Raw genomic sequence first — 56,104 nt, 5'->3', positions numbered from 1 at the left:
CGTTGGGGCAACAGTGAGCGGCGCGTTCTCCAAGGCATCCGATTTGGCTCAAGAGGCAGCCGATACGGTCAAGCAGTCGGCCGCGGATGGTGCGTCAACAGTTGCCAGCCAAGTAAAGGAAATGCTGGATCGTCAGGTCGGCAGCGGTGCCGAGGTGATGGGTCAGCTCGCAAGCTCGACAAAACGCGCTGCCGAGGACCTCGACAAAAGCGCACCGCTAGTCGCCGGTGTGGTCCGTACGTTCGCGAACCGAATCGATGGGTACGCAGACGATCTGCGGGACCAGTCGGTCGATCAGCTGGTCCGCGCCGCCTCCGATTTGACAAGGCGTCAGCCGGCATTGGTGTTCGGACTTGCCGCCCTTGCGGGTTTTTTGACATTTCGAACGCTGAAGAGCGCACCTCCGGCGTCGCCGCTTTCGAACGAGCCTATGCACGAACGTAACCGGCAAGGAGCGAACGAATTCCATGGCACATGAGCAGCTCAAGAATTCCACGCTTCCTCGCGCACTGTCCGACGTCGTCGCCGACCTTGCCGATCTTGTTCAAAAGGAGCTGCGACTGGCGCGCGCGGAGTTGTCTGAAAATCTCTTTGCCAAATTTCGGGCGGGTATTTGGATGTCCACTGCTGGCGTGCTGGGGCTGATCGCGGCATTTTTGGCAGTGCAGGCGGTTGTCTTCGGGATAGCCAGCCTTGGGATCGCAGTGCACTGGTCCTGCCTGATTGTTGCCGCCATCACGGCCGGGGCTGGAGCGCTCGCCTATTACAAGGGCCGCATGGACGCACACAAAGAGATAACGCCGACCCGTTCCATCCATCAGATCAAGCAGGACATCTCGACAACCAAGGAGCATCTCTCATGAGCCGCGAATCACGTACGGCCAATCTCGGAACGGCGGAATGGCTCATCGGCGCCGCCAAAAACAACCCGGAAGGTCTTCTCCTCGTTGCGGCCGGCTGCGCATTGTTGATGCGCCGCGGCGGGTCATCGGCCATCAGTAGCTTCTGGCATGCTGAGGAATCCCGCGGAAACAATGGCCACCGAAAGGCTCAGTCAAGGTCTTCGAGCACGCGCCCCGATGGACACGAGGCGGAAACCAGAGAAGGCGGCGCCCCAGCGGCGGTAGAGGCAGCACCTGAATATGTTTCCGAGATCGGCGAGAAGGTGGCGGCAACCGCAAGTTCCTACGCATCCTCGGCATCAACATATGCGGACGAGGCGCGGCGCAACGTCTCCCAGACATCGGAACAATTCGCCCGGCAGGCCCAATCCACTCTCCAGGATACGATGAACCGTGTGGCGCAAGAGCAGCCACTGACGCTGGCGCTGCTCGGTTTTGCCGCCGGGGCGGCTGTTGCAGCTGCCTTCCGGACCACCGACATTGAGAACCGGACCCTTGGCCCGGCCGCAGAGCAGCTGACGGACACCGCAGAAAGGGCTGGCGAACGGCTAAAGGAATCGACAGAGGAGGCGGGCAAACGTCTCAGGAGGGCAGCCAAGGAGCGCGGCCTTGATGCCGATGGCCTCAAGGAGGTTGCGAGCGACGTGGCTGGTGCGTTCGGCAGCGCCTTGTCGGGCGAGCAGCCAACCGAGTCCGCGCAGGCGCCATCCGCGAGTTCGGGTGGATCGCGCGCTCAATCGGCTCAGCGCGGCATGCCCCAGTCGGGCGGCATGGGCCGCTCGCAAGATAACTCGGCCAAATCGGACCAATCGCCACAATCGGATGCCTCTCGACCGAGCAAATCCGGACGGTCTAGCGGCAAGCGAGGCTCATAATGGGCGAGGCAAGTCTCCGCCAGCTCGAACATGATGTGGAGGCAGCCCGGGCTAGGCTCGCCGAACATCTGTCGACGCTGCGATCGCCAAATACATTGTCCGAGTTTACCGACGAGCTGAAGCAAGAGGCGCTCGAGGCAAAGGACGCGCTGGTCGAAAAAGCAAGATCGACCGCGCAGTCGACGGCGCAGGGGATCGTCGATGATCTCAAGGCAAAGGCGGCAGCCAACCCGAGCGCCGCATTGGTGATTGGGGCTGGTCTCGCTTGGCGTCTCCTGCACCGTCCGCCGATTGCAGCTGCTTTGATCGGAGCGGGACTATTCAGCCTGTTGCGGACACCTTCAATACCAGACATGGGCGAGCAAGTTGATCGTTTCTCCTACGCCACAGAGCGCTTGAAGGAGCAAGCCGGCGAGCTGGCGGAGAAGGTCGGCGAACTGGGCGCCGAGACGGCGGAAGCAGTGAAGGAGCAAACAACTGAGCTGGCCGGCGCCGTCAAAGAGAGAGTGCGGGATTGGAGCGCCGGGACGCCGAACATGATCGACGATATGCGGCAGACCTCCGGCGAGGCCGCCCAGCGAGTAGCCGCCACAACCGGCTGGGCATCATCGGCTGTTCAGGGCGTCATGAGCGATCAGGAGACTCGAGACAAACTCCTGCTGGGCGCCGCAGGAGTAGCCATAGCGGCCGCTATGGCTCTTGCGTATCAGCGGCGGGAAGAGGAGAGGACGGCGGACGATTAATACTCGAACAGCAGCCACTGAAGGCTCGCGCACGAGCGACAGTCGTGGGAGATGCCGGTCTGGTAAAGATATCGCGCAGGAGCCTGTTGCTGGCCGCCGCCGCGGGACAAGCATTTTCCACGGTGCAAACTGTTTCCGCCGGGGACGTGGGGACGATGAACAAGGTTGTGCTACTAGGCGATTCGGTGTTCGACAACAGCGCCTATGTCGCCGATGGAGCAGATCTATTGGCCCACGTTTTGCGTCAGCTCCCGATCGGCTGGTCGGCCAAGCTGCTTGCCGTTGACGGCAGCGTCATGGCGGATGTGGGCCGGCAACTGAATCACCTGCCAGCTGACGCCACTCATCTGGTGGTAAGCATGGGAGGGAACGACGCGCTCGGCGTCTCCTCCGTTTTGAACGCTCCGTCGCGGTCCGTTGCCGACACTCTGCTGAGGCTCGCCGAAATTAGAGAGCAGTTTTCCTTGGAGTATATGTCGACGCTGGATGCCGTTCTGGCTGTAGGGCTGCCGACCGCGATTTGCTCGATCTATGATGTCCGGTATGCCGACCCCGACCAGAGACGCATTGCGGTAACGGCCCTGTCGATCCTCAACGATTGCATCACACGAGCAGCCGCCGTGCGCGGCGTTCCGCTGATCGACCTTCGCATTGTCTGCGGCGAGGACGCCGACTTTGTCAACGCCATCGAGCCTTCAGAACAGGGCGGCAAAAAGATTGCCGCGGCGATCGTGTCGTTCCTTGCCAAGCACGAATTTCGAAGCGGGCGTGCCGAACTGATTGTTCGGTAGCAGCGCTGGCAGTTGCCATTCATGGTCGATCGGGCCTTCCTCGGCGTTGCGGAGGACGAGGCAGCCGCTGAGCGGGCGTTTGTGGCCCTCCCAAGCGCGGACTTGTTCTCCCCCATCATCGCATCAGATTTGGTCAATGAGAAGCGGTCCTAGCCAAGTGACCGGCGCGAACAAAACAGTTTTTGACCCGGTTCTCTTGCCCTGGTGACGCGCCTTCGTGTTCGGAGAACGAATTCGCATGGTGCCTCACCAGGATACGAAGCCAGGCGCCGAGCACTCACCACCTTCAATCCACGACCGTACGAAAGACGCTCAGCGGCCGGATCGCCCGCCCTTCCTCAGCGGCCGGATCGCCCCGCCCTTCCTCAGCGGGAAGGCTATGTCGCCGCCAAGCGTCTAAGACCCCGAAATCGCCTGGATAAATGAGGAGAGCCAATGATTAGACGGCTCCAGTCGGGAACAAAGTCGAATACCCATGATTTTGTATGCTGCCCAGAGTGGCAGGCCCGATAGCTATCCAACTGGTGTTCCATGGATTCTCCAACGTTGCCTCCGCCACCTCCGACTGAACTCAGCCAAGCACTGAAACGTAATATCCATGCGATTGAAGAGCGCTGGGCGAAGGAAGCAAGCGAGGCAACTTTGGAAGAGAAAATCGCTCAGGCGATTACTTCTTTTACGGGCAGTATGCGTTTCGTGTACCTTCACTTGGCCGTGTATGGCTGCTGGATCGTCTCGAACTTGGGCTGGATACCGATCACTCCGCCATTTGATCCGACATTCGTGATATTGGCTATGGTTGCTTCCGTCGAGGCCATATTCCTCTCGACCTTTGTACTGATCAGCCAAAACCGGATGTCAGCTGCCGCAGACAAACGGGCGGATCTGGACCTTCAGGTGAGCCTGCTGACGGAGCATGAACTCACAAAACTTGCTGAACTTGTCGATTCGATAGCGGATCGGTTGAATGTAAAACCAGCCTTAAGCGATATAGAAGTCGGCGAGATTAAGAGGGACATTGCGCCAGAAGCAGTGCTGGACGAGATCGAATCGAAGCAGCTGGAGGCTGCGGAGAAGCTGGACCAGCGCTGAATCGACACAACGCCCTAGTGCCGTGATTTCGAAGTTCTGGACTTCGGGCGAACTTCGAAGTCGAAACGACAGTCGGAATCAATGCTTCCTACTGTCGGCAATGCCGCCCTACAGGAGCTTCATATCTTCGTGGGTGGTGACCAAGGTCACTGATGTGGCCAATTTTCCTTCTACCTCGTGAACCGAGGTCTCTTTCCAGCGCGCCCTGGTCTTCAGCCAGAAAATTGCTGCAGTGACGGCCTCCCGACCTTCACCGGTCGCCTTGCGGTAGAGGCTTTCGGCGACCCGTGCGTTGGCCTTGATGGCGCCGCTCTCGAGCTCATGGGCGTAGATCGCCATAAGGTCCTGCTCGTCTGTGGCGAGCACGCAGGCGATGTCCGCCGTGCTAAGCCCGAAGCCGGCCAGCGCCTCCACCCTGGAGCTCAGTCGCCGGTTTTCCAGAGGAGCTTCGATATCGGGGCTCATTCAGCCGCGTCTGCGTCCCAGAGGGTGACCGGACGTTTGCTGGCGGCGTGCCGGCAGGAGTCTCGCCCAAGGCTGCAGGATCCGGAGCGCGAAGGATGATGCGGCGAATCTCATGCATCTGCTCGATCGGCTTGCCGTCCAGGCCTGAGTGTTCGTTGACCGAGGTCTCCTTCCAGCGTCCGCGTGCCTTGAGCCAGAAGATGGCGGCGATGACCACTTCACGACCTTCGCCCGTTGCCTTGCGGGTTCTCCGCCACCTTGGCACTGGCCTCGGTGTGGCCAAAGGCCAATTCGTGTTTATAGTGCTTGCGCAGCGTCTTCGCATCGATACCGAGCATCCCGGCAATGTCCGCCTCCGGAACACCATAGCCTGCCAGCGCCTCTACCTGACGGCGATGAAAAGCATCGGGCTGATGGCTAACAGTGCTCGCAGCCTTGCCAAAGTACGGTCTTCGTCTGCGCTCGTCAGCCGGCTGTACCTGGCGATAGGCGTCCTCGGACAGGCATATGGCCCCAGCGCCGCGACGACCTCCAGACGCGAGGAGCCGACCGCAAGTTTCCATAATATGCGGCATGGCCCTGCACCGGGTCGAGGCGCCGCCGGGCGGCAGCAATCTATTTGCCAACTCCAAAAGCTGCCAGACCGCTAATGGCCCCACCGAGACCACCAATGCCACGCTGCTGATCGCTGTCCCTTGGGGCGCGAAACTGGCTTCCAGGGTCGGGTAGCAACGCCGCCTTCGGGTTCGATGTTCACGCTCTGTGCTTCGAAACTCGCATAAGATTGCAGTGCGGAACTCAGCGGCGGACCTATGCCGGGGCGCCTCACCATAACGTCTGGCCCTTTCCCAACCCGGACGGCTTTTCGCAGAATGCTGCAACGGGTCCGGGAGCAGGCATCGTGTCTTTCGGGAAGGTTAGCGGATCGGGCCGCAGGTTAGTTCCCAACGTGCGCTGCCAGATAGGACGGAAACCGATGCCCGCAACGAAGACCAGTGGAAGGCTTTCCGAGAAGAACTTAGCCAGCAGCTTGAGGATGAGCGCCGGTTTATCGCCAATGCCGAAGCAGGGAAAACCGGCATTTGGAGCGTTCAGCCGGGCAAGGGAAAAGTCGACACCACGGCCGCTCATGTTGAGATATCGAGGCGTGCAGTCCAGGCCCTTGAGGGGTGATTGCCAAGATCGATCAGGACCATCTGGCAGAATAACCATGACCTTCGCCGGCTACCGACTAAAAGTGACTATCTGGGACAGCTCGGCGATGTCGCCATAGATTATCGAACCTTTGACGAGAAAACACTTGTCACCGAGGACTTCGAAGAGGGAGCTTGACGCGGTGCAAACCGGCAGGTTCTTCGGATTGGCGTACGTATCGAGCGTCGCGGTTTCGACCTTACGGTCCGCAGCTTCGGCATAGCTGATGCTGATCGCGATCACAGCGATAGCAAGGTGGCTCCGGGATAAGTAACGGCGGGACATGCATTAAAATAGCACCGGCCTTTGATGGGCTTCGTCCATCGATTGGATGAAGCGGTCACCTATATTAGCAATCTCTTGACTGAGGCGCCGGCCGCTCCAGACTCATGGAATGGCGCGGGGAATTGGGATTGGAGACCTGGTGGCGATCACGGCCATCGTCCGCAGGCGGGTCACTGAGGACCGCGTCAGCGTCTCAATCCCCTCTTACAATTTCCCGCATTCGATCATCGATCATACCAAGGTGAAGAAGGGGCAGCAGATCGAGCTACCGGAGAGGTCACGCGCATAGACAGGAAACCGGCAGGGCAACCGTAGACCTGGGACCACTGGTGACGGTTGACATCGACAAGATCAGGCTAGTGGAGAAATACCGGCCGCCAAAGCGCAAGAAGCCGTTGCCTGACATGGTGGACTAGCAAGCTGCGAATGGCTGGAAACCAACGCCTATCTGCCAGTCCGAACTCTCGATGAGGAAAGCGAAACCGGCGGCAACGCCTAGGGACTTCCGCGATAACGCAATTACTTAATTTGCCAGGATCGGTACTATCCAACGGCGGCGGACCCCAATCCGCCTGGCCGGCGCCGTCAAGCGTCCTTACCCCAACGCCCCCTACAAGCGGCGCCGGCCTTCCCCTTGCCAATCAGCAATCTTCGGTGGTCTTCTTCATTTGGCCGGGGGCGGCAGTCTTGGCGTCCGTGTCCTGCTGACCGGGGGCGGCTTCTTGCGCGCTGCCGGTCTGCTGGCCAGGTGCGCAATCCTTGGCCGAGTTCGGGTTCGTGCCGCTGGTGGTGGTGGTGTCAGTTCCCTGATCGGTGCTGGGCGTGGTCGTGGTCGGCGCACGATACGCGCTTCTCTCAGGATATAAGCAGTGGTGTCTCAGTTTGAATTCGGCTGTGGGTGGATTGCAGTAGCTTGCGTTGCCAAGCCGCCGATTGGATAAAGTGCATTCCACCGGAACTTGGCAATGTCAGCCTTCATGCTATTTTGCCCCCTCTTTCGTGGAGATGAGTGCCGTGTCGCAATTGGGAACTTTGCTGCTGGGATCATGGCGGATGATTTCCTGGACCTATGAGGTCCTTGTATCCGGCGAAGTCAGAGACGCTTTCGGAAAGAATCCCAGAGGCGTTATCACCTATGCTGCGGACGGCCGAGTGATGGTCCTCGTGCTTAGTGAAGATCGCATAACACCCAACGATCTTGTCCCTACTCCCGACGAAAAGATCGGACTCTACGATTCAATGTTTGCCTATGCGGGGACATACTCGGTCGAAGACGATCGAATTATTCACCATATTGACATGAGTTGGAACGCGACGTGGGAGGGCACCCAGCAAGTTCGTTTAATCAATACGGACGGTCGAATGCTGACTTATAAATCAGCCCCAGCGAAAAACCCCCTTGACGGTCGCGACTGCATTCACACCGTCAGGTTCGAGAAGATCGTTTCGCCTCATCACTAAAATGTACAACGCGCATCAAAGACCCTGCCATACGGTGGTGTCTCAGTTTGAGCTTCGGCTCACCACGCGTACCGGTCGTTGGGGTTTGGGCATACGAGCTCGTCGCCATTTTCGCTGTTTGATGGCCTAATCTGATTTTGGCGTGGCCCCAAGTCGTGGAGGTAAGTTTCATGAGCGATGCAACTTCACAGACCGTCTATTTTTATAATCGTCATCCCATCTCATGCGAAATCATCCTTGCGAAACTACGCGCCAGCCGTGGCCATCTCGACGGCTTGCGCCCTGAAGAGCTTTTTCCCCACGACCAAGATCATTATGGCGGCCTCGCCGCTACAGATGAGTTGGCGCGAGAAGCGCAGGTTAGCAACGGATCGCGCGTAGCCGATTTCTGTGCGGGGCTTGGCGGCACGGTCCGTTATCTGGCTCACAAATATGGAGCCGACGTCACTGGGATCGAATTGACGCCAGCGCGCGTCTCGGGCGCACAGGAGTTAACCAGACGAGTTGGCCTTCACGGTACTGCGCGGATTGTCGAGGGCAACGTGATGGACGTTCCGCTTCCTGACGCGAGCATGGACGCTGTCGTCAGCCAAGAAGCATTTTGCCACATTCCTGATGTGAAGAGAGCGGTTGCCGAAGCTTTTCGTATCCTGAGGACCGATAGCCGATTGGCATTCACAGATTGGATAGCTAATCAGCCGCTTACCGCTGCTGATGCGCAATTGATGAGGGAAGGAATGGCTATTCAGCCTCTTCGGACGATCCCCGAATATCGCAGTCTGGTCGAAAGCGTTGGCCTTAGAGTAATTTCGACAACAGATTTGACGGAAGAATGGGGACCAATTCTGAAGGAACGACTGGCAATGTATCAACTGCTGCGTGAAGAAGCCCGACAGGCTGGCACCCCAATGGGGCACGATGCATTCCACAAGTCCTACATCCGATTTGTTGACCTCATTCACGAGCGCAAGATGGGCGGCGTCAGGATGGTGGCTACGAAGTTGCCGCGTGATTGAGGAACGCCACGCATTACCGACTCTGCTCGCCCGCGCCGACGGGTGGAGCGGGCGGACATGCCCCGCTAAAATTGATCTAGGCTGATTTATGAGTACACGGCTTAGCTCTCGTCACTGAAACCGAGCAGCGTTGCATGGCGTATGTGGCCGTGCTCGCCACGGAGATGCTTGACGCGCAGCTTCATCCCAGGCCCGACCCATTGCGTCGCCAGTCGCTTATTCATGGCTTTCGGAGGCGGTCCGGCGTGTTTCTGGACGCGCTCCCACAATCGTTGCCGCATGCCGTGGCCCAAGGTGATGAAGGCGGAACCGACATATTTCCCGGTGCCTGGTTCGGCCAGCAGGGCGAATGCAGCCTTGCCCCGCTCGCGCTCGACGCCGAGCAGCTTCGAATTCGTCGACCGTGAAGCTTTTTGTCTTCAGCCACTTCGTCGTCGGGCCGCTGCGATACTTGCTGCCGCGGCGCTTTGAAACAGGTCCTTCGATACCGGCCTTGTCAGACGTTAGCGTGAGAACTTGAGTGCACTGCCGGCATGAGTCTGTTTTTTTGGGCCAGGAGCAGCCATTCTGAACGGTCCGCTTCGCGCCTCATCTTGGTCACACGAAGCAATTTCGCTGTTACTCGAAAGTGGACATCGGCAGCGCGAGGCATCTAGCGTTTGCACATTATGCTCGTCAGGCCACCCGCTCCACGGCCGATATGCCTCTTCCAAAGAGATTTCCGCCTACTCCATCAATTTGGGATTTTGGGATATAGTCCGGGGAACAGGGCAGCCCCCGCAGCCGAAGAGGAGAAGGGGCGTGGATACCGCGGCATGGCTACTGAGCCTCGGCCTGCAGCAATACGAGCCGGCTTTTCGCGAAAACGACATTGAAGCTGATACGCTTCCCCAGCTCACGGCCGACGATCTCGTGGCGCTCGGGGTCATATCGATCGGTCACCGCCGAAAGCTGCTCGCCGCCATCGACGCCCTGCGCGCTAGTTCGGATACAGCGGCCACCTCGACCACGAGATCCGTGGCGGCGGTCCCAGGGACAGCCCCGCCGCTTCCAGAGGCTGAGCGGCGGCAGCTAACGGTCATGTTCGTTGACGTCGTCGGCTCGACGGCACTCGCAGGCCGCCTGGATCCGGAGGACATGCGCGAGGTGATTGGAGCCTACCATCGCAGTGTCGCTGACACAGTTGGCCGCCACGGCGGCTTCGTGGCGAAGTATATGGGCGACGGGGTCCTGGTCTACTTCGGTTGGCCACAAGCTGATGAAGCCGATCCCGAGCGCGCTGTGCGCGCCGCCTTGGCTACGCTGGAGGAGGTCGGCAAGGCCGCGTCAGCCGGCGAACGGCTGGTCGCTCGCATTGGCATAGCCAGTGGTCTCGCGGTGGTCGGGACTTGCTGGGTGCCGGGGCCGCACAGGAGCAGGCGGTAATAGGCGAGACCCCAAACCTCGCCGCGCGCCTACAATCCCTCGCTGATCCTGGCTGCGCAGTTATCGACGCACAAACACGGCGGCGCATCGGCGGCTTGTTCGAGTGCCGCGAGCTTGGCGAATTTCATCTCAAAGGCCTCTCTGGCGCTTTGTGCGCGTGGCAAGTGCTTGGCGAGGCCTTGGTTGAGAGCCGCTTCGCGGCAATGCACGCGGCCTCCCTCTCGCCGCTGGTCGGGCGCGATGACGAGCTCGAGCTGCTGCTGCGCCGCTGGCAGCAAGCAAAGGACGGCGAAGGGCAGGTGGTGCTCATCTCCGGCGAACCCGGCATCGGCAAATCGCGCCTGATCGCTGCGCTCGAGGAGCGCGTGGCCGGGGAGGCGCATCTCAGACTCAAGTATTTCTGCTCGCCGCATCACCGCGACAGCGCACTACAGCCCGTCATCGCACGCTGGCAGAACGATGCGGGTTTCGTGCGCAGCGAGTCTGCGGACGCACGGCTTGACAAGCTGGAAGCCGTGCTTCTCCCACTCGGGGCAACTCGCGAAGAGGTGACGCTCATTGCCGGGTTGCTCGGCGTGCCGGGTGGAGAGCGGTATCCGCCGCTGGAACTCACTTCGGAGCGCAAGAAGGAGCAGACCTTCGGAGCATTGAACCGGTTTCTGGACGAAAGGGCACGTCGGTCCCCCGTGCTGATCCTGTTCGAGGACGCGCATTGGGCCGACCCAAGTTCGCTTGAGCTGTTGGACAGGTTAATCATGCGACTGGCCTTTTTGCCGGTGATGGTGATCATATCCTTCCGGCCAGAATTTCACGCGCCTTGGGTCGGCCAGGCTAGCGTAAGCTTGATGGCGCTGAGCCGGCTTGGTCCTCGCCAGGCGACGACGCTCGCAAGTCAGGTTGTCGTCGGTCAGGCGCTTCCGGCGGGGATGCTGGAGCGGATTGTGGCGCAGACCGATGGCGTACCTCTTTTCATCGAGGAATTGACCAAGGCTGTGCTGGAACGCGCCCGTCAGCCCGACAGCGCTGGTTCAGCGCTTTCGGTGCCGAGCACCTTGCAGGCTTCACTGATGGCACGGTTGGATCGGTTGCCGGTCGCAAAACAGGTGGCACAGATCGGCGCGGTCCTCGGCCGAGAGTTCAGCAATGAGCTGCTGGCCGCGGTGGCCGGAATTCCCGAGGCGGCATTGACGCAAGGATTGAACGAACTCGTAAGCGCCGGTCTCGCGTTCCGCCGCGGCACCCCGCCCGAACGTATCTACTCCTTCAAGCACGCTCTCGTTCAGGATGCCGCCTACGGGAGCCTGTTACGCAGCACACGACAGAAGTTGCACTCGCGGATCGCCAAGGTGCTGGAAGAGCGGGGGCCGGACGTGGTCGAAACCCAGCCGGAGCTGCTCGCCCATCACTTCACCCAAGCGGGCTCGATTGAGCACGCTGCCGATTACTGGCAGCGGGCTGGCGAACGCGCGTTCCGGCGCTCGGCAGCTGCGGAAGCCACAGGCCATCTTGCCAAGAGCATCGAACTCTGGCGAACCTTGCCGGAAGACCGCGCTCAAGCGGAGCGTGAGCTGCATCTCCAGACGATGCTCGGGCAGGCGTGCATCGCCCGCCACGGCTACGCCGCGTCGGAAACCGCCGCCGCTTTCGCCCGCGCCCGGGATTTGGTCGAGTCCTAGGCGACGTGCCACAACAGTTCCCCGTGCTGTATGGGTTCTGGGCTGTTCAATACGTCCGAATGGCGGTTCGAGAGCAGCAGAACCTCGCCCGACATATTCTCGCCTGGCCGAGCAGCACCCCGACCCGGAGCGACTATGCGTAGCGCACCGGATTTGCGGGGCGACCAACGAAATGACGGGCGAGCTGCCCGCCGCCCGGGAGCACCTCGAGCAAGCTATTGCGCTGTACGACCCGGAGCGGCACGGTTCCACAGCCTTTCCTTCGGACAAGACCTTGGGTTGCCGTGCTGTCGCACCTGGTTTGGGTGCTGTGGCTGCTGGGCTACCCAGATCAGGCATCTCGCCGGCAAGCCGAAGCACTGGCGTTGGCGCGCCGTGTTGGCCACAAGAACACGCTAGGGTTTGCCCTGATGTACAGCGCGATGGCGGGTGCCTATGGCCACAACGCTGGAATGGCCGCTGAGCACTCGGCATCCTTGCTGGAATTGGCCCGGGAGCAGAAATTTGATCTATGGCGCGCCGGCGCTACGGTGGTCAAGGGCTGGGCCACTGCTCGCCAAGGGCACGGAGCAGTCGGCACTGCGGCGATCGAGCGCGGTCTCGCGGAGTGGACGGGCAGCGGCGCAGAATGGATGCGACCATTCTTTCTCAGCCTGCTTGCCGACGCCTGCGCACTCTCCGGTGACGTGCTACGGGCGCTCGGGGAATTGGATGAGGCCATAGCGGCGGTCGAGCGGACGGGGCAGCGCTGGCCGGACGCCGAACTGCATCGATTGCGAGGGCAGTTCCTGACAGCTTTGCCGGACTGCGGAAGACCAGGCGAGGCAAGCGCCGCGTTTCAGAGCGCGATCCAGATCGCTCGGCGTCAATCCGCAAAGTCCTGGGAGCTACGCGCTGCCACCAGTCTCGCCCGGCTCTGGCGCGACGAGGGCAAGCATGCCGACGCCTGCAATCTGCTCGTGCCGGTTTATGCGTGGTTCACCGAAGGATTTGAGACACCGGACCTCAAAGAGGCCAAAGCAATGCTCGACACCTTAAAGTGAACAGAGGCCACGCTACTCTCGGGCGGCTCCTGAGCCATTGATGCCGGCCGAGACGCGCGTATTCGTCGATTTCGTGGCCGTGGCATTCAAGCGACGCCAGCGCCTCGACAAGATGTGCCGGCGGCCTCGCGTGAAGGCGTTAACCAGGCTCCGCCACTCGCTTTGCGACATGAGTGAAACGTCTGGTCATTGCCATTTCCGGACCTACACGGTGACATCCGACAACGTCGTCACGTTGATCTCCTTGCGGACCTTCGCGAGGCGAGACTGTGAATTAGCCCCGAAAGTTGAGACCCCCGGGCCGATTGGCGGCAGCAAGCGCACGACTTTGCAGGCAAATTCATAGGTTCGGTGGGCTCATCATCGGCGCCGATCCTGACCCTACTCCTTTGCAAATCAACGACTTGCCCTCCGCTAGGGGTCGGCTTTCGGTTCTGATCCACAATGCGGGTAACCCCGATCGGCGTGCGACCGACGGAGAGAGACCGGCGATTCGCCACGACGGTTCCGGCGTCGTGGGCTACAATGGCGAGAGATCCAGATCGACCGGGGAGCCGAGGTGCCAAGCTCCACAGCAGAACGTCGCCTTGCCGCCATCGTCGCGACCGATGTCGTAGGTTACTCGCGCCTGATGGGCGAGGACGAGACGCAGACGCTGGCCGCCCTCAAGGCGCACCGCAAGGAGCTGATCGACCCTCTCATCGCCGATCACAAGGGCCATATCATCAAGACGACCGGCGACGGTCTGCTGCTGGAGTTTCCCTCTGTCGTTGAGGCGGTGGCCTGCGCCGTTGCCGTGCAGTGCGCCATGCTCGAGCGAAACAGGGCCGTTCCGGAAGGACGACGCATCGAGCTGCGCGTCGGCATCAACATCGGCGACGTCATCATCGAAGACGGCGATATCTTCGGCAATGGTGTGAACGTCGCTGCGCGTCTCGAACAGATCTCGGAGCCGGGCGGCATCTGCCTCTCCGACGATGCCTACCGGCAGGTGCGGGACAAGCTCGACATTGAGGCGTTCGACGCCGGCGAGCAGCACCTGAAGAACATCGCCAACCCCGTCAGGATCTACCGGATCGCCCCGGCTTCATCAGCAACAGGGATCAAACGGGTTTCCGGTATTCGGGGCGGCAGGGCGAGCAGACTTCGGCTGGCGATGGCCGGTCTGGCCGTGATCCTCATCGCCATCGCAGCCTTGGCCATCTGGTCCGGTCTGGGCCGAGCCCCTGCCCCAGAACAGCAAGCCGCGAGTCCCGCGACAATCAAACCAGACAGCGGCCCTACACTTCCCATCGTCGCCGTGCTGCCATTTACAAACCAGACCGGCGACGAGGCACAGGAGTACTTCGCCGACGGCGTCACCGAGGAGGTGATCAATGCCCTCGGCCGCTTCAAGAACTTGCGGGTGATCGGCCGCAATGCCGTCTTGCGGTACAAGGGTGGGCAGGCGCGGCAGGCCGAAATCGCCTCCGAACTTGGCGCAGCATACATGGTTGACGGCAGCATCAAAGCATCCAAGGACCGCGTGCGGATCTCCGCGCAGCTGACTGACGCGGACGCTGCTACCGTGTTGTGGTCTGATCGATATGATGGCGAGCTGTCAGACCTGTTCGAATTTCAGGACAGCATCGCGCGGCACATTGCTGGCACGCTGGCGGCCAATATCACTCAGGTGGAGGTGCAGCGTCATTTCAAGGAAGCCAGACCAGACCAGAGCGCCTTCGACCTCTTGTTGCGCGCCCGAGCTGTCGGCCATGCCGCGTCTCGGACTGCCAACCGACAGGTTCGAGAGTTGATGACCAAGGCGATCGAACTGGATCCGAATTATGCCACCACCCATGCTCTTCTAGGCGAAGCCATTTACTCGCAGGTGGTTCTGGGCTGGACGGAGTTCCCCGACCGCGAGCTTGCCCGTGCCGAGAAACTCGCCCGCCGTGCTATCGCGCTCGCTCCCGATGAGCCTGATGGGCACCGCACCCTTGGTCGCATCCTGCTGATCCGCACCGAATACGATCAGGCGCGCAACGCGCTGCAGCGTGCGATCGATCTCAATCCGAGTGACGCCAATGCGTTGGCGGTCCGGGGAACCCTCCGTTCGTTTGATGGGGACCTTCCCGGCGCCATCCAGTCGCTTGAGCTGGCTTTGAAATACGATCCGATGCTCCAGCCGAACTACCATTTCGATCTCGCGATCAGCTACTATCTCGCACGCCGGCACGAAGATGCCCTGCGTGTCGCCGAACGTGGAATCTCCCGGTTTCCGAATTTCCCGATGTTCAATGTCCCGGCCGCAGCGGCAGCGGCACAGCTTGGGCGCCAGGAGCAGGCGGCCCTCTACGTTACCGAGATACGGCAACGCCTGCCGCAGCTCGATATGAGCTTTGACTTTCTTGGCTCGCGCTTCAGAGATCCGGCCTATCCGGCGTATCTGAAGGAGGGACTCAGGCGGGCGGGCTTGTGAGGCGCTATTGCGGTGGCCATTTAGGAAGATCCGGCAATCGCGGATAATTCGCGTCTGCGTTGCTCACCATAACCGCCGGATCGGCAGCAAATTTCCCTGGACCGGCCGGTCCTCCGAAAACGTACAGGCGGCCTTCGTGAATCACCCAATTGTTCGGATCAGCAACCAACCTGTAGCCCCTCGACAGTGCCGCAGTGCACCAATTTTGGTACTGTGGCAGATATCGATCAGGGTCGGCCTTGAAGAGATCGAGGTGGAGCGTCGAGGCGAAGCGGTACAAGGCGCCATCCAATTCATACTGGTACTGCGGATCGCCGATCATCGGCTTGGCCTCGGTGAAGTAGGCTACAGGGTCGTAGCCCTTGATGGCGAGGCGGTCCTCCTCGCTATGGGCAGCGGTGTCGAAAGCGAAAGACAAAGCGCCAGACAGTCCGATCAGGACGGCCAACGCATCGCGCCTGTTCATTGACGTCAACTCCCTTGAACGTGAGCAGCATCAGCCGGCGGCAGAGGCGGTGGCAGATTGTGCTCTCGTCACATGCGGAACGGCCCCGCTCATAAGGGCCGGCCGCTATCGGCATAGCTGGAAGATTACGCCTCGCGTTCGCCCGTGGCAACGCGCATATATGCACCCCAACTAAAATAAGCTTGCGCCAATCTCGTCGCGGGAGCAGCTATATCCGCGAGCGCGGATGTAGCTGTGGCCGCCGGCAGCCGTGCATTGCCCGGGCGTTTCGCGATTCGGCCACGTGCGGGAATGAAATTCTCGATGACCGGTTAAAGCAATCGCTTGGTAAGCACCTCCTCACAATCGGGTGCCTATCGCGGTTATTCGCGCCTCGCGCTGAGAGCCAAACTGTCCTGTTTGCAGACCTTCGGGCCGGACCCACGAAAGTCGCCTTCGGGTCACGTCACGACGTTACTCGCACCGATTTGAAGGTCAGCTATTGAAGATCCGAGGGCCAAAGCTGCCAGTCCGCTGTCGGCCCCTAATGCGACACATTTGGTTCTCGGCTCGGAAGGGTCGCTCTTGGCGCAACTGAGCCCATGACGAACAGCGGATCCCAGCATGTGCGCGAAGTCATTATGGCGTGTTCGATGTTTGTTCGCCCAAAGTCGCATAAGGTTGCATTGTGGAGTGTATAGCATCGTCGATCCGGTGGTTAAGCCATGGGTCGAATCTCATTCTTCCCCAGACGCACGAACGATCTGTCACCGGCCTGCGAAAAACGCCTTCGTGCACTCCCTGTCCTGCCCTGTTTATTGGGTAGAACCCGCGAAGACTTATCTTTTCCAGACTATGCGCGGAGGCCGGAGTTCAGCGATGGCGGTTGAATGAACATCACCCGCAGGGACATTCGTTAAGGTGGCCGCTGGCTCCCCGATGGCCCTCGCCTGGCCGGGAAAGACGCTCGCCGCGACGCCCGCCCCGCTGACGCGCACCATCCCTTCCACCGGCGAGGCGATTTCGGCGGTCGGGCTTGGCACCTGGATCACTTTTCAACCTTGGCGACGACCCGGTGCTGCGCGATGAATGCGCCGACGTGATCGCCGCCTTCTTCGAAGTGGGCGAGAAGGCAAAGCCTGGTGGTTGGTTCTACGCGACAATTGTCGGCTTCCCGCTTGAAACCAGCTGCGGTCTTGCAGGGCAGCAGCGCTTCCTCTGGGGAATTATCAACTGCAGCGCTTTTCCTTTTCGCCACAGACTGTAGCTGTGGTGCATGCTGCTTTCGATCGAAGACCTGCTGAAATCCTATCCCGGCCCGGAAGGCCCGGTGCCGGTCCTGCGGGGCGTGACACTCTCGCTCGACGCCGGCGAGACGCTGGCCCTGACCGGCGAATCCGGTTCGGGCAAGAGCACGCTGCTTCACCTCGTGGCAGGACTGGACGCTGCCGACGGCGGGCGCGTCGGGCTTGATGGGCAGGAGGTCACCGCGCTCGACGACAGTGGTCGCGCCCGGCTCAGGCGAAGCACGGTGGGCATCATCTTCCAGCAGTTCAATCTCATCCCCTCCCTGGACGTCGCCGCCAACATCGCCTTTCAGGCACGTCTGATCGGCACGCCGGAACCGCAGGAGCTTTCACGACTGGCCCACGCACTGGGCCTGGAGCCGCAACTGCGGAAATACCCCGAGCAGTTGTCCGGCGGCCAGCAGCAGCGCGTGGCGATCGCCCGCGCGCTCGCGGCGCGGCCGAAGCTGATCCTCGCGGATGAGCCGACCGGCAACCTCGACGAGGCGACGGCTGACGGGGTGATGGGGCAATTCCTCGCGCTCGTGGCGGAGACCGGCGCAGCGCTCCTGATGGTCACCCACTCCCCGCGTCTTGCAGCACGTCTCGGGCGCCGGGCGCATCTCAGCCAGGGCCGCCTTGCATGACCGGCGCTGTTCTCGAGGCATTGGCTTCGCACTGGCGACGCAACCGGCTTCAATTGCTGACGCTGGTGCTCGGCCTCGCGCTGGCGACGGCCCTCTGGTCAGGCGTGCAGGCGATCAACGCCGAGGCACGCGCGAGCTATGATGCAGCTGCCGCTACGCTGGCCGAAGGCCGGTTCCACCAGCTGATGCCGCGCGAGGGGGATTCCATGCCCCAGGCGCTTTTCGTCGCGTTGCGCCGTGCCGGCTGGCTGGTCAGTCCGGTGGTAGAGGGAAGGCTACGCGTCGGCGGCACCGCCGTGAGGCTGGTCGGCGTCGATCCGCTGACCGCGCCGCCAAGTTCCGCTGCAAGCGAAGCACTGGCCCGCACCGACCTCAACCGCTTCTTGCGCGCGGAAACGCTGGTCGCCGGCCCGGAAATGGCCGCGCTCCTTGAGGCGAACATGCCCAACCCGGTTCTGGTCGATCAGGCGGTCGCGCCGGGCAGCGTGCTCGCCGATATCGGCGTCGTCCAGAAGTTGCTTGGCCGCGCCGGGCGCATCAGCCGCCTGATCGTCCTGCCGGAGCAGCCCTTGCGGCAACAGCCGCTGGCGGATATCGCACCGGACCTCGTACTCCAGCGTGCGGACGGTGCGACCGATGTCGGCCGGCTCACCGACAGCTTCCATCTCAACCTCACGGCGTTTGGCTTCCTCAGCTTCGCGGTAGGCATCTTCATCGTCCACGGTGCGATCGGCCTTGCTTTCGAGCAGCGGCGTGGCGTGATCCGCACCCTGCGCGCCCTCGGCGTGCCGCTCCGCCGCCTGGTCGTCCTGATGATCGCCGAGCTTGTCGTGCTGGCGACGCTTGCCGGCGCGCTCGGCATCGCGCTCGGCTATCTCATCGCAGCGCTCCTGCTGCCGGACGTGGCCGCGACGATACGGGGCCTCTATGGCGCCGAGGTCGCAGGCACGCTACAGATCCGCCAGGCATGGTGGCTTTCGGGAATCGCCATGGCGCTCGGCGGCGCATTGCTCGCCGCCGCGAGCGCGTTGTGGCGGCTGGCGCGGATGCCGGTCCTTGCGAGCGCCGGCGGCCGCGCCTGGGCGTTGGGCTCGGGACGGACGCGAACGCTCCAGGCTTCAGCCGCGGTCGTGCTGCTCGCGGCGGCGGGCGTGCTGGCCGTCACTAGGGGCGGGCTGGCCGCCGGCTTCGCGCTGCTTGCCTGTCTACTGCTCGGCGCAGCACTTGCACTGCCGCCTTGCCTGGCGGCAATCCTTCGTCTTGGCGAAGCACAAGCCGTTCGCGCCATGGCGCAATGGTTCTGGGCCGATACGCGTCAGCAACTGCCCGGCCTCGGGCTTGCACTGATGGCCCTGCTGCTAGCCATGGCTGCGAATGTCGGCGTTTCCACCATGGTCTCGAGCTTCCGCCTGACCTTTGTCGGCTTCCTCAACCAGCGCCTGTCAGCCGAACTGTACGTCGATGCGGACGCGGTCACGGACCGGGCGGCTCTGGAACGTTTTCTCGAGGCGCACGCTGACGCCGTGCTGCCGATCATGTCGGTCGAAGCGACGCTCGCCGGCTTGCCGGCGGAGATTTTCGGGGTGCGTGTCGGCTACACCTACCGCGAAAACTGGCGCTTCCTCGACGCAATCCCCGCCGTCTGGGACGAGATCGAAGCGGGCAGGGCGGTCGTAATCAACGAGCAGCTCTCGCGCCGCGCCGCGCTGCACGTCGGCCACACGCTGGCGCTCGGCCCCGGGCTGTCTCTGCCGGTCGCGGGCGTCGTCGGCGATTACGGAAATCCCATCGGCCAGGCCATCGTCGGCGAGGCGCTGTTTCGCCAGACGTTCCCGGCCATCGAGCCGAGCCGCTATGGCGTTCGCACCGGCAATCCTCAGGGCCTGCGCCGCGCGCTCACGGAGGCGTTCGACGTTCCACCCGCGCGCATCATCGACCAGGCGGCGATCAAGGCGTTCTCGCTGTCGGTGTTCGAGCGCACCTTCTCCGTGACTGATGCGCTGAACGTGCTGACGCTGGCGGTTGCCGCGTTTGCAATCCTGATGAGCCTGCTCACGCTGGCGGCGATGCGACTGCCGCAGATGGCGCCCGTATGGGCGATGGGGACCACCCAGCGCCGGCTTGCCGGGCTAGAAATCCTGCGTACCGTCCTGCTTGCCGCGATCACGGCCGTGTTGGCCTTGCCGCTGGGCCTGGCGCTCGCCTGGGTCTTGCTTGCCATTGTCAATGTCGAGGCGTTCGGCTGGCGCCTGCCGATGTACGTGTTTCCAGTCGAATACATCCGCCTGATGCTCTTCGCGCTCGCCGCCGCGCTGCTCGCTGCGCTCTGGCCAGCGTGGCGGCTGTCGCGCATGGAGCCGACCGGGCTGCTGAGGATATTCGCCAATGAACGCTAGGGCGCTCATTTTCCTGCTGCTGGGTGTCGGCAATGCCTTCGCCCAGGGCTTTGCCGGGCTCGGCACAGACGCCGAAGGCTTCGCCGTTCCGGAACCGGGCAAGCGGTTCGAGTTCCCGCAGGATCATGGAGCCCATCCGGACTACCGGATCGAGTGGTGGTATCTGACCGCGAACCTCACCGGGCCCGACGGCGCGGACTACGGCCTGCAATGGACGCTGTTCCGCTCGGCGCTCGCGCCGGGCGAGGCCGAGGGATGGGAGAGCCCGCAGGTGTGGTTCGGCCATGCCGCTGTGACCAGCGCCGCGACCCACCTCTCCACGGAGCGTTTCGCGCGCGGCGGCATCGGCCAGGCGGGTGTGATTGCCAAGCCCTTCGCGGCCTGGATCGACGCCTGGCAGATGGAGGGCGACAGCCTGGACCGACTTCAGCTCAGCGCGACCGGCAATGACTTCGCCTACGACATCGCGATGCATGCCGAAGGCCCGCTCGTCTTCCACGGCGCCGGCGGCTACTCGGTCAAGTCGGCAAAAGGGCAGGCGAGCTACTACTATTCCCAGCCCTTTTTCTCAGTTGAGGGAAAGATTCGTCTGCCCGAAGGTGAGATCCGGGTGCGCGGCACCGCGTGGCTCGATCGCGAATGGTCGTCGCAGCCGCTGGCGGACGACCAAAACGGTTGGGATTGGTTCTCGCTTTCCTTTGACACAGGCGAGAAGCTGATGGGTTTCCGCCTGCGCGATGCCGCTGACAGCGGCTTCACCTCCGCCACCTGGATCGCGGCGGACGGTGCCGTGACGCCCTACGGCGACGGCAAGCTCGTTGCGACCCCGCTGGAGACGAGCTGGGTGGAGGGGCGCGAAATTCCTACGCGCTGGCGTCTCGTCTTGCCCGACCGTGCGCTCGACGTCACCGTCGGCGCGCTCAATTCTCAGGCCTGGATGGGTCTCAGCATCCCCTATTGGGAAGGTCCGGTGCGGGTGGCCGGCACACACCCTGGCAAGGGCTATCTCGAGATGACGGGCTACCAGCGGCGATGACCGTGGACCCCGGCTGTGCCTGCGCGTCAGATCGTCATGGGCAACTCCCGGGATACCAAGTCGCGGCGCGATAGTTAGCGATGCGGTATATCGGATCACCCAGCATTGGCTATTGTTGTCGCTTGTCAGTTAATTGTAAGAATGCGGCGATTTGGTTGAGCCTTGGCATTTAATTGTGAGAATCCAGGTGATCTGATTCTCAAATTAACTGCATTTGAGACGAGACTCTCGACCTGCGGGCTTGGGCTATCATGTTCTCGGCAGCGTCAGTGAATTATTCGCAACCGCTTTGGACGTGACGCCATGGGCTAGGCCGCCACAGCACTGGACGGTCCGCGCTCGGTCCCCGACGGATTCCGCGAACTGGCCGAGAAGGAGTTGTAAAGTGCGGCTGCCTACCCCGCGCGGCGAATTTCCTCTCGCTTCGGAAGCTTCCAGTTTGGTCTTGGGAAATGACAGGTGTAGCCATTGGGATAGCGCTCGAGGTAGTCCTGATGCTCCGGCTCGGCCTCCCAGAAATCGCTGACCGGCGCCACCTCGGTCACGACCTTACCGGGCCAAAGCCCGGATGCTTCGACATCGGCGATGGTGTCTTCCGCAACGCGCTTTTGCTCGTCGTCTGTATAGAAGATCGCCGAGCGGTAGCTCGCGCCGACGTCGTTGCCCTGGCGGTTGCGCGTCGTTGGATCATGGATCTGGAAGAAGAATTCCAGCAGATCGCGATAGCTGATCGTGTCTGGATCGAACACGATCTCGATCGCCTCGGCGTGGCTGCCATGATTGCGATAAGTAGCGTTAGGCACCTCACCGCCAGTGTAGCCGACGCGGGTGGAAATCACGCCGGGGTAGCGGCGGATCAGATCCTGCATACCCCAGAAGCAGCCGCCTGCAAGCACAGCGCGTTCGTTCGTCATGGTCTCTGACCTCCTGAATTTGGGCTCATCGCCAATATAGGCATTGTTGGCGTCTTTTTTCAGTCGCAGGCCATTTGACACAAACGCGTCGCCCGATGAAGATTATCCTGAACAGCTAGCGCAGTGCGCGCGCCATGTCAGTCGAGACGATCATGGGCAAGTATAGAGACCAACGCGAGCCACGTAGGCGTCGGTATGACGATGACCCGGTTTCCTTTTCGGAACGGACTTCCGAACCGAGCTACTTTCAACGCCCGTCGACCGTAACGGCAGAGCCCGTCGACGCCGAGGTGATCTGGTTCAATACCAGCAAGGGTTTCGGCTTCGTCAAACTGTCCGATGGCACGGAGGCTTATCTCCACATCCGAGTGTTGGAGGCTGCCGGAAGCCGCGCTGTTGCCGAGGGGACACGTCTCAAGGTCGCGGTTGAAGAAAGTCCAAGAGGTCGTTAGGTCGTGCACGTGCTGGAGATCAGCGATCAGATCGTGAAAACGCCGGCAGATGCGCGCCTTGCTGAGGGTTCCATCGCCGGGAAGGGTGGTGCGCAACTGGAGAGCGAGGGGACGGTCAAGTGGTACAATCCCGAAAAAGGCTTCGGCTTCATTGCTCCCGATAACGGGGCGCGCCAATAATCTCAATCAGTTAGCGGCGCGACACCGTTTCAAATCGGTTTTTGAAACGGTTTTGAACGGCCGGATGCTTTTTCGTGTGATTTCGCGCGAGTGGCACGTCAGGAACCCGACGCTGGCGCGGCGGAGGCGGACGCATCCGGGGCGACGTTCAACTGCTTCGTCCGGCATGACCTTCGCGCATCATGAAAGCGACCACGGTACCGGACAGGAAAGTGAGGGCGGCGATCGAGGCAATCGCCCACGCCAGGCCGAAGAAGTCGGCGATCAGTCCCGCCGACAGCGCACCGATCGCGTAGCCGAGATCGCGCCAGAAGCGGTAGACGCTGAGCGAGCGGGCGCGCCATGAAGGATGCGACGCATCCGATACCGCGGCGATCAGGCTCGGATAGACCATCGCCGTGCCAAGTCCTAGCAGGAGGCAGGCCACCAGCCACCAGCCGAAATTCGCGGTCAGCGCCGTGAGAAAGAGCGCCGCCGCCTGCACCCACATGCCGGCGACGATCAGGCCCTTGCGGCCCCAGCGGTCGCTGAGCGGTCCCGTCACGACCTGCAGCACACCCCAGGTGACGGGATAGACGGCCTTCAGAATGCCGATGCGCTCCACGCCAAGCCCGCCGGCTGCGAAGAAGAGCGGAAAGATGCCCCAGCTCATGCCGTCATTGAGGTTGTTCACCAAACCGGCCTGCGAAGCGGCAAAGAGGTTGCGATCCCGAAAAGAGGTCAACGCAAAGACCTCGCGGAAGGAAAGGGGTGATGCCTCGCGCGGATGGTTCGCCAGTTCTGCGCGCACATGATCGCGCGTGTCGCGCACGAGCAGGATCGAGAGCACCGTGCCCACCACCGCGTAGCCGACGCCGAGATAGATCGGGATTGGTCGCAGACCGTAGCGGCTGGCGAGATAGCCGGTGAGAAAGGCGGTGATCCCGACTGCGAGGTAACCGGCAAACTCGTTGAGCCCTACGGCGAGGCCACGCCCCTTCGGGCCGACAAGGTCGACCTTCATGATGACGGTCATCGACCAGGCGAAGCCCTGGCTGATGCCAAGCAGCGCGTTGGCGGCGATGACCCAGTTCCAGTCTGGCGCCCAAATGATCATGAAGGGCACCGGCAGGCCGAACAGCCAGCCGAGAACCAGCACGCGCTTGCGCCCCCATTTGTCGGCGAGCTGTCCGGAGACAAGGTTGGCCAGCGCCTTGACGACGCCGAAGCTGACGATGAAGGAGACGACCAGCGTGGTCGAGGCGAGCCCGAATTCCTCTGAGCCGATCAACGGCACGACGGTGCGTTCGATGCCGACCATGCCGCCGACGAATGCATTGATAAGCACAAGCAGCGCGAACTGCCGCCAGTTGGCCTTGAGACCGAGGCTCACTGCTGGCGCCGCGATCGTTGTCATGCGGCACCGGCATTGATGGCTCGGGTGCGTGCGGCCATCACTACATCAATCCCGTTCGGGAGCCGTCAGAGCCGGAGCCAAGGCTGCTAAGCGATTGAAGGGGCTTCTCGGCCACGGACTTGTCTCCTCGGGGGCCGTGTGATACGCATCATTCAATAATTATGTTGAATGACTAGCGTGGCTGCTACCCTGATGTCAATCCGCAATCCGAAGCAGGCACTTTACGAGCAGTTCGCGGTTGTCGCGAAGGCTCTGGGCAATCCGCAGAGGCTGGAACTGATCGAGCAACTCGCGCAGGGTCCGCGCAGCGTGGAAGCCTTGGCCGCCAAGCTTGCGCGTCCGGTGGCGAATGTCTCGCAGCATCTCCAGGCGATGCGCCGCGCCGGACTCGTGACGTCAGAGCGCGATGGCAAGTTCGTCAACTACCGGCTCGCAGATGAAAGCGTACTTGCCGCCTTCGCCTCCATTCGAGTCGTTGCCGAGCGGCATTCGGCCGAGGTCGAACGCATCGTGAGGGGCTATTTCGACCGGCGCGACGATATGGAGCCCGTGTCCCGGGAAGAACTGGCCGCGCGAATGAAAGACGGGCTCGTTACAGTCATCGACGTCCGACCGCCCGATGAGTTTGCGCTCGGACATCTGCCGGGCGCGATCAACGTCCCCCTCGGCCAACTGGAGCAGCGGTTGACCGAACTCGAGGCGAAGCCCGAGATTGTCGCCTACTGCCGCGGACCGTGGTGCGTGATGTCATTCGAGGCGGTCGCATTGCTGCGTGAGCACGGCTTCCGCGCACGCCGCATGGAAGATGGCCTGCCCGAATGGCGTGACGCGGGCTTAGCTGTCGAGGCTTGATCGACTTCAACTTCAAAGTCCCCCTCACTCAGTCCTTTTTGCCGTAGCAAGGTTGACTCATCACGTTAGTCCGTGCTAACGCGTTAGTGGTGACTAACGTGAACAACAGCTGGACCGCCCTGGGCGACCCCACCAGGCGCACGATCTTCGAACTCTTGGTCGAGCATCCGCGTTCGGTTACCGAGTTGGCGCGTGCCCTGCCGGTGACCCGGTCGGCGGTCTCGCAGCATCTGAAGGTGTTGAAAGAGGCAGGGCTCGTTGCAGACACGCCGGCTGGCAAGCACCGCATCTACCGCGTCGAACCCGACGGGCTGGCGGCGCTTCGCACAGAGCTCGACCGGTTCTGGATGAAGACGCTCGCTGCCTTCAAGCAAGCTGTCGAACAACCGCGAAAGGAGTGAAAAAATGAACACGCAAGCAGCAGACACCTTGGTAAGGCACTCGATCGTGGTCGAGGCGCCGATCGAGCGCGCCTTCGAGGTCTTCACGGAGGATTTTGGCAAGTTCAAACCCAGGGAGCACAATCTGCTTGCCGTGCCGATCGCCGAGACCGTGTTCGAGCCGCGCGTCGGCGGCCATATTTATGATCGCGGCGCCGACGGCAGCGAGTGCCGCTGGGCGCGCGTGCTGGCTTATGAGCCGCCGCACCGTGTGCTGCTAAGTTGGGACATCAGTCCGCAATGGCGGTTGGAGACCGATCCGAACAAGGCCAGCGAGTGGGAAGTCCGCTTCACTGCCGAGACGGCTAATCGGACCCGCCTGGATCTCGAGCATCGCAAACTGGAGCGCCACGGCGCCGGCTGGGAAAGCGTGCGCGATGGTGTCGCCGCCGATCAAGGCTGGCCGCTCTACCTGCAGCGATACGCCGACCTGTTCGGGCGTCGGGCGTGACGGCCACATCCGCAAGCATCAGACCGAATCCGGTCTCGCGGCCTGCAATCCCGTAAGCTCAGGAGTTATTCGCGGTGGCGACACTGCCGCGAATAACGTCCCTTGCCTACCCGGAGCCCGACCAGCGTAGGCGCAATAATTGCCTGACCAGCATGCCCAACGCCGCTTCGGATGCGGGGACGGCTCCGCGCGAAGCGGATGATGGCTGACGAAGGTCAGAACGGTATAGGCCACAATGGTCACGCATTTGTGAGCTGTATGATAAGCGTATTCGGGATTATGGGTCTAATCTTGAAGCGTGCGTCGTCTTAAGTGTCACTAGTAATAGTCCCTGCAGGACCGCCGCTCAGGAATAATGCTGATGGAACGCAAGCTCGCGGCAATCATGGCCGCCGATATCGTCGGCTACAGCCTGCTGATGGCTGAAAACGAGGCTTCCACCTACACGAAGCTGCGCGCTGTTTTTGATGAGCTCATTGACCCGACCACTGCCCGCCATGGCGGGCGCATCGTAAAGACGGCGGGAGACGGCTTTCTCGCCATGTTTCCAAGCGTCAACGAAGCAGTTGATGCGGCGCTGGCCATACAGGAAGGCTTCGACAAGGGCCCGTTCGAGCTGCGCATCGGCATCAATCTTGGCGATGTCATCGAAGATGACGGCGACGTATACGGCGACGGCGTCAATGTGGCCGCCCGGCTTGAGGCCATGTGCGATCCGGGGCAGATATTCGTCAGCGGCGCCGTGGTGATGGCGGCCGACCGCAACAGCGCTGACAGGTTCGTCCGCATCGGCCGCAGGCGGGCCAAGAACATTCCCGAACTTCTCAACGTCTACCGCGTAAGGCGCGTGGGCTCTGCCTGGTCGCCATGGCGGCAGCTGCCGCAGGTGCTGCGCGGCACCGCCGCACGCTGGTCTTATGGCGCGGCCGCCATAGCCCTCATCCTCATCGGCACCCAAATCCAGCCGCTCCCCCTGGCAGCCATGGTCAGCCGCATCCCGGCTGTCTTGTCGATGGACCAGGGCCGCGCCGACCCCCGGCCGTCAGTGGCGGTCATGCCTTTTGCCGCGATGAGCGGCAGCGGCGAGCAATCGTATTTCGCCGACGGACTGGCCGAGGATGTGACGACAGCCCTTGCCCGCAATTCAGAGCTACAGGTAATCGCGCGCGATTCCACCTACGCCGTGCACGGGCAGGGTACCGACGTGCGCAAGCTCGGGGCGAAGCTCGGCGTTGATTATGTGGTTGAAGGCAGCGCCCGCCGTGAAGGCGATCAGCTTCGCGTGTCGGCGCAGCTGATCGATGTAAAGACAGGCGCGCATCTGTGGTCGCGCAGTTTTGACCGGCAGGTCGCCGACGTGTTCACCGTCCAGAGCGAGCTGACCACTGAAATCGTCGCGCAGATCGCGCCCTATATCGGCAGGAGCGAGGCGGCGGCGGCAGCGGAACGCCCGACCGACAATCTGCAGGCCTATGACCTCGTGCTGCAGGCCCGCAACCGCTACCGGCACGGCGGCGATGACCCGCAGGACATTCTGGAGGCGCGGGGCCTCTACCAGCGCGCCCTTGAAATGGACCCGTCCTATGCGGCCGCCCGCGCAGGCCTCGCGCTGACCTTTATCGCCAGCGTGGCGCAGAGCGGTGACGGCCGGGAAAACGCACCGGAACTCCATCTTGGGCTTAGCGAAGCTCGGCAGGCGGTCCGTCTCGACCCCAATCTTGGCCTTGGCTATCAGGTCATCAGCTTCGGGCTTGCCCTGCAGGGCGACTATTCAGGCGGCTTGCAGGCCGCGCGGCGCGCTGTCGAGCTCAACCCTAACGATCCCGACAGCATGATGGCGCTTGCAAAGGCGCAGGTTCGCTTCGGGCAATATGATGATGCCGTCGCCAACGCAGAGCGGGCCCGCCGCCTTCATCCTATGGCGCCCGAGTACTACGCCTATGTGCACGGGCAGGCGCTCTACGCGGCTGACCGCCGCGATGAGGCTTCCTCCGTCATAGAAGAATGCCTGATCCGGGCGCCGCGCGATGCAAACTGCCTTCTGATTCAGGCCGCTTTGCAGAGCGGGGGCGGCGAGGTCGAGGCAGCCCAGCAGACGATGGCAAAGCTGGTCGAGGCGCATCCGGCATTCTCGCTGGAAGCAGAGCGCACTTACCGCCGGTTCGGTGACAGGCCGCTGATGGAAGAGTTCCTGCAGGACCTCGCAAAGGCGAAGGCCCCTGAATCCGCCTGAAAGTTTTTTACAGAGCGACTTCAATCATATAGCGGTGCCGGTTTCATTCTCTTCGGCGCGCCAATTTTTGCCATTCCACGACGCCAACACCGAAATTGCCGCCAGTCGCCGCCGGAACTACGTCCGCCGCTTACGGTGGCAGGAGCCGGTGCGTCGGCGGGGCGGAGGGAGTTACGCGCAGCCTATGACCGACGCAGCACGTCCTGCCATTCGACATGACGGTCGATCTGCGCTTTTGCGAACGGACAAAGCGGAATGATGGCGACCCCTTCGCGCCGGGCATCCTCGACCGCCTGGCGTACCAGTCGCTCGCCGACCTTGCGGCCGCGCAACGCCGCTGGAACTTCGGTATGGTCGATGATGATCAACCCTTCGCCGGCCCGGCTATAGGTCATCTCAGCTTCGACGCCGTCGACGAGCATCCGGTAGCGTCCCTTCGATGCGGTATCCTCCCGCTCGACCTTTTCGACGGTCAAGGGAGAGGCAGGATCCGGCTGCTCGGCATCATGCGGCCGCACCTCACCCCGCCGCCCCGGCATGCAGTCCAGCAGGTCGCGGTCCCATCTTCCGAGATCGGCCGCAGCGTCGTAGGTCGAGACAAGAAACTCCATAAGCGCCGCGTCGGGATTTGCAGCCGACCGAACGGCATCGTACGGCAGGATGAATTCCGATAGGCCCTCATGCCAGAACGCGCCCTCGGGCCGGACCGACGCGCCCCGGAAGCCACTCGGCGCCGGATAGGCGTAGGCGTAGAAGGCGGGGTAATCGATGCCGCCACCGCCGGGCCAGAAACCTGCTGAGGAGACCTCGCGGTCGTAGGCTTCCTGTGCCACATCGTTGGGCAATGAAGGAATGCCGCCGGGATGGAGAGGCGCGCGCCGCCCTGAAAAGCGGGTGACGGCCAGGTCAAAACTGCCCCAGAACAGGTGAACCGGACTGGCCTTGCCAAGAAAGGAGGTCCGGAACCGATTGAATATCCTGTCGACCGCCACCGATGCGTGATGGAAGCGCTGAACGGCTTCCCGGTCATAGGGCCGGTCGCGATGATCTTCGGTGAACGGCACGGGGTGGGGCACCTCGTTCGGATTGCCGTTAAAGGTCGGCGTGCCTCCAAGTTCGGAAATCAACTGCACGAAATTGGCGTGGAACGCCGCGACTGTGGATGGCCAGAGCGCAAACGATGCCTTGCGACCATTGCCGCATGTGCCGACAACCATATGGTCCCGAAGATCGAAGAGGATCTCAATGCCTGGGCCGTCGGGGATCGGCGAGGAGGTCAGGCCGAGCGGTGTGACATAGAAGGTCGCGTTCCAGGAATGGTTGAGCCACGGGGTATGAGCAAGGCGATATTTCCCGGCGATCTGCAAATAGAGATGCAGGGCCGAACACGTCTCGCGCCAGCCGAGGTAGTCCAGGTGGGGCCACTTGTTGCTCATTCTGCTTTCTCCATTCAGAACACACCCGGCATGCGACGCGTCATCTCGTCTGAACCGCCCGGGTCCGTGCCCAGGCGACCTCCTTCCTGGCGCCGGCCAGTCTTAGCACCGGTCAGTCTTAGCACCGGTCAGTCCGGTAGGGGAATGTACTCATCTCGGTCATCGATCGGGAGATCGAAACGTCCCTTGCCCCAGTCCTCGGCGCGCCATTCGGCCTTCGCTTCTTCGATGCGGTCCTTCGAGGAGGCGACGAAGTTCCACCAGATATAGCGCGGTCCGCTGAGCGTTGCGCCGCCGAGAATCATCAACCGTGCACCTTGGCCGCCGGCCGCGACCGTGATCCTGTCGCCGGGACGGAAGACCATCATCCGACCTGCCTCGAAAACCTGGCCGGCGATCGAGATCGAACCTTCGGCGATGTAGATTCCCCTGTCTTCGTGATCGTCCGGCATCGGCAACCGGCTTCCGGCGTCGAGCTTCACGTCGGCATAGAACGTCTCCGAGTACATTGTCGCGGGGGCCTTCTCACCATAGGCCTCCCCGAGGATCAGCCGGACCGAGACGCCGCGATCCACGATCGCCGGCAGCGCCTCCTGGCCATAATGCTCGAACATGGGCGCCATGTCCTCGTGGCTGTCGGGCAGCGCGACCCAGGTCTGTATTCCGAACAGGCTGTTCGGACCGCTCCGGGCGGCCGAGGAAGTGCGCTCTGAATGGGTCACGCCGCGCCCGGCGACCATCCAGTTCAATTCGCCGGAATGGATGATCTGGTCTGCCCCGGTGCTGTCCCGGTGATGGAAGTCGCCGCGAAAGAGGTACGTGACAGTGCCAAGACCGATATGCGGATACGGCCGGACGTCGACGCCTTGCCCGGTCAGCAGTTCGGCCGGGCCGGCCTGATCGAAGAGGATGAACGGTCCGACCATCTGCCGCTTGGGTGCGGGCAGAGCGCGCCGAACCTCGAAGCCGCCCAGGTCTCGAGCGCGCGGGACGATGAGCGTTTCGATCGCGTCGAGGCCAACCTCATCGGGACAGCCCGGTTCGATTGCCGGGTTCCAACTCATGCGCCTCATCCTCTCTTGGGTTTTCGGGAGGCCTCGCCCTTGCCGATGCGAACGCCCGATTGCGATCAATCCGGACCGTGCGAGCGGGAAGAGCGCTTTCGGCCCGACGAATGCCTAAACTGGCGAGCGACCGTCTGCCCAACTAGTCCTGTGATACGTCAAGCTGTGTCGCAGCAAGTGGAACGTGCGGGCAATGTCGTCGAGCTCAGCGGCTCGCAGCAGAGCGACCGTCGAACGCAATTCTCTAATAAGGCTTCGCCCGTTCGTGTTTTAACGGTCGAGACCCCAAACGTCCGGATTTCGTGCGAAGTACTCGATCAGCATCTCGGTGAGCACCCGGACTTTCCGTGTCGGGTGCTTACCCGGCGGTCGGACGACATAGGCGCCTGCCGAAGGTGGCGGATAGCGTGTCATAATCGGAACGAGCGCTCCGGAGGTCACATGGTCATACGTGATGCAATCAGGGAGCCAAGCGATGCCGAGCCCTGCCACTGCGGCGGCGGCAAGCGCCGTAGCGTTATCCGCCTTGAATCTGCCCTGCGGCTGAACCGTGACGATCTTGTCGCCATCCATGAACTGCCAGGCTTCTGTCCCTTGCATGAGGGCCTGATGGGTGACGAGCTCATCCGGCGTCTGAGGTGAACCGTTTGCTCTGATATAATCCGGGCTTGCGACGAGCTTTCCATAGATCGGTCCGATGCGCTTCGCGATCAGGTTGGAGTCCTGAAGGTACCCGACCCGGATCGCGCAGTCGAAACCCTCTGCGATGAGATCGACGAAGCGATCGCTGTAGGAGGTATGGATGTGGAGCTGCGGGTGGTGTTGCGCCATTTCCGCAAGCACGGGGGCGAAGTGGGTCGGGCCGAAAGTAAGTGGCATGGCAACCCGCAGGCGGCCGCGCAGCTCACCGGCTGGGAGGATGGTTTCCCTGGCAGTGTCGATCTCGGCGCTGGCTCGGGCCGCATGATCCCTGAAGGTGATCCCCGCTTCCGTAAGCGCGGCGCCGCGGGTCGTGCGGGCAAGAAGCTGGACGCCAAGCTCCGCTTCAACCCGAAAGAGCCGCCGACTGACGATTGACTTGGAGACGCCGAGCCGGCGCGCGGCGGCCGATACGCCCCCTGCATCGGCCACTGCAACGAATGTCTGTAGATCTTCGATGTCCAATTCGGCGTTCCTCGTTTCGCGACACAGCTTGCCTGACTATGGCACTACCCCATCACCCAAAGGAACAGCAAATTGCGGCAAGGCAACGTCGCCCGCCGGCGCATGTTTCCCCGTGAACCCATTGCCGTCCACAACGGCAGAGAAAGGAAGTCTTGATGACCCCCCGTAACGGCCTTGATTCGCTTCTTCGTCCCGAAGACTCGGTCCTCGTTCTGATCGACCACCAGCCTTACCAGCTCACGAACCTGAACAGCCACGACCCGCATATGGCGGTCAACAATGCTACGGGTCTGGCGAAGGCCGCCAAGGCATTTAGCGTACCGACCATCCTCACGAGCGTGCTCGCTGACCGAGGCGGGCTCATCTTTCCGCAGATCACCGACGTCTTCCCCGGCCAGGAGGTGATCGACCGGATGCTTATCAACACCTGGGAAGACCAGAAGGTCGTCGACGCGGTCAAGAAGACCGGCCGCAAGCAGTTGATCATCGCCGGTCTGTTCACGGAGATCTGCGTCGCGATGCCGGCGATTCAGGCTGCCGGCGAAGGATGGGACGTCACGGTCATCACGGACGCCTGCGGCGGCGTGTCGGCTGAAGCCCATGAGGTGGCGATCCAGCGCATGATCGCGGCCGGCTGCAACATGATAACGTGGATGGCGCTCGCGTGCGAATGGCAGCGCGACTACACGAGGGCCGAGACCCTGCCTGCATTGATCGAGCTCCTCAAGGATCACATGGCCGGCAGCGGCATGGCGTACCTGTGGGAGCAGCAGCTGCTCAACACGCCGGTGCCGAGCGAAGGCTGATCCGGGCCGGGATGGCGAGCATTTCGGTGAGCGTCGGGCCGCGGCCCGGGTTGCGCCGATGCCGATAAGCGCTCGAATTTTAAAATGCCGGATACCGACGCGTTGTAGGTCAGGCGAGACAGCGCTCCAGCAACTAACCATCGGCTCTCGCCGCTTTGGATAGGCATCAGTTCGCAAACTGTCATCGAGGCAGCCCGTTGAACTCACAGCGAGATTTGATCCGGGATCGCTACCATTGCGCCAGAATTTGGTAATCAGAACGTCAAAAAAAATCTGGCGGCGGGAGCCTGTTCGCTCACACCCCCCGGAATTTGGCGGTCCCGATCAGCCGGTGGTTCGCCTTGAGTCAGTGCCGCGATAAGCAGAGAACAATCCAATTCCTCAGGGAACGAAAACCTTAGGTCACTCTGAGTGGCCATACGAAGCGACCTCAATCTTGCTGTCTTCGCGGCGCGTTCGGCGCGCTCAGCCTCAGCCATCACCTTCGCGGAGCGATTGATTTTCCTATTTTCCAGCCAACACATCTGTTCGGTCCCGCAAGAAATTTCTTCTCGGACGCTTCCCGTAGTTTCCGGGCGGATTTGCGCGACCAAAGGCCAGTTCGGATCCGATTCCGCCTTTCCTCTTGCCGAGCCTTTTTCGCGCCGGTACGCCTTCATGCCCTGACTCAATTGCGATTGTCGCCCTTCGTTGTGATGAAGTCGCTTCGATCGGTGACGCGCCATGCCTATCCCGCTTCGCAGTGCGTCACCGAAATACGTGCCGTCATAGGAAGGGGCCAGGTGCGCCCAGAAGGCTTCGTGCGCCTTCGTGGAAGTCGTTTGATGGGGGGGCTTTCAATCGGAACCGGCGCAGCACTGGCTCTTCCGCCGCTTCCAATCTGAAATTGCCGCTTTCCAGCAGGCCGGCGATCCACTCGAGGAACTTGCCAAGGGTTTCCGCAAGCACCGCTTTCAGGTCTTGGTCGCGCCCAAAGAGGATGACCTGGCCGACGCGACCGCTGGGCCACGGATCGAAATCGAGACCGATATGATTGCCTGAGCCATCATGGGTCAGCGGTATCCAGCGCGGATTGATATAGGCCGGGTCAACCGCGTGTTCAGGCCACGCCCCTCCGGGAATTTCATAGCGATTGCCGCCGAAATCGGCGAGCACATCGACCCAGGCTTTCCATTGCGCCCCTGCCTGATGCAGCGGCAGCAGCGGATGCCCATAGATATGGCCCCGACTGTCGTCGTTTTCGCCGTCGTGCCATCGGTATAGGTCGCGATAGGCGCGCGGCATCTTGAGGCCGATCAGGCGCTCGAACGCATCCAGTTGCGCGTCCGTGGCCGGCGGATTGAACACATATTTGTCTGGCGGCAGATGAGCAGCATACCAGGCATCAAGGCGCGCAAGCACCGGCGCGATATCTTCCTCCAGCAACGGCTTCGCCTGTCCCGGCGGCCGTTTGGGACGGCTGGTTTCGGCCATGGGGGATTTTGTCCTGATTTGCCGCATTGCGCACATGGTAGGAAGCAGCCCCGCAAGGCTCAGGGCTCCGAAGATAGACGCACCGATCAGCACATTGCGCCTGCTCCGATCCATCACGGACATTCCGGCGCGATTGATCGGCGCCGCCACACAAGCCCTGAAGGCATCGCAGGTCTCGGCCCGAATTCGTTTGCCGCCATCAGACGAAGTCCGAGTCTGGCGGGTAACGGTTGTCCATGATTACCTTCATAGCAGACACTTATACCAGAGATCACCAATAGCGACTCATAGCCCCTTCTTTGATTTGGTATAAGCAGTTAGCGCAACCCGGCGCGCGAGGAGATAAAGGCGCTTGTCGGCGCACTTATTGGGCGCTGGAGGCCTGTCCTGCTGGCGGCCATCTTCACTGATCTGCGCGCCTCAGAGCTGCGCGGGGTGCCATATTTATGCCCCTTGGGAAAACTCATTTAACAAGACCGTCGTTCCCTAGCGGTTAACGTGAGACGGTCTTTGGGCGTCATTGAACGGAACCTACTGCTCATCGACCTCAACACTGGCGTCTGACGCGAGCCGCTTGGGAACATAGACGCCCGAGATGTACAGCCAAGCAGTTGCGGCAATTCCTGTCTGGTCAGATCGCCGGACCAGGATGGGGCATCAAGGTGACGTAGATCTGAAACGCTATCGTGCAGATCGCTGCGAGCGAGATTGGCACGCCAAACGGCACAACGCCCTTGCGGTCCAGGTGCTGAACGTACAGGCGGAAGGCGCCCGCGGGCAGCATGAACGGATTTTTCACGATCAACGCCGTGGCGAGGGCGAAAACCAGCAGCAGGACGGAAAATACGACGAGGCCGCTGCCGCCGATCAGTAACGGCACCACCGCCATCAGCTTGACATCGCCGGCCCCGACCTTGCGCAGGGCCCAGAACGGAAACAGCGCAACAAACAGCAAAAGACCGGCGAGCGCGCTCAGGCTCATGTCCCACCACGACCCGGATTGCACCGATAGGAGCTGCAGCGAGCCCAAACCCAGGCAAAGCAGCAGCAGCACATTCTGGTTGGATATCTTCTGGGTGGTGAAGTCGAGCCAGGCGATCCTTGCCAGCAAAGGAATGGCTAGCCCCTTCAGCAGCAGCGATGCGGCAAGCAACATGTCGTCGCCTTACCGCTCGAGATTCTTCACGCTGGACGACAGCAGCTTCAGATTGTTGGCCACGGTCGGATCGTTGGGCGCCAGCTCATAGGCCTTGAGGAAACTGCTGCGCGCGTCCTGCAGCTTGCCGCGCAATAGATTGGAATAGCCGACATTGTTGTAATATTCGGGCGTCCCGCCGACCAGCCGGAACGCCTGGCGATAGGCGTGGTCGGAGAGGTCGAAGCGGCGAATCCGATCGCTGGAGGCGGCCAGGCCCATCCAGGCAACGCCATCATTGGGCGCCAGTTGCGTCGCCTTGTAGAACAGGGCGCCGGCATTGCCGTAGTTTTCTGCGCGGAACTGGTTCTTGGCTTCGGCAACAGCCTGGTCCGAGGCATAATATTCGACGTCGCTGACCGTCTTCAGCCCGTCGAAGGCATCGCCAAAGGCTGTCACATCACCTTTCGAGGGCTCGTTGGTACGGACGACGCCGCTGGTATCAGCCGTCTGACAGCCGGAAAGCACGATAAGCAGCAAACCGGCTACGGCCGCGAGGCGCATTGGCCCTGTCATTTTGTCCCTCAAAGAGTTCCCCGACTCTGTATTTCGACCAAAGCACAGACGTGCCTAGAAGAAAACACCCCTCATTCGAATGATCACCGGCAACATGATGATCATCATCACCACCGGGAAGATGCACAGTCCCAACGGAATCATCATTTTGACCGGCAGCGAATTGGCACGCTCCTCGGCACTCAGAATTCTCTGGCTGCGCATTTCGTCGCTATAGACGCGTAAAGCCTCGGTCAGGCTGGTGCCGAGTTCTTCCGATTGCCGAAACAGCACTGCCAAAGCTCGCGCCTCGTCAAGTCCGACGCGGTCAGCGAGTTCGCGCAGTGCTTCCCGCAACGGCTTGCCGGCCCGCAATTGCAGCGTCATGATCGACAGTTGAATGCCTAGCCATTTGTGGGTGCCGGCCAGTTCCTGGCTTACGCGCTCGACCGCAGCCTCCAGGCTCATACCGGCGTCGGCACAGGTTATCATCATGTCCATGAAATCGGGAAAACCGCGGCGGTAGACCTGCTTTTGCCCTTTCTCGAAGCGATCGAGCATGACGCTTGGAACCACGAGGCAGGCGAGCCCGAACAAGGCGGAACCGATCAAGGCTACCAAACTGGGGAGTTGCGGTGGGAGCACCCGGGACAAAAGCGCATAGGCGGCCAGAAAGCCGACACAGACCGCAGCCAGCCGCGACAACGTGTAAATGAGCGGAGCGCTCGATTGATAAAAGCCGGCGCGGAAGAGCTTCGCGTCCAAGGCGCTGGGCTGGTCCCGTTCCTTCTCTATCGATCGAAAATAGGCATCGACCGGCCGCTGCGCTGCGATCCTGGCAAGCTGTTCCTGTCCAACAAGCGAACGCCGATCGGCAATACCTTCGGCCATCAGGCTTTGCGCGACCAGCTTTCGCGTCTGCAGCGCCGGCAAAAGGACGAGGGAGCCGAACAGGAACAGAGCCACCGCCGCGACGAAGACGGCAATGGAGACCAGAACGCTGAGATCCTGAATAGTCGAAAACAAGATTATGTCTCGCCCTGTCAGAAGTCGAAATTGACCATTCGATACATGATGAAGTCACCGAACAGCGCCCATGTCCCGAAAATCAGGAACACAGGAAGGATGATCGGATCGCCCCAGACGGTGCCGTAGTAGGCCGGGGCAACAAGCTGGAGTATCAGGAAGATCACGATCGGGAACAGCGAGATGATCCATGCCGATACACGGCCCTCGGCCGAAAGCGCCCTGATCTTCATCCTGAGTTTTTGCCTTTCGCGCAGCACTGACGAAAGGTTGGACAGAATTCCGGTCAAATTGCCGCCAGTTTTGGCCTGGATCGACAGCGACACCGACAACAGATGAAGGCCCTCAAAGCCGACACGTTGCGAAAGTTTCCGCACCGCTTGTTCCATGCTGAGACCAAAGGTGATCTCGTCTGACACGATGCCGAATTCGGTACCGAGTGGGTCGGGCATTTCGCGGGCGACGAGACCAACAGCCACCGAAGCCGGGTGTCCGGCTCGCAATGAACGAACGATCATGTCAAGCGCATCCGGGAGTTGTTTCGCGAATTTCTGAATTCGCCTGCTCCGTGCTCGCCGGAGAACGAGAAGCGGCAGCACAAATCCAACCACCAGAAAAACAACAAGCGACACCAGGGTCGAAAAGCCTAAAAGGAACCACAGAAGCGACGCCAGCGCCAAACCCGCCAGGAGGAACTTCGCGGCGAAAGTCAGCGGGTTTCCGGTAATGCCGGACTGGGTATAGAGCCTGTTCAGCCCGATCAGGCCAAAGAGAAAGTCGCCCGAGTCCGTCAGCCCGCGTTCGCGCAGCAATCCTTGCAGGGTCCGTTCGGCTGGAACGTCGTCGGACAGCCGTTTCAGCCGATGGTTGATCGCGCCAATGCGTGCCCGGCTTTTGGCAAAGGAAAGATACATGGCCTCGCCGGCTAGAATAACCGATGCCGCCGCGAGCACATAAATGAAGTAGAGCAAAGTCTGACCGGTGGGCATCAGAGCGCAACCTGCGGGTTGAACGCGTCCTTGGCGAAGTGATGACCAAGGGTTGCCGCCTCCGGGGCAAAGCGTGGACGGACGCCGGTGGCGCGAAAATCACCAATGATCTTGCCTTCTGGCGTCACCTCGCGACGGACGAAGTTGTAGATTTCCTGGAGCTGGACGACATTGCCTTCCATCCCAGTCAGTTCCGATATGGAGACGACCCGCCTGCCGCCGTCCGCAAGACGCTGTGTCTGCACGATGATATCAATGGCCGATGCAATCTGCGCCCGGATGGACTCGTGGGTCATCGGCATGCCAGCCATGCCGACCATCTGCTCGAGGCGTGATATCGCGTCACGTGGCGTGTTGGCATGGATGGTTGTCATCGAGCCTTCGTGGCCGGTGTTCATGGCTTGCAGCATGTCGAAGGCCTCTTCACCGCGGACCTCACCGACAATGATACGGTCGGGCCGCATGCGGAGAGCGTTCTTGAGCAGTTCGCGCTGACGAACCTCGCCTTTTCCCTCGACATTGGGCGGACGCGTCTCCAGCCGGCCGACATGCGGCTGCTGCAGTTGCAGTTCCGCCGCGTCCTCGATGGTGATCAGGCGCTCCCTGGCCGGGATGTAGCTCGACAGCGCGTTGAGCAAGGTGGTCTTGCCGCTGCCGGTGCCGCCCGAAACCAGGATCGACTTGCGTGCCTGCACGGCAATGCGCAGCAGGTCGATCATCGGCTGGCGGATCGAATTAAACACCATCAGTCGTTCGAGCGAGTAGGGATTCTTCGAGAATTTGCGGATCGACACCAGCGGCCCATCGACCGAGATCGGCCGTACCGCGATGTTGACGCGCGAGCCGTCTTCCAGTCGCGCATCCACCATCGGCGCCGATTCATCGACGCGCCGGCCAATGGCAGAAACGATCTTGTTGATGACGCGCAGCAGATGCGCCTCGTCGCGAAAGCGGATCTCGGTCTCCTCGATCATGCCGCGCCGCTCGATGAAGACGCGCTTGTGGGTATTGATCAATATGTCGGTGATCGAGTCGTCCTTGAGCAGCGGCTCGATCGGCCCAAGGCCCAGCATCTCGTCGGCTGTCTCACTGGTCAGCCTGTCGAGCTCACGTGCGTTCAGCGGTACAGCGCGAGCACGAACGAACTCGCGAACGATTGGCCGGATTTCATTCAGGATCTCATCCTTCGATGCCGTTTCAAGCGCGGCAAGATTGAACCGGTCGATCAGATGACGGTGAAGCTCGACCTTGAGCGTCAGGAAATCGTCACCTTCCGATTCGATGTCGGCTGCAAGGGAAAGCGCCGCGACTGGCGAGGTCACGATCGGCTCAACCCTAGGCTCGACCCGCGGTTCGCTTGGCCCCTTGGTGAATCGGCCCAACATAACGCTTCTTCCCCCGTTTAATCCCCACGCTGAAACTAAGCGTTAACCACAGATGGCACAAGCGCCAGCCGCGCACCATGCAACTTAATACTTCAGACATAGTTAAGATCAAGGATCAGAAAACGCGACGTTTATTTGGTGAGCGGCGCTGTCCTAATGGAGTATGAGGGCTAGCTTTTCGATGCCGAGTGCTTTTTTTGTCACGAAGGCGCCATGGAACCCACGCAAACCCTTTAGATATAAAGGAATATGCACTACCGCTAATGCTGCCCCACTTCCGCCACACCCACGGCCAAATTATGAACGAATGGTTAAGATAGGTTGAAAAACGAGCCGAATCAATGTTTTGGTCCACTTGAGATCGGCAATATTCTTGCCCGGCCATGTATAGGAAAGTTAAGAAACCCTTAATCCCGTTTGACTCTGATTTTCGTCGGGACTTAGATCGAGATGACGGGGGATGCTTGGGTATGGATTTCATCCTTGGCTCGTCTCGTCGGGTTCAAACCTCCAAAGGGAGAAATTGGCATGAAGAAGCTCATGACGATGACCCGGCAGTTCCGCGACGACGAAAACGGCGCTGCCATGGTCGAATATTCCATCCTTCTCGGCATCATCGCGGTCGCCGTCGTTATGACGGTCATTGCGATCGGCGGCTGGGTCTCGGGCAGATTCACAGGCTTGTGCGATGCTCTCGACGACACCACTGTCGGCGGCTGTAATGCCGTGACTGGTGTCGGTTCCTGATTGCCTGATCACGCTCAGGCCCGGATCGTTCGATCCGGGCCTGAATCCGATCGCGACGGGCGAATTCCCGTAATGTAAGCTTGGGGCTTGGGGCTTGGGGCTATGCGCGCAAATACTGTCATCATGATCGTTCTCGCCGGCGTGTTCGGCGTGCTTGCGGTGGTTCTCATCAATGTCTGGCTGGCCAGCCAACGTAGCGCCATGGCGGAGGCGAACGGTGTCCAGCGTGACACGGTCGTGGTGGCGGCAGTGCCATTGAAATTCGGCGATACGCTATCGGCCGACAAATTACGCGAAATTGCATGGCCGGCGGGTGCCGTTCCAACCGGCGCGTTCAAGACAACTAAAGAGGCCCTGGCCGGCGAAGGCACGAGGCAGGCGCTGCAGGCGATCGGCGCCAATGAGCCCGTTCTCGCCACCAAGATTACCGGCCCCGGCCAGCGCGCCACGCTGTCGGCGGTGCTCGGCGAAGGCATGAAAGCCGTTTCCATCAGGGTCAACGACGTGCTCGGCGTCGCCGGGTTTGTCTTTCCCGGCGACCGGGTCGACGTGCTTTTGACGCGCACGGCGCGTGGCGAAGGCGGCGCGGACAGAAGTTTTGTCGACGTGTTGTTGCAGAGCATGAAGGTGCTCGCCGTCGACCAGGTCGCCGACGAGAGCACGGAGAGCCCGACTGTGGTGAAATCGGTGACGCTCGAGGCCAGTACCAGGGACGCCCAGAAGCTTACCCTGGCCGCCGGTGCCGGCCAGCTGTCCCTGGCGCTTCGTCAGGCAGCCGCCAGCGAGGGCGAGACGACCGAACGCGTCACGCTTTCCGACCTGACCGGCGACACGCCGGCCGACGTCGCCGCCAGACAGGCCGAACTCGCCAAGCAAGCAATAGCCGAGGCTGAGGCCGCAGCCGAGCGCAAGCGCGCAGACGACAAGATCAATGGGCTGACCCAGGCCGTGGAACGGGTGGGAAGCAGGCTCGACCTGTTGAGCAGCGCAAAACCTGTTCCGGCAGTGGCCTCAGCACCCCAGGTGCAAGAAGTGGTTAAGGAAGTCATCAAATATGTGCAGCCGGAGCCGCCGGCGCGTGCGACGATCGGCGTCTTTAGGGGTGTGAAGCTCGAATCCTACGACGTGCCGCGACAAAAATAACGCTAGGGTATTGCCGAACGATTCGGCAAGAGGGGGTAGTCTAGATGCGTATGTTCCGGGGACCACTGGCGGCTGCCGCGCTGGCCTGTTCGGTCATTTTACTGCCGATCGACCTTGCTGCTCATGCGGCCGACCGCAGGATCGATGTATCGAACCCCAGCGTCCACCGCATTTTCCTGCCCATGTCGCAGTCGGTGACAATCCAGGTGAACGCCACTCTCGGCGACATCGTCGTCGGCGACGAGAAGATCGCCGACGCCCAGCCAATGACCGACCGCACGCTCTATGTCATCGGCAAGAGCGCCGGCACCACCACCGTCAACCTGTTTTCAGAAGACAAGCGCTCGCTTGGCGTGATCCAGATCGAAGTTGGCGTCGACGTGAGCGACATGGCGCAAGCGATCCGGCAGGTCGCTCCCACGGCGCGCATCGATATCGGCTCGATCAATGGCAAGGTCAGGCTTGGCGGCCATGTCAAGGACGGCGCCACGCTGGCGGCGATCATGGAGGTCGCCCAGCAATATGGCCCCGACGCGATCATAAACGCAGTGACCGTCGACGACAGCCAGCAAGTAAATCTCGAAGTGCGGGTGCTGGAGGCCAAGCGCAATGCCGGCCGTGATCTTGGCGTCTCGATCAGGAGCACCAATGGCAGCGGCACGACCCGCACCGGGACGGGGATTGCCGCCGTCGATGAGGACAATGTGGTGCTGGGGCCGGGCGGTCTGCTTACCGGCCTTCTTTCGAACACCAACCCGTTCGCGGCGCTGATCACCCGCGTCATCGACAGCAACATCAAGGTCGACCTGATCATCGAGGCGCTCGAGGCCAAGGGCGTGGTGCGCACCCTTGCCGAACCCAACCTCACCACTCTTTCCGGTGAGGTTGCCAGCTTCAATGCCGGCGGCGAAGTACCTATCCGCGTCGACGACGGTGATGGCGAGATCAGCATCGAATACAAGCAGTTCGGCGTCAATCTGCTGTTCACGCCGGTCGTGCTCGCCAACGACAAGATCAACATCAGGTTGGCTCCGGAAGTCAGCGACCTCACCGGCTTCACCACCGCCGGTGACCCGATCTTCACCAACCGCAAGCTGTCTACCGTCGTCGAGTTGCGCGACGGCCAGAGCTTCGCGGTCGGCGGTCTTTTGTCCAGCAAGAACACCAAGATCCAGAGGCAGGTGCCGTGGCTCGGCCAGGTCCCGATCGTCGGGACGCTGTTCCGGAATTCAAGCAATCAGAAGGAAGAGACCGAACTGGTCGTGATCGTGACGCCGCGTATCGTGCGACCGGTAAAGCCTGGCGAGCAGCTGGCGACGCCGTTCGACAAGACACGGCCGGCCAACGATCCGGAACTGTTCCTGCTGGGCCAGTTGGAAGTGACCAAGGACATGGTGCGAAAATATGAACTCGGCCAAGGCGTGGTCGGTCCCTACGGCCACATGCTCGACCTCAAATCCAAGGACAAGATGCTCTATGTCAAAAAGAAATAGGATCTTGCTCATCCTCTTGTGCGCCGGCTCGCTGACGGGCTGCGCCGCCGACTACCTGAACAATTACGAAACGGTGACACTGGCTGCCGGGGACACGCAGAAATACAATTCGTTGCTGCAGACGGTCGATCCGCTCAATCCGGCGTCGAGGAACACGGCGATCGAAGGCGATGGCGCGCGCGCTGCCGCTGTTGCCCAGAGCTACAAATTTCCACCACCGCCACCGCCGCCGCCGGCCATCACGGTCAACGTCGGCAATACTGGGGTTGAATAGAAGGGTGCGGGTTCAGCGCCAGGCAAGGCGACTGGCGTCAGGGGAGTAAGGTCCATGCTGCGGTTTGTTCGCGCGTTCTGGCACGATGAGCGGGGAATAGCGATGATCCTCGTCGCCATCATGCTGCCGGTAATCGTCGGCTTTGCGCTGCTGGCCATCGACATGAGCCGGGCCAACGGCCTCCATAACGATCTACAGAAGGGTGTCGATGCGCTTGCGCTTGCCGCCGCGGCGGAACTCGACGGCAAATCGGATTCGATCACCCGAGCCAATCGGGCAGTCGCCAATCTCCTTACCAACGCCACAAAATTTTCGACCTCAGGCAATCACACGCTCGCCGCATCTGACGTGACGATAACGTACCTGACCGGGATACCTGCCAGCGACACCATAACGTTGAGTCCCGCCGGCGTCGACTCTAACGGCGTGAACTGGGCAAGCACCGATCCCAAAGCCGTGACATTCGCCGAAGTCACGGTGAAACCCTCTGGCATATCGGATGGTGCGGGTGCATTCGCGACGATCCTTCCTGCCAGCTTCATTGGTAGCAACGACACCATGGACCTGCAGCCACAGGCGGTGGCCGGGTTCACTCAGTCCATTTGCGAAACCGTGCCGATGTTCATGTGCAACCCGTTCGAGGGGGACGGGAAATCGATCCAGCAGGCTTTTGCGGAAGGGCTTACCTATAGCCGCGAATTTCGGATCCTGAAGGTCGACTCCAACCCGGGCCCGGGCAATTTCGGGTTGCTCGACAACAACCTGACGTCTCTACGGGACGCCTTCGCAATCGGGACAGCCGGCACATGCTATAATCTGGACGCACTCGAAACGAAGACTGGCGTCACTTTGGGCCAAGTCAATGCTGGCCTCAATGTTCGCTTCGACATCTATAGCAGTTCCCTGACAAAGGAGGATAAGAACCCGCTCTACCGCCCGGCCACAAACGTGCGTAAAGGCGCCAGCAAGACCAGCAATTGCAACAAGTTTTCCGCTGCGACAGATGGATCGGCGATGGGGTTCCCGCCTGGCGACAATTACGACAGTTCAACCGGGATGACGGATTCCACCTGGAATCGCTCTGACTACTGGAGCCTAAACCATAATGGTGCCGCTTATCCGTCGATCCCTAGTTCAAGCCATCCGACATCAACGTCGATGCTGGCATCCCGGTATGACGTCTACAAGTACGAAATCTCCAATAACATGGTGGGCGACGAGTCGCCGGCACCATCGAAGGAATCCGGCATCCCGGCCTGCTTCAAAGGCCCCGCGCCGACGCCCGATCCTGACCGCCGCCTGCTCAACATGGCCATCTTAAACTGCCAAGCTGATCAATCAAAAATCAATGGCCACACCGAACTACGACCTGACGCCTATGTAAGCGTATTCCTGACAAATCCAGTTGAAAAACAGGATAGCAGCAAGGACGATGAAGACTCTACCTCCCACGAAAAGCCCATAAGACTTGAAGTGGTGGACGTTGAGGGGCCGAAGGGCAACAACACCCTCGACAAGCTTCTGCGCAATGAAGCCCAACTATATCGGTAGGGCCGACATGACCAGGTTCGGCCACATCATCCGGCGGTTCCAAGGCGACGAGAATGGCGCCGCCTTGGTGGAGGTCGCGATCGCCGCACCATTCGTTTTGCTGTTATCGGCCGGCGTATTCGAATTCTCCAACATCCTGAACACGCGCTTGCTTCTCGAAGCAGGTGTGAAGGACGCAGCGCGCTACATGGCGCGCTGCAACGGCACTACCTGGGCCAATTGCGAGACCTATGGAAAGAACCTGGCGGTGAATGCTGCGATTACCGGCGGCAGCGCAAGAGTTTCGGGATGGAGCACATCCCAAGTCACGGTAAGTAAGAACTCTTACGCAGCAATCGACGGCAGCGGGAATGAACTTTATCTCAGCAGCACCGGCACGGTGGATGTGGTTCAGGTCAGCACTTCATTACCTTATACTGACGTCGGGCTGTGGGGTTACCTTGGCTTCGGTGCCCTTACCATAACTGTATCTCATCAGGAGCGTGTCTTCGGATGGTGATGGCTTGGCGAAAATTTGGCTTCGAACAGACCGGAGCGACAATGGTCGAATTGGCCATCGCCCTGCCGTTGCTGCTGACGCTTCTGCTTGGTTTCGTCGACTTCGGCCACGCTTTTTACCAGTGGAATGCCGCCAACAAGGCGGTGCAGATGGGAGCCAGGTTGGCTCAGATCTCCACGCCCGTCGCCAGCGAGGGCTTGTCCAAGGAGGCGAAAACACCTGCCGATCCGCTTCTGGTTGGCAAGGCCGTAGCGGCCGGGACGTACAACTATATCTGTACCGCTACAGCCGCCGGAGTGGCGTCATGCGTCTGCGGAACGGGCAGCACTTGCCAGGACCTCGATGCCGATCAGGCCTCTTTCGATTTCATTTATGACGGCAGCAGCACTCGCGCCGGCATGCACGACCTCCTTCCGACCCTAGTGAAGTCGGAAGTCAGGATCGAGTACACGGCCACGGGTCTTGGCTACTGGACGCGCCCTGGAGGCGCTGTGCCCACCGTCACGGTCAGCATCACCAATCATCCTTTCCAGTTCTTCTTTCTGGGCGGCCTGCTCGGATTCGGAAACATCACCATGCCCTCGATGCGGAGCACGGTCACGGGCGAAGATATGAAGAGCACCTGGCCATGAATGCCATCAATACCAAGGTTCTGCCGACCAAACGAAAGCAGGTGGCGCTGTTTTCGTCGGATCCGCAATTCAAGCGCGAGGTAGCGACGCGGCTCGACGCGCTGGCCATCTACGATGTCAGGATTTCCGAGACGGCTGACTTCCTCAATGGTCCGCCCCCCGAGACGCGCCCGGGCATCGTCATCCTCGACCTGGCCAATGGCGAGTTGCTCGGCGAGCCCGGCATCGTCGCGGCGCGCGGCTTGTGGGCGACCGTGCCGCTGATCGCGGTCTCCGACGAATTGACCTCCGAAAAGACGCGTATCCTGGTTCGCATGAACGCTTCGGACTGGCTGCACAAGCCGCTCGACGCCAAGGAACTGCTGAACGCAGTCACTTTCCACGACACCGGCAACCAGGGCACAAAGAGCCGCATCATCACTTTTATCAGCGCCAGCGGCGGCGCCGGCGCCACGACGCTCGCTCTGTCGGCGGCGGAATTCCTGGCGTCGAAATCCACCGAAAGGGCGGCTTCGACCTGCCTCGTCGACCTCGATTTCCAGAGCGCCAATTGCGGTGCCTATCTCAACCTGTTCAACCAGTTCGACCTGGCCGGCATCATCGGCCAGCCGGAAAGGCTCGACGTCGAACTGATGGACGTCATCAGGCTTTCGCGCCCGTCCGGCCTGACGCTCTATTCATTCGAGAGGCCGCAGCTGCCGTTTGAGCCGCAGGGCGCCGATTTCGTTTTCCGGCTGCTGGACCTCGTCGCCTACCGGTTCGACGACATCGTCATCGACCTGCCGAATATCGAAACCCCCTGGCAGAATTCCGTGCTTTCGACGAGCGACGAGATCTTCATCGTCTTCGAGCTCAACGTCGCCTCGCTGCGGCAAGGCAAGCGGCTCTACACGAAGATCCGCGAACTGCGCGGCAATTCGGTGAGCATCACGCTGGTCGCCAACAAGCATAAGCGCAAATGGTTCGGCAACCACTTTTCGCGCAGCGAGCTCGAGAAGATCTTCAAGGCGCCGCACATCAAGTCGGTCGGCCTGGACAATGCGCTGCTGACTGACGCGCTGAACCGGGCCATCCTGCCTTCCGAAGTGGATGGGCGAGCGCGCTTCAACAAGGACCTGAAGTGGATGTTCAAAGAGCGGCTCGATGACGCGGCACGGTAGATACCGCATCGTCCCGAGGCTTGCCGGCGCCTGCATCATCGGCCTGGCCTTGGGGATGCCGGCCTGGGAATTCGCGCATGCCCGATCCGCGCCGCCGCTGCCGGCAATGGGTCCCAGCCTGCGCAAGGCGGTTGCTCTCCAAACCGCGGAACGGGCCGGCACGATCATCATCCGCAAGGACGAGAAGGCGCTTTATCTGGTCACTCGGCAGGGCCAGGCGCTGCGCTACCAGATTAGCGTCGGACGCGACGGCTTTGGCTGGACCGGCATCGTCAAGGTCGGGGCGAAAACGGAATGGCCGGAATGGCGCCCGCCCAGGGAAATGCGCGCCCGCCAGCCGGAGCTGCCGGAAATGGTGCCCGCCGGTCCCTATAATCCGCTCGGCGCCAGGGCGCTCTATCTGCTGCGGGACGGGCGCGACACGCTCTACCGCATCCACGGCACCAACGATCCCAAGGGCATCGGCTTCGACGGAACATCGGGATGTTTCCGTCTTACCAACACTGATGTGATCGATCTTTTCAAGCGCGTCTCGGTCGGCGCAAAGGTGGTGGTCCAATGACGATGATCAGCGACCTGGATATGCCGGCAATCGACATTGGGCCGGCAACCCACACGGAAGAACAAGCTGCAGTGGGGAAACCGAGCAATGCAAGGATGATCGGCGTTGTCGCCGCCGGCGCCTTGCTGATCACGGCGGTGAACATAACGGCCGCGGTCTATTTCTACCGCGGCATCAACGATCTGCGCCTTGTCGAACGGCGGCTGGAACAGCTCGGATCCTTCGAGCAACGGATCGCAGCCCGGCTCGATACGGTCAACAACGGCTTTCAAAGCCGGTTCGAAAAACTGGACAGTCAACTGCAGGGTAGCTTCAACGAAGTCAAAGGCAGCATTGCCCGGCTTGAACAGGAGCTGCCCCTGGACAGTGACGACGACATGTCGAGCATTGCGGAGCCTTCCGTGATCACGACCAGCACCATGGCGGAAGCAGCCACCGATCTCGAAGAAGCGACCGAACCCAGTATCGTCGATGTGCCGCGCCCGCTCAAAAGGAAGATCGCCGCGGCGCCCCCTCCCCCGAACGCCTCCTACCAGCGCATAGTGCAGCCTGACGGCAAGGTCCATTACAAGAAAATCAACTAGTTCCTCTCTACAGAGGATTTGGTTCTTAGCCTGAAAGGGACTGTCGACGGTCGCTGTCGGCCGGCCTTCAGCCGCCAATCTCCAACCCAACGTCTGCGATCAGCCCAAACACCTCAACTTCGTCATCCCAGGGTCTGCGCCGCGTCGCTTCGCTCCTTGCTCCGCCCTGGGATGACGAAGTTGGCACGGCTGTGCCCCGGGGTCCTAGAGATCCCGCTGCAGAGCAATAAGGCGTACGGCGAGCGCTTCGGAACGCTGTCGCGCTTCGCTGAGAAACGCAAAATGACAGTAGGCGCAGGCTGCAGTGCCGAGACCCAGCACCAGACTGTTCTGCCATGTGAAATCGAGCACCAGCGAGAATGGATGGCCGCTGGGCGCGGTGAACGCCGCTATCGTGCTCGCTGTTTCAGAATGGCTGCTGGAAGCGATCATCAGCCCGGCGAAGAGCAGAGCGGCGTGGTTGGCAAGGAAGAACGCGGCCGACTTTCTCGTCCGGCAAGCCATCCAGCAGAGGATCGATGCGGCGATCAGGATAGCGGCATCAAGGACCATTGAACCGCTGAGATAGAGGTCGACCTGCTGCCAGAACATCGTGGCCAAAGGGCGCAACTCAAGCCAGATCCGCCACAGGGCAGGGCTGGCCGGATAGGTTCCGAGCAGGAACGTCGCTGCTCGTTCCCCTGCCAGAATGAGAAGAATGAGAGCCGGGAAGGCAAAAAGCAGTAGCGGCTTGCGCGTCATGTTCCCTCGCCAATCGACAAGCAGAATAGACTGCAAAGATTGCGCGAGGCTTAAGGAAAGCGCCGCGAACAGCATTGATCACAGGCGCAGGCGCTTGCCGCAACCGCAGCGAGCGCCCGTTTTATGTGCCATTTTTGCTACATTCCCGAAACTTATGGCCCGAATTCGGTTCTTAGCCGGCCCTAGATCAACAAACACTCACGTATTCGAAGAATCTGTCGGATAATTTGTCAAAGCTTCGGTGAGAAGGCTTGGCCATAAAAAGTACCGGGCAGAAGCGTGGGTGGGGTAGAAACGAATACGATAATCAAAGTGGCCATTGGCAAGCGCCTTGGCCTCCTGATCACATTTGCGATTTCGACGATCGAACGGGATGGCGAGGCTTATCCGATCATCCCGGGCGTGATCTGCTCTGTCGACATCAAGACCAGACGCAAGACGATCCTGAGTTCCCTTTTGAAGCCGATCAACAAGGCGCGTCAGGAGGCCATGAGTGAGCGCTAGCGCCACCTCTCCCTCCACCAATACCGATCAGCGACTCCTGCCGCTCGCCAAGGAGGATTTTGGCCTGGAATTTCGAGTTGTGGCGCGTGGCGGAACACGCCGCGGGATCCGTCTGGAGCGGGCTTTTTGGATATCGCTGAAGCAGATGGCTGAGAGCCGGAAGTGCACGATCGGCATGCTCATAGATGAGATAGCCGGAGTTCAGGCACAGAGTGGCAATCTGACATCGGCGATCCGGGTAGCCTGCATACGCGGACAGGCGAAGGAAAACGTGACGTTGAGTAAGCTCGCGTCAATAACGACAATCAACGCCATACTGGTTGCCTGCCCCTCGCCTGCATTTGCCTTGACGTCATCGAAGAAGATCCTGACTTTCAATGTTCCGTTCCAGCAATTGGTGAAGCGCCAACTGCCTTCCGGACCAAAGGACGATGCGCGGCACGACCTCAAGCTGGCGTTGGACCTCAATGTCGCCGACATTTTTGCGCGCCTCGACATCAACGGTGAAACGCCGGTCACCAGCGGATTTGTCCTCGGCACGGGCGAACGTCGGTACCGTGGTCAATTGAACGTCGTGCGGGCGCCGGTGATCGAGCCGGAGCTGCTGATGGCGTTCGTCTTCGGCTGACCGGTTCCGGCGGTACTGAACGGTCAATCCTGGCCGAAGACGCTTCGCACTGCATTGCCTCAACCCGAGAAGCGGAGCGCATCGACGAGCAGGGCGAAAGCCGGCGACGCTTGGCGACGGCTTGGATAGTAGAGGTGATATCCCGGCCAGGGCGGTGACCACTCATCCAGCACCCGCATCAGGCGGCCGCTTTCCAGATGACGCTCCGCGACATCCTCCGGCACATAGGCGAGGCCGAAACCAGCCAGCGCCGCCTCGAGAATCTCGAGGGTGCCATTGAGGACAATCTGGCCGTCCACCCGCACCTTCAGCTCGCGACCATCGCGCTCGAAATCCCAGGCCCAAAGCCCGCCATTGATGGAAAAGCGCTGGTTGATGCAAACGTGTTCGGTCAGCTCCTGCGGCGTCGTTGGCGGCGGCCGCCTGGCGAAATACGACTTCGTCCCGACGACGGCGAAGCGGATGTCCGGTCCGACGCGCACCGCGATCATGTCTTTTGCAACACGCTCTCCCATTCGCACGCCCGCGTCGAACCGTTCGGCAGCAATATCCGTCAGTGCGTTGTCGAGGAAGACCTCGACGGTGACGTCGGGATAGTCCGGCAGGAGCTTCGCCAGCTTCGGCCAGATGACGGCGTTGAACGCGTGATCGCTTGCCGTGAGGCGAATGGTGCCGGCGGGCTTCTCCCGCAATTCGCTCAACGCCTCGACCTCGGCCTCGATCTCCTCAAAGCGCGGGCCGATATTGCGCAGCAGCCGCTCGCCGGCCTCTGTAGGCGAAACGCTTCGGGTCGTTCTCGTCAGCAGCCGAATGCCCAGCCGCTCTTCCAGATCGCGGACCGTGTGGCTGAGCGTGGACTGCGAAATTCCGAGCTGCGCAGCGGCGCGCGTGAAGCTGCCCTCCCGCGCAACCGCCAGAAAGGCCAGAAGCATATCGAGTCGTCCGCGCTGCATTTATGGTTCCGCCCCATAAGTTTGGGCGGATTATACGACTAATCGAGCGAACTGCACACACTCAATCGATCTCGATTGCCGAGAGCACCGCAAATTTCCCGGACGGTGGCGCGAACCCGTCTGAGCAATGACGATGAAGGAAGAACCGGCGGCAGTTCATTCGCGTCGCTGCCATTCATGGCCCCGACCGATAGGTCCTATCGGGGAGCGGGCGCTAATCAAGGCGCCTCAAGCGCCCTAAGCTTTTAGCGTCGCACACGCACCCAGCGTGTCTTCGGGCGGGGGGGCATCCATATCTTGGGCCGCGAATTTGGCGGATCATCACGAAAGCGACAATCGACATGTCTGATAGCCAAAGAACTTCGACAGCCAGTTCGGACATAACGCGCCGGGAGCTCATGCAAGCGGCTGCTGTGACTGGCGGTGCTCTTTTAGGAGAACAATTCGTGCCCGGAGCTATATCTCCGGCGCTGGCACAGGCTGCCGGCGCCGCGACGGCGCCGCTCGATGTGTCGCTGCGCATCAACGGGACGAAGCACCGGCTTTCGCTCGACCCGCGCACGACGCTGCTGGATGCGCTGCGCGAGCACCTGCATCTGACGGGCTCGAAGAAGGGCTGCGGCCTCGGCCAATGCGGCGCCTGCACGGTGTTGATGGATGGCATGCGCGTGAAGGCCTGCCTCTCGCTCGCGGCGCTCGCTCAGGGCCGCGAAATCAAAACCATCGAAGGATTGGCGCAGGGCGATGAGCTCCATCCGTTGCAGGCGTCCTTCATCGAGCGCGATGCCTTCCAGTGCGGCTATTGCACGTCGGGGCAGATCATGGCCGGCGTCGCCTGCATCAGCGAAGGCCATGCCGGGTCGCCGCAGGAGATCCGCGAATGGATGAGCGGCAATCTGTGCCGTTGCGGCGCCTACGACCATATCGTCGCGGCCATCCAGGACGCGGCTGCCGTGTCCAACTCGACGCAGGAGGGCTGAGCCATGCATCCCTTTGTGCTCGAACGTCCGCGGGATCTCTCTGCCGCACTCAGCTTCGGCGCTCAAGCCGGCCGCAATGATGCGCCGGTCGAATACATCGCCGGCGGCACCGACATGGTGCAGCTTCTGCAGGAGAATGTCCGCCGACCGGATCGGCTTGTGAGCCTCGCGGGAGTTCTCGACGACGGCATCGAGATCGGTCCGCAAGGCCTGAGGCTTGGCGCCGCCGCCACGATGGCGGAGGTGGCCGCCCATCAAGCTGTGGTCGAGCAGTTCCCTCTGATATCCCAGGCGCTGCTGAATTCGGCGAGCCCGCAGGTCCGCAACCAGGCGACCATGGGCGGCAATCTGCTTCAGCGCACACGCTGTCCCTACTTTCGCGATGTCGGCTACGAGGCATGCAACAAGCGCGTGCCTGGCTCCGGCTGCGCCGCATTGGACGGCGAGAACCGCTGGCACGCAGTGCTCGGCACGAGCGACAACTGTATCGCCGTTCACCCGTCGGACCTCGCGGTTGCCCTGGTGGCGCTCGATGCGTCGGTCGAGCTCCGAGGAGCTGGCGGTGACCGTTCCGTGCCGCTCTCCGATCTCCATCGCCTTCCCCGCGATACGCCGCACCTCGAAACCGTCCTGAAACCGGGCGAAGTGATCACCGCGATCACGGTTCCGGCCAGGGCGGCAGGACTGCGGTCTCACTATCTCAAGGTACGCGATCGCGCCTCCTTCGAGTTCGCCGTGGTCTCGGCCGCAGTCGCAATCGAGACGGACGGCGCTCGCATCCGGCAGGCCCGCGTAGCGCTCGGCGGCGTTGGAACGAAACCCTGGCGCCTGTCGAACGTCGAGACCGTTCTCGCCGGCGCCGACTTCGAGCCAGCGGTGCTCCGCCAGGCGGCGGCGCTCGCAGCAGACGGCACACGGGGTCGCGGCCACAACGGTTTCAAGATCGAACTCATGCAGCGCGCCATCGTGCGTGCGGTCGAAATCGCGGGAGCACGCGCATGACTGCTGCCTTGATCGGAAAATCCGTCAGCCGCGTCGATGGCCGCCTGAAAGTTACCGGCGCCGCGACCTATGCCGCCGAGTTCGAAGTGCCGAACCTCGCCCATGCCGCCGTCGTCAGGAGCATTGTCGCGAACGGCCGCATTGCATCCATCGACACGGCGGAGGCCGAACGGGCGCCCGGCGTAACCGCGGTTGTGACGCACAGCAACGCGCCCAGGCTCGCCTACCAGCCGCATAAGGGCCTCCCGGACGCAGCCGTTGGCGAGCGCCTGCATGTGCTGCAGGACGACCGAGTGACTCACCAGGGCCAGCCGATCGCGCTGGTGGTCGCCGAGACGCTTGAACAGGCGGTTTACGCGGCGGAGGTCGTGCGGGTTACCTACCGGCACGAAGCGGCGGCCACCGACATGGAAAGCGTCGATCCAGTTCTGCCTACCGGGAAACCGGCGGAGTGGGAGATACGGCGAGGCGAACCCGACAGCGCCTTCGAACAAGCGGAATTCCGGGTCGACCAGACCTATGTGATCCCGCGCGAGAACCACAACCCGATAGAGATGTTCGCCACCATTGCCTCATGGCAGGGCCACAGCCTGACCCTGTGGGACAAGACACAATGGGTGCACAACGTCGCCGAGGAGATCGCCGCCGTGTTCGGCATCGCTGCCGAGAACGTCCGTGTCATCTCGCCCTTCGTCGGCGGCGCGTTTGGTTCGGCGTTGCGCTGCTGGCCGCATGTCACGCTCGCCGCGCTGGGCGCCCGTGTAGCCGGACGGCCAGTCAAGCTGGTGCTGTCGCGGCGCGAAATGTATTACGGCGTCGGCTACCGTCCTCACACGGTCCAGCGGGCCGCGCTTGGCGCCTCCCGTGACGGCCAGCTCCAGGCCATCCGGCACGAGGGCCACCAGGAGACCTCGACCTACGAGGAGTTCACCGAGGCGCTGCTCAGCGCGACCCGGTTCCTGCACTCCTGCCCGAACGTCCACACGCGCCATCGCATCGCGCCGATGAACGTCCACACGCCGACCTACATGCGCGCGCCCGGTGAGGCGAGCGGCATGTATGCCCTCGAATCGGCCATGGACGAGTTGGCGGTCGCGCTGAACATGGATTCCGTCGAACTGCGGTTGCGCAACGAGCCGGACCGGGACGAATTCAAGGACCTCCCGTTCTCGAGCCGTTCGACCAGGGAATGCTACCGGGCCGCCGCCGAGCGTTTCGGGTGGGCACAAAGGAACGCCGCGCCGCGGTCCATGCGCGACGGGCGCTCGCTGATTGGCTGGGGCATGGCCAGCGCCACCTATCCGATGAACTATGCACCCGCCTCGGCCATGGCCCGGCTCTTGCCGGACGGCACTGCCGAAGTGATGAGCGCAGCGAGCGACATGGGACCCGGCACATGGACATCGATGACGCAGGTCGCGGCGGACACGCTGGGCCTGCCGATCGAGCGGGTCAAGTTCACGCTTGGCGACACCCGCCTGCCGCGCGCCCCTATCCACGGCGGTTCCATGACCATGGCGAGCGTCGGCAGTGCGGTGCAGGCGGCTTGCCGCAAGGCGCTCGACGACGCGCTGGCACGAGCCGGCGCCAACGAAATTGAAGAGGCCATGAAGCGTCTCGGCCAAGTCATCGAGGCAACCGCCGACGTCGCTCCCGGAGATGAGACGAAGCGGTTTTCCATGCACGCCTTTGGCGCCGTGTTCGTGGAGGTGGCCGTCGATCCCGATCTCGGCGAGACGCGCGTGCGGCGCATGGTCGGCGCCTATGGCGCCGGCCGCGTCGTCAACCCGAAGATCGCGCGCAGCCAGTGCATCGGCGGCATGATCGGCGGCATCGGCATGGCCCTCATGGAGCACTCGGTTGTCGACCCCCGCAACGGGCGCGTCACCAATGCCAATCTCGCCGAATACGCCGTGCCGGTGCACGCCGACGCGCCGCCTGTCATGGACGTGATATTCGTCGACGAGCACGACCCGCACGTGAACCCGCTCGGCGTGAAAGGCCTCGGCGAGATCGCGCTGGTCGGCGTCGCGCCAGCGATCGCCAATGCCATTTTCCACGCTACCGGAAAGCGCGTCCGCGAACTGCCGATCACGCCGGAGAAGCTGCTCTGATCCACCTCGTCGAAAACGAAGGGGCTTGAGACATGATCATCACCCGCAGAGACGTCCTTGCCGCGACGAGTGCTTTCGCCGCCGTGGCTGCAGCAGGCCAGGTTGGCGCAGCTTCTGTCCAAGGAAGGAATGAGACAATGAAGATCACGCGAGTTGGATCACAGCCGTCCGGCCCCGGGCCGGCCGATTACTTTACCGGGACCGTGCGCATCGATCCGCTCTTCCAGGCGCCCGAGCCGGCGCGCGTCGGTGGCGCCAGCGTCACGTTCGAGCCTGGCGCCCGCACCGCCTGGCACACGCACCCACTCGGCCAGACGCTGATCGTCACGGCCGGTCTCGGCCGGGTCCAGCGCGAAGGCACGCCAGTAGAAGAAATCCGGCCAGGTGACGTCGTCTGGATTCCGCCTGGCGTGAAGCATTGGCACGGCGCGTCTGCGACGACGGCGATGACGCATCTCGCTATCCAGGAATCGCTTGATGGCAAGCCGGTCGAATGGCTGGAGAAAGTCAGCGACGAACAATACCGCAGCTGAACGCTGGCGGCACCCGGCGTCAGCACCTCTCTCCCTTCTCCCCTTGTGGGAGAAGGTGGCCGAGCGAAGCTCGGATGAGGGGTGTTCCAGCTTGGCACCGCCGCACTCCGTCCAACACCCCTCAACCGTCTTGGCGCTGCGCGCCAATCCACCTTCTCCCACAAGGGGAGAAGGGAAGATCACGCCTCGAGCCAGACCTATCGTGTCGGCATCGATCCACGCAATGAACGCTTGACCTCAAGTTAACTTGAGCTTGTAGCATTGGCTTGCACGGATGGAAGGAGCATCGGCAATGCTGACGAATATGGATTTCCACGGTCTTCGCGTAGCGGTCACGGGTGGCACGTCCGGCCTCGGACTGGCGCTTGTGCGGCAGCTCGCCGCGCAGGGTGCGAGCGTCGCCTTCGTCGCACGCACTGCTGCGAACGTAGAGCGCATCGCTGACGAGACCGGCGCACACGGCATTGTCGGCGACGTCGGCAAGAAGAAAGAAATCTACCCGATCGCGTTGCAGGTCACTGCGAGCCTCGGCGGGCTCGACGTTCTGATCAATAATGCATCGAGCCTCGGGCCGGTGCCGCTTGCGCTGCTTGCCGACACCGAGTGCGAGGATCTGGAAAAAGCGCTTGCGGTCAATCTCGTCGGCGCGTTTCGGCTGACGAAAGCGCTGTTCGGTGCGCTTGCCACGTCGGCGCGCGAGGGCCGTGGCGCGCTGGTGATCAACATCTCCAGCGACGCGGCGATGAACGCCTATCCTGGCTGGGGCGCGTATGGCGCGAGCAAGGCCGCTCTTGCCCATCTGACGGCGATCTGG

General features: G+C 61.6%; 58 protein-coding genes and 2 pseudogenes (2 of these 60 cut by a window edge). 42 read left to right on the top strand and 18 right to left on the bottom strand.

The features are described from left to right. The 6 genes from AC0L28_RS08155 to AC0L28_RS08130 form a co-directional block, all read left to right on the top strand. Positions 1-478 carry the 3' portion of a hypothetical protein gene (locus tag AC0L28_RS08155; protein ID WP_128168794.1) on the top strand. The gene continues 65 nt to the left of window position 1, outside the view, so the window shows 478 of its 543 coding nt (coding positions 66-543); its start codon lies off the left edge, out of view; its stop codon occupies positions 476-478. Beyond that, positions 468-863, top strand: a complete 396-nt coding sequence (locus tag AC0L28_RS08150) for a phage holin family protein (RefSeq protein WP_473476659.1) — start codon at positions 468-470, stop codon at positions 861-863. Before AC0L28_RS08155 ends, AC0L28_RS08150 begins: the two co-directional genes overlap by 11 nt. Next, on the top strand, positions 860-1,777 hold the full coding sequence (locus AC0L28_RS08145; RefSeq protein ID WP_473476657.1) for a hypothetical protein: 918 nt from the start codon (positions 860-862) through the stop codon (positions 1,775-1,777). Before AC0L28_RS08150 ends, AC0L28_RS08145 begins: the two co-directional genes overlap by 4 nt. After that, complete coding sequence (locus tag AC0L28_RS08140; protein WP_473476655.1) at positions 1,777-2,520, top strand: hypothetical protein; 744 nt, start codon at positions 1,777-1,779, stop codon at positions 2,518-2,520. The genes AC0L28_RS08145 and AC0L28_RS08140 overlap by 1 nt, the downstream gene beginning before the upstream one ends. An 86-nt stretch (positions 2,521-2,606) precedes the next feature. Further along, positions 2,607-3,311: a GDSL-type esterase/lipase family protein gene (locus AC0L28_RS08135; protein ID WP_473476653.1), complete on the top strand. Its 705-nt coding sequence runs from the start codon at positions 2,607-2,609 to the stop codon at positions 3,309-3,311. 531 nt (positions 3,312-3,842) lie between these two features. Then, entirely contained in the window at positions 3,843-4,403 is a 561-nt protein-coding gene (locus AC0L28_RS08130) for a DUF1003 domain-containing protein (RefSeq protein WP_031257020.1), read from the top strand. A gap of 108 nt (positions 4,404-4,511) precedes the next feature. On the opposite strand, the gene AC0L28_RS08125 is transcribed toward AC0L28_RS08130, so the two are convergent. From AC0L28_RS08125 to AC0L28_RS08110, 4 genes are all read right to left on the bottom strand, one after another. Next, positions 4,512-4,868 (bottom strand): hypothetical protein, encoded by a 357-nt coding sequence (locus AC0L28_RS08125; protein WP_473476651.1) that lies wholly within the window; start codon positions 4,866-4,868, stop codon positions 4,512-4,514. Between the two features lie 218 nt (positions 4,869-5,086). Beyond that, the gene (locus AC0L28_RS08120) at positions 5,087-5,545 is read right to left on the bottom strand and encodes a hypothetical protein (protein ID WP_473476648.1); all 459 of its coding nucleotides are present in this window, start codon (positions 5,543-5,545) and stop codon (positions 5,087-5,089) included. 148 nt (positions 5,546-5,693) lie between these two features. Continuing rightward, positions 5,694-6,080 (bottom strand): hypothetical protein, encoded by a 387-nt coding sequence (locus AC0L28_RS08115; protein ID WP_473476646.1) that lies wholly within the window; start codon positions 6,078-6,080, stop codon positions 5,694-5,696. Between the two features lie 12 nt (positions 6,081-6,092). Then, entirely contained in the window at positions 6,093-6,305 is a 213-nt protein-coding gene (locus tag AC0L28_RS08110; RefSeq protein WP_287181433.1) for a hypothetical protein, read from the bottom strand. Between the two features lie 181 nt (positions 6,306-6,486). Here AC0L28_RS08110 and AC0L28_RS08105 point away from each other — a divergent pair, with 181 nt between their 5' ends. The 8 genes from AC0L28_RS08105 to AC0L28_RS08070 all read left to right on the top strand — a co-directional run bounded on the left by AC0L28_RS08105 (position 6,487) and on the right by AC0L28_RS08070 (position 15,429). Then, positions 6,487-6,636: a hypothetical protein gene (locus AC0L28_RS08105; RefSeq protein WP_306455004.1), complete on the top strand. Its 150-nt coding sequence runs from the start codon at positions 6,487-6,489 to the stop codon at positions 6,634-6,636. Positions 6,637-7,361: 725 nt separating this feature from the next. Next, on the top strand, positions 7,362-7,808 hold the full coding sequence (locus AC0L28_RS08100) for a lipocalin-like domain-containing protein (protein WP_473476644.1): 447 nt from the start codon (positions 7,362-7,364) through the stop codon (positions 7,806-7,808). A gap of 170 nt (positions 7,809-7,978) precedes the next feature. Next, positions 7,979-8,824: a class I SAM-dependent methyltransferase gene (locus AC0L28_RS08095; RefSeq protein WP_128168800.1), complete on the top strand. Its 846-nt coding sequence runs from the start codon at positions 7,979-7,981 to the stop codon at positions 8,822-8,824. Positions 8,825-8,958: 134 nt separating this feature from the next. Next, positions 8,959-9,231: a hypothetical protein gene (locus tag AC0L28_RS08090; protein WP_023803782.1), complete on the top strand. Its 273-nt coding sequence runs from the start codon at positions 8,959-8,961 to the stop codon at positions 9,229-9,231. 394 nt (positions 9,232-9,625) lie between these two features. Further along, a complete protein-coding gene (locus AC0L28_RS08085; protein WP_473476642.1) occupies positions 9,626-10,249 on the top strand; it encodes an adenylate/guanylate cyclase domain-containing protein in 624 nt (207 codons plus the stop codon). After that, complete coding sequence (locus AC0L28_RS08080; protein WP_473476640.1) at positions 10,213-11,925, top strand: AAA family ATPase; 1,713 nt, start codon at positions 10,213-10,215, stop codon at positions 11,923-11,925. The genes AC0L28_RS08085 and AC0L28_RS08080 overlap by 37 nt, the downstream gene beginning before the upstream one ends. A gap of 284 nt (positions 11,926-12,209) precedes the next feature. Further along, positions 12,210-12,968 carry a hypothetical protein gene (locus AC0L28_RS08075; protein WP_473476638.1) on the top strand — a complete coding sequence of 253 codons (759 nt, stop codon included), beginning with the start codon at positions 12,210-12,212 and terminating at the stop codon, positions 12,966-12,968. A gap of 559 nt (positions 12,969-13,527) precedes the next feature. Next, the gene (locus AC0L28_RS08070; RefSeq protein ID WP_128168803.1) at positions 13,528-15,429 is read left to right on the top strand and encodes an adenylate/guanylate cyclase domain-containing protein; all 1,902 of its coding nucleotides are present in this window, start codon (positions 13,528-13,530) and stop codon (positions 15,427-15,429) included. A gap of 4 nt (positions 15,430-15,433) precedes the next feature. Here AC0L28_RS08070 and AC0L28_RS08065 read toward each other — a convergent pair whose 3' ends face one another. Continuing rightward, positions 15,434-15,895, bottom strand: coding sequence for a YHS domain-containing (seleno)protein (locus AC0L28_RS08065; RefSeq protein ID WP_051407689.1), 462 nt, complete (start codon positions 15,893-15,895; stop codon positions 15,434-15,436). Positions 15,896-16,813: 918 nt separating this feature from the next. On the opposite strand from AC0L28_RS08065, the pseudogene AC0L28_RS08060 reads away from it, so the two are divergent. From AC0L28_RS08060 to AC0L28_RS08045, 4 genes and pseudogenes are all read left to right on the top strand, one after another. Continuing rightward, a pseudogene (locus AC0L28_RS08060) lies at positions 16,814-17,000 on the top strand (aldo/keto reductase); the annotation flags it as partial. A gap of 150 nt (positions 17,001-17,150) precedes the next feature. Beyond that, positions 17,151-17,807, top strand: coding sequence for an ABC transporter ATP-binding protein (locus tag AC0L28_RS08055; protein WP_473476635.1), 657 nt, complete (start codon positions 17,151-17,153; stop codon positions 17,805-17,807). Then, positions 17,804-20,203, top strand: a complete 2,400-nt coding sequence (locus AC0L28_RS08050; protein WP_128177147.1) for an FtsX-like permease family protein — start codon at positions 17,804-17,806, stop codon at positions 20,201-20,203. The genes AC0L28_RS08055 and AC0L28_RS08050 overlap by 4 nt, the downstream gene beginning before the upstream one ends. Further along, the gene (locus AC0L28_RS08045) at positions 20,193-21,239 is read left to right on the top strand and encodes a lipocalin-like domain-containing protein (RefSeq protein WP_128168806.1); all 1,047 of its coding nucleotides are present in this window, start codon (positions 20,193-20,195) and stop codon (positions 21,237-21,239) included. The genes AC0L28_RS08050 and AC0L28_RS08045 overlap by 11 nt, the downstream gene beginning before the upstream one ends. A gap of 395 nt (positions 21,240-21,634) precedes the next feature. Here AC0L28_RS08045 and msrA read toward each other — a convergent pair whose 3' ends face one another. Further along, a complete protein-coding gene (gene msrA, locus AC0L28_RS08040) occupies positions 21,635-22,153 on the bottom strand; it encodes a peptide-methionine (S)-S-oxide reductase MsrA (protein ID WP_023796997.1) in 519 nt (172 codons plus the stop codon). 134 nt (positions 22,154-22,287) lie between these two features. Here msrA and AC0L28_RS08035 point away from each other — a divergent pair, with 134 nt between their 5' ends. Next, positions 22,288-22,605 (top strand): cold-shock protein, encoded by a 318-nt coding sequence (locus AC0L28_RS08035; protein WP_473476632.1) that lies wholly within the window; start codon positions 22,288-22,290, stop codon positions 22,603-22,605. Positions 22,606-22,614: 9 nt separating this feature from the next. Beyond that, a complete protein-coding gene (locus AC0L28_RS08030) occupies positions 22,615-22,785 on the top strand; it encodes a cold-shock protein (RefSeq protein WP_473476629.1) in 171 nt (56 codons plus the stop codon). Positions 22,786-22,933: 148 nt separating this feature from the next. On the opposite strand, the gene AC0L28_RS08025 is transcribed toward AC0L28_RS08030, so the two are convergent. Continuing rightward, positions 22,934-24,181 (bottom strand): MFS transporter, encoded by a 1,248-nt coding sequence (locus AC0L28_RS08025; protein ID WP_473476626.1) that lies wholly within the window; start codon positions 24,179-24,181, stop codon positions 22,934-22,936. 192 nt (positions 24,182-24,373) lie between these two features. On the opposite strand from AC0L28_RS08025, the gene AC0L28_RS08020 reads away from it, so the two are divergent. From AC0L28_RS08020 to AC0L28_RS08005, 4 genes are all read left to right on the top strand, one after another. Then, positions 24,374-25,033, top strand: a complete 660-nt coding sequence (locus AC0L28_RS08020; RefSeq protein WP_027152116.1) for an ArsR/SmtB family transcription factor — start codon at positions 24,374-24,376, stop codon at positions 25,031-25,033. A gap of 89 nt (positions 25,034-25,122) precedes the next feature. Next, positions 25,123-25,434: an ArsR/SmtB family transcription factor gene (locus tag AC0L28_RS08015; protein WP_236378022.1), complete on the top strand. Its 312-nt coding sequence runs from the start codon at positions 25,123-25,125 to the stop codon at positions 25,432-25,434. A 4-nt stretch (positions 25,435-25,438) separates the two neighbouring features. Next, entirely contained in the window at positions 25,439-25,924 is a 486-nt protein-coding gene (locus tag AC0L28_RS08010; RefSeq protein WP_023796993.1) for an SRPBCC family protein, read from the top strand. A 361-nt stretch (positions 25,925-26,285) separates the two neighbouring features. After that, on the top strand, positions 26,286-28,157 hold the full coding sequence (locus AC0L28_RS08005) for an adenylate/guanylate cyclase domain-containing protein (protein ID WP_027152114.1): 1,872 nt from the start codon (positions 26,286-26,288) through the stop codon (positions 28,155-28,157). 182 nt (positions 28,158-28,339) lie between these two features. Here AC0L28_RS08005 and AC0L28_RS08000 read toward each other — a convergent pair whose 3' ends face one another. The 3 genes from AC0L28_RS08000 to AC0L28_RS07990 all read right to left on the bottom strand — a co-directional run bounded on the left by AC0L28_RS08000 (position 28,340) and on the right by AC0L28_RS07990 (position 31,821). After that, entirely contained in the window at positions 28,340-29,593 is a 1,254-nt protein-coding gene (locus AC0L28_RS08000; protein WP_027152113.1) for a DUF5996 family protein, read from the bottom strand. 128 nt (positions 29,594-29,721) lie between these two features. Next, positions 29,722-30,657: a pirin family protein gene (locus AC0L28_RS07995; RefSeq protein WP_473476623.1), complete on the bottom strand. Its 936-nt coding sequence runs from the start codon at positions 30,655-30,657 to the stop codon at positions 29,722-29,724. A 270-nt stretch (positions 30,658-30,927) separates the two neighbouring features. Beyond that, entirely contained in the window at positions 30,928-31,821 is an 894-nt protein-coding gene (locus AC0L28_RS07990; protein ID WP_473476620.1) for a LysR family transcriptional regulator, read from the bottom strand. Positions 31,822-31,976: 155 nt separating this feature from the next. Between AC0L28_RS07990 and AC0L28_RS07985 the strand changes: the two genes are divergently transcribed. Further along, positions 31,977-32,627 carry a hydrolase gene (locus AC0L28_RS07985; protein WP_027152110.1) on the top strand — a complete coding sequence of 217 codons (651 nt, stop codon included), beginning with the start codon at positions 31,977-31,979 and terminating at the stop codon, positions 32,625-32,627. A gap of 765 nt (positions 32,628-33,392) precedes the next feature. Here AC0L28_RS07985 and AC0L28_RS07980 read toward each other — a convergent pair. The 6 genes from AC0L28_RS07980 to AC0L28_RS07955 all read right to left on the bottom strand — a co-directional run bounded on the left by AC0L28_RS07980 (position 33,393) and on the right by AC0L28_RS07955 (position 39,190). Continuing rightward, positions 33,393-34,193: an SMI1/KNR4 family protein gene (locus AC0L28_RS07980; RefSeq protein ID WP_198032607.1), complete on the bottom strand. Its 801-nt coding sequence runs from the start codon at positions 34,191-34,193 to the stop codon at positions 33,393-33,395. Between the two features lie 538 nt (positions 34,194-34,731). Then, positions 34,732-35,256, bottom strand: coding sequence for a prepilin peptidase (locus AC0L28_RS07975; protein ID WP_027152108.1), 525 nt, complete (start codon positions 35,254-35,256; stop codon positions 34,732-34,734). 9 nt (positions 35,257-35,265) lie between these two features. Further along, positions 35,266-35,811 (bottom strand): tetratricopeptide repeat protein, encoded by a 546-nt coding sequence (locus AC0L28_RS07970; RefSeq protein ID WP_036261694.1) that lies wholly within the window; start codon positions 35,809-35,811, stop codon positions 35,266-35,268. 54 nt (positions 35,812-35,865) lie between these two features. After that, a complete protein-coding gene (locus AC0L28_RS07965; protein ID WP_027152106.1) occupies positions 35,866-36,816 on the bottom strand; it encodes a type II secretion system F family protein in 951 nt (316 codons plus the stop codon). A gap of 17 nt (positions 36,817-36,833) precedes the next feature. Then, positions 36,834-37,805, bottom strand: coding sequence for a type II secretion system F family protein (locus tag AC0L28_RS07960; RefSeq protein WP_027152105.1), 972 nt, complete (start codon positions 37,803-37,805; stop codon positions 36,834-36,836). Then, positions 37,805-39,190 (bottom strand): CpaF family protein, encoded by a 1,386-nt coding sequence (locus AC0L28_RS07955; protein WP_473476616.1) that lies wholly within the window; start codon positions 39,188-39,190, stop codon positions 37,805-37,807. The genes AC0L28_RS07960 and AC0L28_RS07955 overlap by 1 nt, the downstream gene beginning before the upstream one ends. 528 nt (positions 39,191-39,718) lie before the next feature. On the opposite strand from AC0L28_RS07955, the gene AC0L28_RS07950 reads away from it, so the two are divergent. The 10 genes from AC0L28_RS07950 to AC0L28_RS07905 all read left to right on the top strand — a co-directional run bounded on the left by AC0L28_RS07950 (position 39,719) and on the right by AC0L28_RS07905 (position 47,835). Continuing rightward, complete coding sequence (locus tag AC0L28_RS07950; RefSeq protein WP_027152103.1) at positions 39,719-39,937, top strand: Flp family type IVb pilin; 219 nt, start codon at positions 39,719-39,721, stop codon at positions 39,935-39,937. A gap of 102 nt (positions 39,938-40,039) precedes the next feature. Continuing rightward, positions 40,040-41,080, top strand: coding sequence for a Flp pilus assembly protein CpaB (gene cpaB / locus AC0L28_RS07945; RefSeq protein WP_027152102.1), 1,041 nt, complete (start codon positions 40,040-40,042; stop codon positions 41,078-41,080). 44 nt (positions 41,081-41,124) lie between these two features. Then, positions 41,125-42,573: a type II and III secretion system protein family protein gene (locus AC0L28_RS07940; RefSeq protein ID WP_027152101.1), complete on the top strand. Its 1,449-nt coding sequence runs from the start codon at positions 41,125-41,127 to the stop codon at positions 42,571-42,573. Between the two features lie 4 nt (positions 42,574-42,577). Next, the gene (locus tag AC0L28_RS07935; RefSeq protein WP_027152100.1) at positions 42,578-42,847 is read left to right on the top strand and encodes a hypothetical protein; all 270 of its coding nucleotides are present in this window, start codon (positions 42,578-42,580) and stop codon (positions 42,845-42,847) included. Positions 42,848-42,901: 54 nt separating this feature from the next. After that, positions 42,902-44,398, top strand: coding sequence for a TadE/TadG family type IV pilus assembly protein (locus tag AC0L28_RS07930; RefSeq protein ID WP_027152099.1), 1,497 nt, complete (start codon positions 42,902-42,904; stop codon positions 44,396-44,398). A gap of 7 nt (positions 44,399-44,405) precedes the next feature. Next, a complete protein-coding gene (locus AC0L28_RS07925; RefSeq protein ID WP_027152098.1) occupies positions 44,406-44,897 on the top strand; it encodes a TadE/TadG family type IV pilus assembly protein in 492 nt (163 codons plus the stop codon). A gap of 41 nt (positions 44,898-44,938) precedes the next feature. Further along, positions 44,939-45,529 (top strand): TadE/TadG family type IV pilus assembly protein, encoded by a 591-nt coding sequence (locus tag AC0L28_RS07920; protein ID WP_473476612.1) that lies wholly within the window; start codon positions 44,939-44,941, stop codon positions 45,527-45,529. Further along, positions 45,526-46,689: a CpaE/TadZ family protein gene (locus AC0L28_RS07915; protein WP_473476609.1), complete on the top strand. Its 1,164-nt coding sequence runs from the start codon at positions 45,526-45,528 to the stop codon at positions 46,687-46,689. Before AC0L28_RS07920 ends, AC0L28_RS07915 begins: the two co-directional genes overlap by 4 nt. Continuing rightward, on the top strand, positions 46,673-47,251 hold the full coding sequence (locus AC0L28_RS07910; protein WP_027152095.1) for a L,D-transpeptidase: 579 nt from the start codon (positions 46,673-46,675) through the stop codon (positions 47,249-47,251). Before AC0L28_RS07915 ends, AC0L28_RS07910 begins: the two co-directional genes overlap by 17 nt. Beyond that, on the top strand, positions 47,248-47,835 hold the full coding sequence (locus AC0L28_RS07905; protein WP_473476606.1) for a hypothetical protein: 588 nt from the start codon (positions 47,248-47,250) through the stop codon (positions 47,833-47,835). Before AC0L28_RS07910 ends, AC0L28_RS07905 begins: the two co-directional genes overlap by 4 nt. A gap of 204 nt (positions 47,836-48,039) precedes the next feature. On the opposite strand, the gene AC0L28_RS07900 is transcribed toward AC0L28_RS07905, so the two are convergent. After that, the gene (locus tag AC0L28_RS07900; protein WP_287347563.1) at positions 48,040-48,651 is read right to left on the bottom strand and encodes a hypothetical protein; all 612 of its coding nucleotides are present in this window, start codon (positions 48,649-48,651) and stop codon (positions 48,040-48,042) included. Between the two features lie 282 nt (positions 48,652-48,933). Here AC0L28_RS07900 and AC0L28_RS07895 point away from each other — a divergent pair. After that, a pseudogene (locus AC0L28_RS07895) lies at positions 48,934-49,080 on the top strand (HlyD family type I secretion periplasmic adaptor subunit); the annotation flags it as partial. Continuing rightward, on the top strand, positions 49,070-49,708 hold the full coding sequence (locus AC0L28_RS07890) for a ribbon-helix-helix domain-containing protein (RefSeq protein ID WP_027152091.1): 639 nt from the start codon (positions 49,070-49,072) through the stop codon (positions 49,706-49,708). The pseudogene AC0L28_RS07895 and the gene AC0L28_RS07890, both read left to right, overlap by 11 nt. 59 nt (positions 49,709-49,767) lie before the next feature. On the opposite strand, the gene AC0L28_RS07885 is transcribed toward AC0L28_RS07890, so the two are convergent. Then, positions 49,768-50,661 (bottom strand): LysR family transcriptional regulator, encoded by an 894-nt coding sequence (locus tag AC0L28_RS07885; RefSeq protein ID WP_027152090.1) that lies wholly within the window; start codon positions 50,659-50,661, stop codon positions 49,768-49,770. Between the two features lie 341 nt (positions 50,662-51,002). Between AC0L28_RS07885 and AC0L28_RS07880 the strand changes: the two genes are divergently transcribed. The 5 genes from AC0L28_RS07880 to AC0L28_RS07860 form a co-directional block, all read left to right on the top strand. Then, complete coding sequence (locus tag AC0L28_RS07880) at positions 51,003-51,641, top strand: (2Fe-2S)-binding protein (RefSeq protein WP_473476604.1); 639 nt, start codon at positions 51,003-51,005, stop codon at positions 51,639-51,641. Positions 51,642-51,644: 3 nt separating this feature from the next. Next, positions 51,645-52,643: an FAD binding domain-containing protein gene (locus AC0L28_RS07875; protein ID WP_027152088.1), complete on the top strand. Its 999-nt coding sequence runs from the start codon at positions 51,645-51,647 to the stop codon at positions 52,641-52,643. Beyond that, on the top strand, positions 52,640-54,757 hold the full coding sequence (locus AC0L28_RS07870) for a xanthine dehydrogenase family protein molybdopterin-binding subunit (RefSeq protein WP_473476601.1): 2,118 nt from the start codon (positions 52,640-52,642) through the stop codon (positions 54,755-54,757). Before AC0L28_RS07875 ends, AC0L28_RS07870 begins: the two co-directional genes overlap by 4 nt. A gap of 137 nt (positions 54,758-54,894) precedes the next feature. After that, positions 54,895-55,290 (top strand): (R)-mandelonitrile lyase, encoded by a 396-nt coding sequence (locus AC0L28_RS07865; protein WP_473476599.1) that lies wholly within the window; start codon positions 54,895-54,897, stop codon positions 55,288-55,290. A 292-nt stretch (positions 55,291-55,582) separates the two neighbouring features. Beyond that, positions 55,583-56,104, top strand: the 5' portion of a protein-coding gene (locus AC0L28_RS07860; RefSeq protein ID WP_027152086.1) for an SDR family NAD(P)-dependent oxidoreductase. The gene runs 201 nt beyond the window's last position; the window shows 522 of its 723 coding nt (coding positions 1-522); it begins with the start codon at positions 55,583-55,585; its stop codon lies off the right edge, out of view.

Source organism: Mesorhizobium sp. WSM4847 (assembly GCF_055811335.1).
Note: the sequence above shows the minus strand (reverse complement) of the source record. Positions and strands in the feature narration are given on the sequence as shown.

Excerpts from the sequence above, each read along its gene's own strand:
- AC0L28_RS07955 (WP_473476616.1), bottom strand. The coding sequence starts at position 39,190 with ATGTTGGGCCGATTCACCAAGGGGCCAAGCGAACCGCGGGTCGAGCCT.
- AC0L28_RS07930 (WP_027152099.1), top strand. The coding sequence starts at position 42,902 with ATGCTGCGGTTTGTTCGCGCGTTCTGGCACGATGAGCGGGGAATAGCG.
- AC0L28_RS07875 (WP_027152088.1), top strand. The coding sequence starts at position 51,645 with ATGCATCCCTTTGTGCTCGAACGTCCGCGGGATCTCTCTGCCGCACTC.
- AC0L28_RS07900 (WP_287347563.1), bottom strand. The coding sequence starts at position 48,651 with ATGCTGTTCGCGGCGCTTTCCTTAAGCCTCGCGCAATCTTTGCAGTCT.
- AC0L28_RS07950 (WP_027152103.1), top strand. The coding sequence starts at position 39,719 with ATGAAGAAGCTCATGACGATGACCCGGCAGTTCCGCGACGACGAAAAC.
- AC0L28_RS08130 (WP_031257020.1), top strand. The coding sequence starts at position 3,843 with ATGGATTCTCCAACGTTGCCTCCGCCACCTCCGACTGAACTCAGCCAA.
- cpaB (WP_027152102.1), top strand. The coding sequence starts at position 40,040 with ATGCGCGCAAATACTGTCATCATGATCGTTCTCGCCGGCGTGTTCGGC.
- AC0L28_RS08020 (WP_027152116.1), top strand. The coding sequence starts at position 24,374 with ATGTCAATCCGCAATCCGAAGCAGGCACTTTACGAGCAGTTCGCGGTT.
- AC0L28_RS07880 (WP_473476604.1), top strand. The coding sequence starts at position 51,003 with ATGTCTGATAGCCAAAGAACTTCGACAGCCAGTTCGGACATAACGCGC.
- AC0L28_RS07995 (WP_473476623.1), bottom strand. The coding sequence starts at position 30,657 with ATGAGTTGGAACCCGGCAATCGAACCGGGCTGTCCCGATGAGGTTGGC.
- AC0L28_RS07975 (WP_027152108.1), bottom strand. The coding sequence starts at position 35,256 with ATGTTGCTTGCCGCATCGCTGCTGCTGAAGGGGCTAGCCATTCCTTTG.
- AC0L28_RS08000 (WP_027152113.1), bottom strand. The coding sequence starts at position 29,593 with ATGAGCAACAAGTGGCCCCACCTGGACTACCTCGGCTGGCGCGAGACG.
- AC0L28_RS07940 (WP_027152101.1), top strand. The coding sequence starts at position 41,125 with ATGCGTATGTTCCGGGGACCACTGGCGGCTGCCGCGCTGGCCTGTTCG.
- AC0L28_RS07985 (WP_027152110.1), top strand. The coding sequence starts at position 31,977 with ATGACCCCCCGTAACGGCCTTGATTCGCTTCTTCGTCCCGAAGACTCG.
- AC0L28_RS07865 (WP_473476599.1), top strand. The coding sequence starts at position 54,895 with ATGAAGATCACGCGAGTTGGATCACAGCCGTCCGGCCCCGGGCCGGCC.
- AC0L28_RS08150 (WP_473476659.1), top strand. The coding sequence starts at position 468 with ATGGCACATGAGCAGCTCAAGAATTCCACGCTTCCTCGCGCACTGTCC.
- AC0L28_RS08055 (WP_473476635.1), top strand. The coding sequence starts at position 17,151 with ATGCTGCTTTCGATCGAAGACCTGCTGAAATCCTATCCCGGCCCGGAA.
- AC0L28_RS08010 (WP_023796993.1), top strand. The coding sequence starts at position 25,439 with ATGAACACGCAAGCAGCAGACACCTTGGTAAGGCACTCGATCGTGGTC.
- AC0L28_RS07920 (WP_473476612.1), top strand. The coding sequence starts at position 44,939 with ATGGTCGAATTGGCCATCGCCCTGCCGTTGCTGCTGACGCTTCTGCTT.
- AC0L28_RS08035 (WP_473476632.1), top strand. The coding sequence starts at position 22,288 with ATGTCAGTCGAGACGATCATGGGCAAGTATAGAGACCAACGCGAGCCA.
- AC0L28_RS07960 (WP_027152105.1), bottom strand. The coding sequence starts at position 37,805 with ATGCCCACCGGTCAGACTTTGCTCTACTTCATTTATGTGCTCGCGGCG.
- AC0L28_RS08005 (WP_027152114.1), top strand. The coding sequence starts at position 26,286 with ATGGAACGCAAGCTCGCGGCAATCATGGCCGCCGATATCGTCGGCTAC.
- AC0L28_RS07910 (WP_027152095.1), top strand. The coding sequence starts at position 46,673 with ATGACGCGGCACGGTAGATACCGCATCGTCCCGAGGCTTGCCGGCGCC.
- AC0L28_RS08090 (WP_023803782.1), top strand. The coding sequence starts at position 8,959 with ATGGCGTATGTGGCCGTGCTCGCCACGGAGATGCTTGACGCGCAGCTT.
- msrA (WP_023796997.1), bottom strand. The coding sequence starts at position 22,153 with ATGACGAACGAACGCGCTGTGCTTGCAGGCGGCTGCTTCTGGGGTATG.
- AC0L28_RS08145 (WP_473476657.1), top strand. The coding sequence starts at position 860 with ATGAGCCGCGAATCACGTACGGCCAATCTCGGAACGGCGGAATGGCTC.
- AC0L28_RS08065 (WP_051407689.1), bottom strand. The coding sequence starts at position 15,895 with ATGAACAGGCGCGATGCGTTGGCCGTCCTGATCGGACTGTCTGGCGCT.
- AC0L28_RS08045 (WP_128168806.1), top strand. The coding sequence starts at position 20,193 with ATGAACGCTAGGGCGCTCATTTTCCTGCTGCTGGGTGTCGGCAATGCC.
- AC0L28_RS07885 (WP_027152090.1), bottom strand. The coding sequence starts at position 50,661 with ATGCAGCGCGGACGACTCGATATGCTTCTGGCCTTTCTGGCGGTTGCG.
- AC0L28_RS08140 (WP_473476655.1), top strand. The coding sequence starts at position 1,777 with ATGGGCGAGGCAAGTCTCCGCCAGCTCGAACATGATGTGGAGGCAGCC.
- AC0L28_RS07915 (WP_473476609.1), top strand. The coding sequence starts at position 45,526 with ATGAATGCCATCAATACCAAGGTTCTGCCGACCAAACGAAAGCAGGTG.
- AC0L28_RS08050 (WP_128177147.1), top strand. The coding sequence starts at position 17,804 with ATGACCGGCGCTGTTCTCGAGGCATTGGCTTCGCACTGGCGACGCAAC.
- AC0L28_RS08025 (WP_473476626.1), bottom strand. The coding sequence starts at position 24,181 with ATGACAACGATCGCGGCGCCAGCAGTGAGCCTCGGTCTCAAGGCCAAC.
- AC0L28_RS08125 (WP_473476651.1), bottom strand. The coding sequence starts at position 4,868 with ATGAGCCCCGATATCGAAGCTCCTCTGGAAAACCGGCGACTGAGCTCC.
- AC0L28_RS08095 (WP_128168800.1), top strand. The coding sequence starts at position 7,979 with ATGAGCGATGCAACTTCACAGACCGTCTATTTTTATAATCGTCATCCC.
- AC0L28_RS07970 (WP_036261694.1), bottom strand. The coding sequence starts at position 35,811 with ATGACAGGGCCAATGCGCCTCGCGGCCGTAGCCGGTTTGCTGCTTATC.
- AC0L28_RS07925 (WP_027152098.1), top strand. The coding sequence starts at position 44,406 with ATGACCAGGTTCGGCCACATCATCCGGCGGTTCCAAGGCGACGAGAAT.
- AC0L28_RS07905 (WP_473476606.1), top strand. The coding sequence starts at position 47,248 with ATGACGATGATCAGCGACCTGGATATGCCGGCAATCGACATTGGGCCG.
- AC0L28_RS08115 (WP_473476646.1), bottom strand. The coding sequence starts at position 6,080 with ATGGTTATTCTGCCAGATGGTCCTGATCGATCTTGGCAATCACCCCTC.
- AC0L28_RS07870 (WP_473476601.1), top strand. The coding sequence starts at position 52,640 with ATGACTGCTGCCTTGATCGGAAAATCCGTCAGCCGCGTCGATGGCCGC.